The organism is Enterococcus sp. C102(2024) (assembly GCF_040888205.1).
GTDB classification, from domain to species: Bacteria; Bacillota; Bacilli; order Lactobacillales; family Enterococcaceae; genus Enterococcus; species Enterococcus faecalis.
Genome location: NZ_JBFOHH010000004.1, coordinates 1 through 56,741, shown reverse-complemented (window position 1 = coordinate 56,741; position 56,741 = coordinate 1). Strand labels below are relative to the sequence as shown.

Annotated in this window: 67 protein-coding genes and 1 riboswitch (1 of these 68 running past the window's edge); of the genes, 60 read left to right on the top strand and 7 right to left on the bottom strand. The window is 39.2% G+C overall.

The features are described from left to right. The 42 genes from rpsL to truA form a co-directional block, all read left to right on the top strand. Positions 1–378, top strand: partial view of a 30S ribosomal protein S12 gene (rpsL, locus tag AB3I34_RS09375; protein ID WP_002356190.1) — the 3' portion only. The gene continues 36 nt to the left of window position 1, outside the view; 378 of the gene's 414 nt are visible here — the last part of the coding sequence; the start codon falls outside the window, past its left edge; its stop codon occupies positions 376–378. 55 nt (positions 379–433) lie between these two features. Beyond that, positions 434–904, top strand: a complete 471-nt coding sequence (gene rpsG, locus AB3I34_RS09370) for a 30S ribosomal protein S7 (protein ID WP_002356191.1) — start codon at positions 434–436, stop codon at positions 902–904. Positions 905–987: 83 nt separating this feature from the next. Next, positions 988–3,069, top strand: coding sequence for an elongation factor G (fusA, locus tag AB3I34_RS09365; protein ID WP_002356192.1), 2,082 nt, complete (start codon positions 988–990; stop codon positions 3,067–3,069). 150 nt (positions 3,070–3,219) lie between these two features. Next, positions 3,220–4,407, top strand: a complete 1,188-nt coding sequence (gene tuf / locus AB3I34_RS09360; protein WP_002356194.1) for an elongation factor Tu — start codon at positions 3,220–3,222, stop codon at positions 4,405–4,407. Between the two features lie 181 nt (positions 4,408–4,588). Then, complete coding sequence (thiD, locus tag AB3I34_RS09355; RefSeq protein WP_002364530.1) at positions 4,589–5,413, top strand: bifunctional hydroxymethylpyrimidine kinase/phosphomethylpyrimidine kinase; 825 nt, start codon at positions 4,589–4,591, stop codon at positions 5,411–5,413. A 271-nt stretch (positions 5,414–5,684) separates the two neighbouring features. Continuing rightward, complete coding sequence (locus AB3I34_RS09350) at positions 5,685–6,851, top strand: cyclopropane-fatty-acyl-phospholipid synthase family protein (protein WP_002389616.1); 1,167 nt, start codon at positions 5,685–5,687, stop codon at positions 6,849–6,851. A 348-nt stretch (positions 6,852–7,199) separates the two neighbouring features. Next, positions 7,200–7,508 carry a 30S ribosomal protein S10 gene (gene rpsJ, locus AB3I34_RS09345; RefSeq protein WP_002389727.1) on the top strand — a complete coding sequence of 103 codons (309 nt, stop codon included), beginning with the start codon at positions 7,200–7,202 and terminating at the stop codon, positions 7,506–7,508. 21 nt (positions 7,509–7,529) lie between these two features. Then, complete coding sequence (gene rplC / locus AB3I34_RS09340; RefSeq protein ID WP_002356199.1) at positions 7,530–8,159, top strand: 50S ribosomal protein L3; 630 nt, start codon at positions 7,530–7,532, stop codon at positions 8,157–8,159. A gap of 25 nt (positions 8,160–8,184) precedes the next feature. Then, complete coding sequence (rplD, locus tag AB3I34_RS09335; protein ID WP_002356200.1) at positions 8,185–8,808, top strand: 50S ribosomal protein L4; 624 nt, start codon at positions 8,185–8,187, stop codon at positions 8,806–8,808. Beyond that, positions 8,808–9,098 (top strand): 50S ribosomal protein L23, encoded by a 291-nt coding sequence (locus AB3I34_RS09330; RefSeq protein ID WP_002356203.1) that lies wholly within the window; start codon positions 8,808–8,810, stop codon positions 9,096–9,098. The genes rplD and AB3I34_RS09330 overlap by 1 nt, the downstream gene beginning before the upstream one ends. A gap of 39 nt (positions 9,099–9,137) precedes the next feature. Next, positions 9,138–9,968 carry a 50S ribosomal protein L2 gene (rplB, locus tag AB3I34_RS09325; RefSeq protein ID WP_002356204.1) on the top strand — a complete coding sequence of 277 codons (831 nt, stop codon included), beginning with the start codon at positions 9,138–9,140 and terminating at the stop codon, positions 9,966–9,968. Positions 9,969–10,010: 42 nt separating this feature from the next. Next, complete coding sequence (gene rpsS / locus AB3I34_RS09320) at positions 10,011–10,289, top strand: 30S ribosomal protein S19 (protein WP_002356205.1); 279 nt, start codon at positions 10,011–10,013, stop codon at positions 10,287–10,289. Between the two features lie 21 nt (positions 10,290–10,310). Next, a complete protein-coding gene (gene rplV, locus AB3I34_RS09315) occupies positions 10,311–10,658 on the top strand; it encodes a 50S ribosomal protein L22 (RefSeq protein ID WP_002356206.1) in 348 nt (115 codons plus the stop codon). Positions 10,659–10,724: 66 nt separating this feature from the next. Further along, on the top strand, positions 10,725–11,381 hold the full coding sequence (gene rpsC, locus AB3I34_RS09310; RefSeq protein ID WP_002356207.1) for a 30S ribosomal protein S3: 657 nt from the start codon (positions 10,725–10,727) through the stop codon (positions 11,379–11,381). A gap of 2 nt (positions 11,382–11,383) precedes the next feature. After that, positions 11,384–11,818, top strand: coding sequence for a 50S ribosomal protein L16 (gene rplP, locus AB3I34_RS09305; RefSeq protein ID WP_002356208.1), 435 nt, complete (start codon positions 11,384–11,386; stop codon positions 11,816–11,818). Then, positions 11,808–11,996, top strand: coding sequence for a 50S ribosomal protein L29 (gene rpmC, locus AB3I34_RS09300; protein WP_002383858.1), 189 nt, complete (start codon positions 11,808–11,810; stop codon positions 11,994–11,996). Before rplP ends, rpmC begins: the two co-directional genes overlap by 11 nt. A gap of 23 nt (positions 11,997–12,019) precedes the next feature. Next, positions 12,020–12,286 carry a 30S ribosomal protein S17 gene (gene rpsQ / locus AB3I34_RS09295; RefSeq protein WP_002359348.1) on the top strand — a complete coding sequence of 89 codons (267 nt, stop codon included), beginning with the start codon at positions 12,020–12,022 and terminating at the stop codon, positions 12,284–12,286. A 57-nt stretch (positions 12,287–12,343) separates the two neighbouring features. Further along, on the top strand, positions 12,344–12,712 hold the full coding sequence (gene rplN / locus AB3I34_RS09290; protein ID WP_002356211.1) for a 50S ribosomal protein L14: 369 nt from the start codon (positions 12,344–12,346) through the stop codon (positions 12,710–12,712). 35 nt (positions 12,713–12,747) lie between these two features. Then, positions 12,748–13,059, top strand: a complete 312-nt coding sequence (rplX, locus tag AB3I34_RS09285; protein ID WP_002356212.1) for a 50S ribosomal protein L24 — start codon at positions 12,748–12,750, stop codon at positions 13,057–13,059. A 25-nt stretch (positions 13,060–13,084) separates the two neighbouring features. Continuing rightward, a complete protein-coding gene (gene rplE / locus AB3I34_RS09280; RefSeq protein ID WP_002356213.1) occupies positions 13,085–13,624 on the top strand; it encodes a 50S ribosomal protein L5 in 540 nt (179 codons plus the stop codon). Between the two features lie 18 nt (positions 13,625–13,642). After that, on the top strand, positions 13,643–13,828 hold the full coding sequence (locus tag AB3I34_RS09275; protein ID WP_002356214.1) for a type Z 30S ribosomal protein S14: 186 nt from the start codon (positions 13,643–13,645) through the stop codon (positions 13,826–13,828). A 35-nt stretch (positions 13,829–13,863) separates the two neighbouring features. Next, positions 13,864–14,262, top strand: a complete 399-nt coding sequence (rpsH, locus tag AB3I34_RS09270; RefSeq protein WP_002356215.1) for a 30S ribosomal protein S8 — start codon at positions 13,864–13,866, stop codon at positions 14,260–14,262. 31 nt (positions 14,263–14,293) lie between these two features. Next, positions 14,294–14,830, top strand: coding sequence for a 50S ribosomal protein L6 (gene rplF / locus AB3I34_RS09265; protein WP_002356217.1), 537 nt, complete (start codon positions 14,294–14,296; stop codon positions 14,828–14,830). 160 nt (positions 14,831–14,990) lie between these two features. Next, positions 14,991–15,347, top strand: coding sequence for a 50S ribosomal protein L18 (gene rplR, locus AB3I34_RS09260; protein WP_002356218.1), 357 nt, complete (start codon positions 14,991–14,993; stop codon positions 15,345–15,347). A gap of 20 nt (positions 15,348–15,367) precedes the next feature. After that, a complete protein-coding gene (gene rpsE, locus AB3I34_RS09255; protein WP_002356219.1) occupies positions 15,368–15,868 on the top strand; it encodes a 30S ribosomal protein S5 in 501 nt (166 codons plus the stop codon). Between the two features lie 14 nt (positions 15,869–15,882). Then, a complete protein-coding gene (gene rpmD / locus AB3I34_RS09250) occupies positions 15,883–16,062 on the top strand; it encodes a 50S ribosomal protein L30 (RefSeq protein WP_002356220.1) in 180 nt (59 codons plus the stop codon). Positions 16,063–16,109: 47 nt separating this feature from the next. After that, positions 16,110–16,550, top strand: a complete 441-nt coding sequence (rplO, locus tag AB3I34_RS09245; protein ID WP_002356221.1) for a 50S ribosomal protein L15 — start codon at positions 16,110–16,112, stop codon at positions 16,548–16,550. After that, entirely contained in the window at positions 16,551–17,849 is a 1,299-nt protein-coding gene (gene secY / locus AB3I34_RS09240) for a preprotein translocase subunit SecY (RefSeq protein WP_002359350.1), read from the top strand. It begins immediately after the preceding gene. A gap of 86 nt (positions 17,850–17,935) precedes the next feature. Then, positions 17,936–18,586 carry an adenylate kinase gene (locus AB3I34_RS09235; protein ID WP_368027843.1) on the top strand — a complete coding sequence of 217 codons (651 nt, stop codon included), beginning with the start codon at positions 17,936–17,938 and terminating at the stop codon, positions 18,584–18,586. A gap of 210 nt (positions 18,587–18,796) precedes the next feature. Further along, a complete protein-coding gene (gene infA / locus AB3I34_RS09230; protein WP_002356224.1) occupies positions 18,797–19,015 on the top strand; it encodes a translation initiation factor IF-1 in 219 nt (72 codons plus the stop codon). A 32-nt stretch (positions 19,016–19,047) separates the two neighbouring features. After that, positions 19,048–19,164 (top strand): 50S ribosomal protein L36, encoded by a 117-nt coding sequence (gene rpmJ / locus AB3I34_RS09225; protein ID WP_002288710.1) that lies wholly within the window; start codon positions 19,048–19,050, stop codon positions 19,162–19,164. A 19-nt stretch (positions 19,165–19,183) separates the two neighbouring features. Beyond that, a complete protein-coding gene (gene rpsM / locus AB3I34_RS09220) occupies positions 19,184–19,549 on the top strand; it encodes a 30S ribosomal protein S13 (protein WP_002356225.1) in 366 nt (121 codons plus the stop codon). A 27-nt stretch (positions 19,550–19,576) separates the two neighbouring features. Next, complete coding sequence (gene rpsK / locus AB3I34_RS09215; RefSeq protein WP_002356226.1) at positions 19,577–19,966, top strand: 30S ribosomal protein S11; 390 nt, start codon at positions 19,577–19,579, stop codon at positions 19,964–19,966. 80 nt (positions 19,967–20,046) lie between these two features. Further along, positions 20,047–20,985, top strand: coding sequence for a DNA-directed RNA polymerase subunit alpha (locus AB3I34_RS09210; RefSeq protein ID WP_002356227.1), 939 nt, complete (start codon positions 20,047–20,049; stop codon positions 20,983–20,985). Between the two features lie 73 nt (positions 20,986–21,058). Continuing rightward, the gene (rplQ, locus tag AB3I34_RS09205; RefSeq protein WP_002356228.1) at positions 21,059–21,442 is read left to right on the top strand and encodes a 50S ribosomal protein L17; all 384 of its coding nucleotides are present in this window, start codon (positions 21,059–21,061) and stop codon (positions 21,440–21,442) included. Positions 21,443–21,487: 45 nt separating this feature from the next. Next, entirely contained in the window at positions 21,488–21,700 is a 213-nt protein-coding gene (locus AB3I34_RS09200; RefSeq protein ID WP_002411018.1) for a hypothetical protein, read from the top strand. A gap of 16 nt (positions 21,701–21,716) precedes the next feature. Further along, positions 21,717–22,916, top strand: coding sequence for a DUF819 family protein (locus AB3I34_RS09195; RefSeq protein WP_002356229.1), 1,200 nt, complete (start codon positions 21,717–21,719; stop codon positions 22,914–22,916). A 15-nt stretch (positions 22,917–22,931) separates the two neighbouring features. Continuing rightward, complete coding sequence (locus AB3I34_RS09190; RefSeq protein ID WP_002356230.1) at positions 22,932–24,107, top strand: M20 family metallopeptidase; 1,176 nt, start codon at positions 22,932–22,934, stop codon at positions 24,105–24,107. Between the two features lie 201 nt (positions 24,108–24,308). Beyond that, positions 24,309–25,148: an energy-coupling factor ABC transporter ATP-binding protein gene (locus AB3I34_RS09185; protein WP_002359354.1), complete on the top strand. Its 840-nt coding sequence runs from the start codon at positions 24,309–24,311 to the stop codon at positions 25,146–25,148. Then, positions 25,124–25,993 (top strand): energy-coupling factor ABC transporter ATP-binding protein, encoded by an 870-nt coding sequence (locus AB3I34_RS09180; RefSeq protein WP_002381364.1) that lies wholly within the window; start codon positions 25,124–25,126, stop codon positions 25,991–25,993. Before AB3I34_RS09185 ends, AB3I34_RS09180 begins: the two co-directional genes overlap by 25 nt. Beyond that, positions 25,990–26,787, top strand: coding sequence for an energy-coupling factor transporter transmembrane protein EcfT (locus AB3I34_RS09175; RefSeq protein WP_002373841.1), 798 nt, complete (start codon positions 25,990–25,992; stop codon positions 26,785–26,787). The genes AB3I34_RS09180 and AB3I34_RS09175 overlap by 4 nt, the downstream gene beginning before the upstream one ends. A gap of 18 nt (positions 26,788–26,805) precedes the next feature. Continuing rightward, positions 26,806–27,555: a tRNA pseudouridine(38-40) synthase TruA gene (gene truA / locus AB3I34_RS09170; RefSeq protein ID WP_002376397.1), complete on the top strand. Its 750-nt coding sequence runs from the start codon at positions 26,806–26,808 to the stop codon at positions 27,553–27,555. A 50-nt stretch (positions 27,556–27,605) separates the two neighbouring features. On the opposite strand, the gene AB3I34_RS09165 is transcribed toward truA, so the two are convergent. From AB3I34_RS09165 to AB3I34_RS09155, 3 genes are all read right to left on the bottom strand, one after another. Beyond that, positions 27,606–27,917: a heavy metal-binding domain-containing protein gene (locus AB3I34_RS09165; protein WP_002381365.1), complete on the bottom strand. Its 312-nt coding sequence runs from the start codon at positions 27,915–27,917 to the stop codon at positions 27,606–27,608. Between the two features lie 131 nt (positions 27,918–28,048). Further along, entirely contained in the window at positions 28,049–29,404 is a 1,356-nt protein-coding gene (gene brnQ / locus AB3I34_RS09160; RefSeq protein WP_002361550.1) for a branched-chain amino acid transport system II carrier protein, read from the bottom strand. A gap of 90 nt (positions 29,405–29,494) precedes the next feature. Continuing rightward, on the bottom strand, positions 29,495–29,986 hold the full coding sequence (locus AB3I34_RS09155) for a GNAT family N-acetyltransferase (protein WP_010711908.1): 492 nt from the start codon (positions 29,984–29,986) through the stop codon (positions 29,495–29,497). A 173-nt stretch (positions 29,987–30,159) separates the two neighbouring features. Here AB3I34_RS09155 and AB3I34_RS09150 point away from each other — a divergent pair, with 173 nt between their 5' ends. Continuing rightward, complete coding sequence (locus AB3I34_RS09150) at positions 30,160–30,744, top strand: TIGR00730 family Rossman fold protein (protein ID WP_002411019.1); 585 nt, start codon at positions 30,160–30,162, stop codon at positions 30,742–30,744. A 46-nt stretch (positions 30,745–30,790) separates the two neighbouring features. Here AB3I34_RS09150 and AB3I34_RS09145 read toward each other — a convergent pair whose 3' ends face one another. The 3 genes from AB3I34_RS09145 to AB3I34_RS09135 form a co-directional block, all read right to left on the bottom strand. After that, the gene (locus AB3I34_RS09145) at positions 30,791–31,531 is read right to left on the bottom strand and encodes an amino acid ABC transporter ATP-binding protein (protein ID WP_002356242.1); all 741 of its coding nucleotides are present in this window, start codon (positions 31,529–31,531) and stop codon (positions 30,791–30,793) included. A gap of 11 nt (positions 31,532–31,542) precedes the next feature. Beyond that, positions 31,543–33,126: an ABC transporter substrate-binding protein/permease gene (locus AB3I34_RS09140; RefSeq protein ID WP_010711909.1), complete on the bottom strand. Its 1,584-nt coding sequence runs from the start codon at positions 33,124–33,126 to the stop codon at positions 31,543–31,545. A 194-nt stretch (positions 33,127–33,320) separates the two neighbouring features. Further along, positions 33,321–33,495, bottom strand: a riboswitch (Lysine riboswitch). 189 nt (positions 33,496–33,684) lie between these two features. After that, positions 33,685–33,981: a hypothetical protein gene (locus tag AB3I34_RS09135; protein WP_002356244.1), complete on the bottom strand. Its 297-nt coding sequence runs from the start codon at positions 33,979–33,981 to the stop codon at positions 33,685–33,687. Between the two features lie 172 nt (positions 33,982–34,153). Here AB3I34_RS09135 and AB3I34_RS09130 point away from each other — a divergent pair, with 172 nt between their 5' ends. From AB3I34_RS09130 to AB3I34_RS09110, 5 genes are all read left to right on the top strand, one after another. After that, positions 34,154–34,867 (top strand): NAD-dependent protein deacylase, encoded by a 714-nt coding sequence (locus AB3I34_RS09130; protein WP_002390258.1) that lies wholly within the window; start codon positions 34,154–34,156, stop codon positions 34,865–34,867. A 4-nt stretch (positions 34,868–34,871) separates the two neighbouring features. Beyond that, the gene (locus tag AB3I34_RS09125; RefSeq protein ID WP_002363448.1) at positions 34,872–35,717 is read left to right on the top strand and encodes a chorismate mutase; all 846 of its coding nucleotides are present in this window, start codon (positions 34,872–34,874) and stop codon (positions 35,715–35,717) included. A 10-nt stretch (positions 35,718–35,727) separates the two neighbouring features. Next, positions 35,728–36,240: a transcription repressor NadR gene (locus AB3I34_RS09120; protein WP_002356248.1), complete on the top strand. Its 513-nt coding sequence runs from the start codon at positions 35,728–35,730 to the stop codon at positions 36,238–36,240. A 227-nt stretch (positions 36,241–36,467) separates the two neighbouring features. Beyond that, positions 36,468–37,979, top strand: a complete 1,512-nt coding sequence (locus AB3I34_RS09115; RefSeq protein ID WP_025189284.1) for a glucosaminidase domain-containing protein — start codon at positions 36,468–36,470, stop codon at positions 37,977–37,979. Positions 37,980–38,254: 275 nt separating this feature from the next. Continuing rightward, positions 38,255–39,745 (top strand): aldehyde dehydrogenase family protein, encoded by a 1,491-nt coding sequence (locus AB3I34_RS09110; protein WP_010711911.1) that lies wholly within the window; start codon positions 38,255–38,257, stop codon positions 39,743–39,745. 226 nt (positions 39,746–39,971) lie between these two features. On the opposite strand, the gene AB3I34_RS09105 is transcribed toward AB3I34_RS09110, so the two are convergent. Beyond that, positions 39,972–40,955 (bottom strand): L-lactate dehydrogenase, encoded by a 984-nt coding sequence (locus AB3I34_RS09105; protein ID WP_002356251.1) that lies wholly within the window; start codon positions 40,953–40,955, stop codon positions 39,972–39,974. A gap of 335 nt (positions 40,956–41,290) precedes the next feature. Here AB3I34_RS09105 and pth point away from each other — a divergent pair, with 335 nt between their 5' ends. The 12 genes from pth to lysS all read left to right on the top strand — a co-directional run bounded on the left by pth (position 41,291) and on the right by lysS (position 56,503). After that, positions 41,291–41,857, top strand: a complete 567-nt coding sequence (gene pth, locus AB3I34_RS09100) for an aminoacyl-tRNA hydrolase (RefSeq protein WP_002361556.1) — start codon at positions 41,291–41,293, stop codon at positions 41,855–41,857. Between the two features lie 79 nt (positions 41,858–41,936). Continuing rightward, entirely contained in the window at positions 41,937–45,416 is a 3,480-nt protein-coding gene (gene mfd, locus AB3I34_RS09095) for a transcription-repair coupling factor (protein WP_242620597.1), read from the top strand. Between the two features lie 15 nt (positions 45,417–45,431). Then, positions 45,432–47,021 carry a polysaccharide biosynthesis protein gene (locus AB3I34_RS09090; protein ID WP_010711912.1) on the top strand — a complete coding sequence of 530 codons (1,590 nt, stop codon included), beginning with the start codon at positions 45,432–45,434 and terminating at the stop codon, positions 47,019–47,021. Positions 47,022–47,035: 14 nt separating this feature from the next. After that, positions 47,036–47,299, top strand: a complete 264-nt coding sequence (locus AB3I34_RS09085; protein WP_002356255.1) for an RNA-binding S4 domain-containing protein — start codon at positions 47,036–47,038, stop codon at positions 47,297–47,299. 254 nt (positions 47,300–47,553) lie between these two features. Beyond that, complete coding sequence (locus AB3I34_RS09080) at positions 47,554–48,033, top strand: septum formation initiator family protein (RefSeq protein WP_002356257.1); 480 nt, start codon at positions 47,554–47,556, stop codon at positions 48,031–48,033. 44 nt (positions 48,034–48,077) lie between these two features. After that, positions 48,078–48,557 (top strand): S1 domain-containing RNA-binding protein, encoded by a 480-nt coding sequence (locus tag AB3I34_RS09075; protein ID WP_010711913.1) that lies wholly within the window; start codon positions 48,078–48,080, stop codon positions 48,555–48,557. A gap of 85 nt (positions 48,558–48,642) precedes the next feature. Further along, positions 48,643–50,031, top strand: a complete 1,389-nt coding sequence (gene tilS / locus AB3I34_RS09070; protein ID WP_002367649.1) for a tRNA lysidine(34) synthetase TilS — start codon at positions 48,643–48,645, stop codon at positions 50,029–50,031. Between the two features lie 18 nt (positions 50,032–50,049). After that, positions 50,050–50,595, top strand: a complete 546-nt coding sequence (gene hpt / locus AB3I34_RS09065; protein WP_002356260.1) for a hypoxanthine phosphoribosyltransferase — start codon at positions 50,050–50,052, stop codon at positions 50,593–50,595. Between the two features lie 93 nt (positions 50,596–50,688). Beyond that, complete coding sequence (gene ftsH / locus AB3I34_RS09060; protein WP_002363441.1) at positions 50,689–52,845, top strand: ATP-dependent zinc metalloprotease FtsH; 2,157 nt, start codon at positions 50,689–50,691, stop codon at positions 52,843–52,845. A 161-nt stretch (positions 52,846–53,006) separates the two neighbouring features. After that, the gene (hslO, locus tag AB3I34_RS09055) at positions 53,007–53,903 is read left to right on the top strand and encodes an Hsp33 family molecular chaperone HslO (protein ID WP_010711914.1); all 897 of its coding nucleotides are present in this window, start codon (positions 53,007–53,009) and stop codon (positions 53,901–53,903) included. A gap of 11 nt (positions 53,904–53,914) precedes the next feature. Further along, the gene (gene dusB, locus AB3I34_RS09050; protein WP_002386333.1) at positions 53,915–54,913 is read left to right on the top strand and encodes a tRNA dihydrouridine synthase DusB; all 999 of its coding nucleotides are present in this window, start codon (positions 53,915–53,917) and stop codon (positions 54,911–54,913) included. A gap of 93 nt (positions 54,914–55,006) precedes the next feature. Then, positions 55,007–56,503 (top strand): lysine--tRNA ligase, encoded by a 1,497-nt coding sequence (lysS, locus tag AB3I34_RS09045; protein WP_002359372.1) that lies wholly within the window; start codon positions 55,007–55,009, stop codon positions 56,501–56,503. Positions 56,504–56,741: the final 238 nt, after the last annotated feature.

The window sequence follows — 56,741 nt, the reverse complement described above, 5'->3', positions numbered from 1 at the left end:
AAATCTAAAGTAGAAAAATCTGATTCACCAGCCTTAAACAAAGGATATAACAGTTTTAAGAAAACTCAAACAAACGTTAACTCTCCGCAAAAACGTGGAGTTTGTACACGTGTGGGTACGATGACACCTAAAAAACCGAACTCAGCTTTACGTAAATATGCCCGTGTTCGTTTGTCAAACTTAATCGAAGTTACAGCTTATATCCCAGGTATCGGTCACAACTTACAAGAACACAGCGTGGTATTATTACGTGGTGGACGTGTAAAAGACTTACCAGGGGTACGTTACCATATCGTTCGTGGTGCGCTTGATACTGCCGGTGTTAACGACCGTAAACAAAGCCGCTCTAAATACGGTACAAAACGTCCTAAAGCTTAATTATAATAAGACAATAACAACTTGAAAAATCATATTTCGGAAGGAGGAGTTACGGATGCCTCGTAAAGGTCCTGTTGCAAAACGTGATGTTTTACCAGATCCAATTTATAACTCAAAATTAGTAACTCGCTTAATCAACCGTGTAATGGTTGACGGTAAACGCGGGATTGCTGCTAACATTATCTATAATTCATTTGATATCATCAAAGAATCTACAGGTAACGATCCATTGGAAGTTTTTGAACAAGCAATGAAAAACGTTATGCCTGTTCTTGAAGTTAAAGCACGTCGTGTTGGGGGTTCTAACTACCAAGTACCAGTTGAAGTTCGTCCAGAACGTCGTACAACTTTAGGTTTACGTTGGGTAGTTAACTACGCACGTCTACGTGGTGAACACACAATGGAAGAACGTCTAGCGAAAGAAATCATGGATGCTGCTAACAACACTGGCGCTTCTGTTAAAAAACGCGAAGACACACACAAAATGGCAGACGCAAACCGCGCATTTGCTCATTATCGTTGGTAAGATCCTCTCTGTCTGTCGCGTAAAGTGGCAGCAGAAAGTCAATTTACAATCGATTTAAATAAAGAGAGGAGTAAACATACAAAATGGCAAGAGAATTTTCACTTGAAAAAACTCGTAACATTGGTATCATGGCCCACGTTGATGCTGGTAAAACAACAACAACTGAGCGTATCTTGTACTACACTGGTAAAATCCATAAAATCGGTGAAACCCATGAAGGTGCTTCACAAATGGACTGGATGGAACAAGAACAAGAACGTGGTATCACGATTACATCCGCTGCGACAACTGCACAGTGGAAAGGCTACCGTGTAAATATCATCGATACTCCAGGACACGTGGACTTCACAATTGAAGTACAACGTTCTCTACGCGTATTAGATGGTGCGGTAACAGTTCTTGACTCTCAATCAGGTGTAGAACCTCAAACAGAAACTGTTTGGCGTCAAGCGACTGAATATAAAGTTCCTCGTATTGTATTCTGTAACAAAATGGATAAAATCGGTGCGGACTTCTTCTATTCAGTAGAATCATTACATGATCGTTTACAAGCAAACGCTCATCCAATTCAAATTCCAATCGGAGCTGAAGAAGACTTCACTGGAATCATTGACTTGATTAAAATGAAAGCTGAAATCTACACAAATGATTTGGGAACAGATATTCAAGAAACTGATATTCCTGAAGATTATTTAGAAAAAGCGCAAGAATGGCGCGAAAAATTAGTTGAAGCTGTTGCTGAAACTGACGAAGACTTAATGATGAAATATCTTGAAGGTGAAGAAATCACTGAAGAAGAATTAGTCGCTGGTATCCGTCAAGCAACAATCAACGTTGAGTTCTTCCCTGTATTAGCTGGTTCAGCATTCAAGAATAAAGGGGTTCAATTAATGTTGGACGCTGTTCTTGATTACTTACCATCTCCATTAGATATCGATGCTATCAAAGGGATCGATACTAAAACAGACGAAGAAACAACTCGTCCAGCTGATGACGAAGCACCTTTCGCTTCATTAGCATTTAAAGTTATGACTGACCCATTCGTAGGTCGTTTAACTTTCTTCCGTGTTTATTCTGGTGTCCTTGAAAGTGGTTCATACGTATTGAACGCTTCAAAAGGCAAAAAAGAACGTATCGGTCGTATCCTACAAATGCACGCCAACACTCGTCAAGAAATTGACAAAGTGTACTCTGGTGATATCGCTGCTGCTGTTGGTCTAAAAGACACAACAACTGGTGATACATTATGTGCATTAGATGCACCAGTTATTCTTGAATCTATTGAATTCCCTGATCCAGTTATCCAAGTCGCTGTTGAACCTAAATCAAAAGCTGACCAAGATAAAATGGGCGTGGCTCTACAAAAACTTGCTGAAGAAGATCCATCATTCCGCGTTGAAACAAACGTTGAAACTGGTGAAACAGTTATCTCTGGTATGGGTGAATTGCACTTAGACGTTTTAGTAGACCGTATGAAACGTGAATTCAAAGTTGAAGCTAACGTAGGTGCTCCTCAAGTATCTTACCGCGAAACATTCCGTGCTGCGACTAAAGCAGAAGGTAAATTCGTTCGTCAGTCTGGTGGTAAAGGACAATACGGTCACGTATGGGTTGAATTTACACCAAATGAAGAAGGTAAAGGCTTCGAGTTTGAAAACGCAATTGTCGGTGGTGTGGTTCCTCGTGAATACATCCCAGCAGTTGAAAAAGGGTTAGAAGACTCTATGAACAACGGTGTTCTTGCTGGTTATCCATTAGTTGATATCAAAGCAAAACTTTACGATGGTTCATACCACGATGTCGATTCAAATGAAACGGCCTTCCGTGTAGCTGCTTCTATGGCATTGAAAGCTGCGGCTAAAAATGCAAACCCAGTTATTTTAGAACCAATGATGAAAGTTACAATTACTGTTCCTGAAGATTACTTAGGTGATATCATGGGACACGTAACAAGTCGTCGTGGACGTGTTGAAGGTATGGAAGCACACGGTAACTCTCAAATCGTTAATGCGATGGTACCTTTAGCTGAAATGTTTGGTTATGCTACAACATTACGTTCAGCAACACAAGGACGCGGTACATTTATGATGGTATTTGACCACTATGAAGACGTACCTAAGTCTGTTCAAGAAGAAATCATCAAGAAAAACGGCGGCAACGCATAATTTTCCTTGAGAATAAAAGGTTTGTTTTTAGAACTATCCTTTTTTCAAGATTTCGTGTAAAATAGCTTATGATGATCAGACGATTTTTAGTAACGTCTATCACATATAAAACAAACAATAAAATTTATATTTTTAGGAGGAACATTCAAAATGGCAAAAGAAAAATTTGACCGTTCTAAATCCCATGTTAACATTGGTACTATCGGACACGTTGACCATGGTAAAACTACATTAACAGCTGCAATTGCTACTGTATTATCAAAACACGGTGGCGGGGAAGCACAAAGCTACGATTCTATCGATAACGCTCCAGAAGAAAAAGAACGTGGAATCACAATCAACACTTCTCATATCGAATATGAAACTGAAACTCGTCACTATGCACACGTTGACTGCCCAGGACACGCGGACTACGTTAAAAACATGATCACTGGTGCTGCTCAAATGGACGGAGCTATCTTAGTAGTTTCTGCTGCTGATGGTCCTATGCCTCAAACACGTGAACATATCTTATTATCACGTAACGTTGGTGTACCATACATCGTTGTATTCTTAAACAAAATGGATATGGTTGATGACGAAGAATTATTAGAATTAGTAGAAATGGAAGTTCGTGACTTATTATCAGAATACGATTTCCCAGGCGATGATGTTCCAGTTATCGCAGGTTCTGCTTTGAAAGCTTTAGAAGGCGACGAGTCTTATGAAGAAAAAATCTTAGAATTAATGGCTGCAGTTGACGAATATATCCCAACTCCAGAACGTGATACTGACAAACCATTCATGATGCCAGTCGAAGACGTATTCTCAATCACTGGACGTGGTACTGTTGCTACAGGCCGTGTTGAACGTGGTGAAGTTCGCGTTGGTGACGAAGTTGAAATCGTTGGTATTAAAGACGAAACATCTAAAACAACTGTTACAGGTGTTGAAATGTTCCGTAAATTATTAGACTACGCTGAAGCAGGCGACAACATCGGTGCTTTATTACGTGGTGTAGCACGTGAAGATATCGAACGTGGACAAGTATTAGCTAAACCAGCTACAATCACTCCACACACAAAATTCAAAGCTGAAGTATACGTATTATCAAAAGAAGAAGGCGGACGTCACACTCCATTCTTCACTAACTACCGTCCTCAATTCTACTTCCGTACAACAGACGTTACTGGTGTTGTAGAATTGCCAGAAGGTACTGAAATGGTAATGCCTGGTGATAACGTTGCTATGGACGTTGAATTAATTCACCCAATCGCTATCGAAGACGGAACTCGTTTCTCTATTCGTGAAGGCGGACGTACTGTAGGTTCAGGCGTTGTTACTGAAATCGTTAAATAATTAACTTTTTAACTATAGCTTTAACCAGCGTAAAAAACTGGGGTATTCGGACGTAAGACCAGAGAATTTATTCTCTGGTCTTTTTTTTGTTTAGAAATTGGCTGGCTAAAAAATAAGCCAATTGGCTGTTTTAGCAGACTTGTTTCTTCAGTATACTTGGAGAAAAAGGTTAGGTGATTTAATGGAAAAAGTATTGACGATTGCAGGCTCCGATTCAACTGGAGGGGCAGGGATTCAAGCAGATTTAAAAACATTTGAAGAGTATGGAGTTTTTGGATTTTCAAGTTTAACCTCGATTGTGACGATGGATCCTACAACAGGTTGGTCACATGAAGTAACTGAATTGCCAGAAACGCTCTTAGAAAAACAATTGATTTCGGTTTTTGCAGGCGGTCCAGTAGCGGCCTTGAAAACAGGGATGATGGGCAATGAACAAAACATTAAAATGGCTAGTAAGTACATTAAACAAGAAAAAATTCAAAAAGTCGTGATTGACCCAGTCATTGCTTGTAAGGGAACGGCACAAATTCTGCAACCCAAAAGTGTGGAAGGCCTAAAAAACGATTTACTGCCATTAGCATTAGTTGCCACGCCTAATTTAATTGAAGCGGGCATCTTATCTGGTTTAGGCGAAATTTCTTCCGTGGCGGAGATGGAAGAAGCGGCAAAACGAATTGTACAAATGGGAGCCAAACATGTCGTGGTTAAAGGGGGACATCGCTTAGCTGGTGAAAAAGCACTGGACTTGTTTTACGATGGTCACACCGCGCATCTTTTGGAAAATGAATTATATCCTACTGATTATAATCATGGTGCAGGTTGTACTTTTTCAGCGGCGATCACAGCTGGCTTGGCGAAAGGTTATTCGGTGTTAGAAGCAGTAACTTTAGCAAAAAAATTTGTAGCGGCGGCGATTAAACACGGTATTCAAGTTAATCCTTATGTGGGGCACGTGTGGCATGGCGCATACACTCATGCGGAACAACGGATGCGTAAGAAAGCATAATGTTTAGAACTAGAGGAGTCTGTCAAGGACTGGCTCTAGTTTTTTTGTGATAAAGAATAACAATAGTAGGTATTACGTTAAAAGAATGTTCAAATTTTTAAAAGAGGAGTAGAATAGAACTGTAATTGCAAAAAAAGAAGCGGAACATAGAAGGGGTGTTAACTTTTCTGTGCTTCAGTTTAGAACGGACTGTGGTGTTTGTTTTGACGAACTACCGGAAAGCGACTTCTTTTTGTTTTGGCTTCAAATGGTATTTAATGGAGGGAATGCAATGTTAGAAAAAGAAACGTACAGTCAACTGTTTAAATGGTCTTTTTCAAAAAAGACACAAGTCACATACTGGGATGGTACCGTCAAAGAGTATGGGCAAGGGTCGGGGGATCCGGTTTTTAAAATTGTATTCAATGAAAAAATTCCTGTGAAGGATTTACTGAATAACGCTTCGTTAACTTTAGGGGAAGCCTACATGGATCGCAAGATTGAAATCGAAGGCGATATCCAAGCGCTGATTTATGATGTGTATAACCAAAAGGATAGCTTTTTACACAATGCTAAATTTATTAAATGGCTTCCTAAAGAAAGTCATTCAAAAAAACGTTCGCAAGAGGATATTCACAGCCATTACGATCTAGGAAATGATTTTTACAAAAAATGGCTTGACCAAACAATGACGTATTCATGTGCTTATTTTAAAACGCCTGAAGATACATTAGAACAAGCGCAAGTGAATAAAGTTCATCATATTTTAGATAAATTGTTTATCAAAGAGGGCGACACTTTACTGGATATTGGCTGCGGCTGGGGCACGTTAATTTTAACTGCGGTGAAAGAATATGGAGCCAAAGCAACTGGGATTACATTAAGTGAAGAGCAATTTCATCATATTCGCCATATTATAGAAAAAGAAGGTCTACAAGATCGAATGACTGTCAAATTGATGGATTATCGTGATTTAAAAGGAGAGTCTTTTGACCATATTACGAGTGTCGGGATGTTTGAACATGTCGGTGCGGAAAATCTACATGAATATTTTGATGTCGTTCAGCGAAATTTAGCGCCTAAAGGTACGGCGTTGATTCATGGGATCAGTCGCCAACAAGGCGGGGCTAAAAATGCTTGGATTAATCGTTATATTTTTCCAGGTGGCTATATTCCTGGTGTCACTGAGCTAGTCGGCCATATGACAGAAAACGACTTGCAAGTGATTGACTTGGAAAGTTTGCGCAGAGATTATCAATTGACGTTGGAACATTGGACAAAAAACTTCCATAATATAGAAACAGAAATTGTTGACGAAAAAGGCGAGCGCTTCTATCGAATGTGGGACTTATATTTGCAAGCATGTGCAGCATCATTCCAAGCAAGCAATATTGATGTTATTCAATATTTATTGGTTCATCCAGATAACAATGATATTCCAATGCGCCGGATTGGTTAATAGAATAAAAAAGAAAGAATTTGAGATTCTGGTAAAAAAGGAATCCCAAATTCTTTTTTTATAAAAATAGAATGAAAAGAATTGAAAAACAAAACAAATGCTTTTCAAAATAAGAAAAAATTCTTTCAAAAAAACGCAGAAAATCCTTGCTAACACTATCCTTTCATAGTATAATCAAAAAGGTGCTGTTTACAGGAGTGTAAAAAGCATTGGTAGATCAACGATTTGATTTGCCGGCTGTGAAGCGAGAGGTTGCGACACGCTCGGACGCTTTGCCATGAACGAGCATGCCGGATAAATTTTCGTGGAGCTATGTCTACTTTTAAAATAGGCGAAGGAGGGAACAAGATGGCAAAACAAAAAATTCGTATCCGTTTAAAAGCGTATGAACACCGTATTTTAGATCAATCAGCGGATAAAATTGTGGAAACAGCAAAAAGAACTGGAGCTGACGTATCAGGTCCGATTCCATTACCAACAGAACGCTCACTTTACACAGTTATTCGTGCGACTCATAAATACAAAGATTCTCGCGAACAATTCGAAATGCGTACTCACAAACGTCTAATTGACATTGTGAACCCAACACCAAAAACAGTTGACGCTCTAATGAAGCTTGACTTACCGTCTGGTGTTAATATTGAAATCAAACTATAAAATTAAGATGGAGGTGTACTCATGACCAAAGGAATCTTAGGGAAAAAAGTGGGAATGACACAAATCTTTACTGAGTCTGGTGAATTAATTCCAGTAACAGTAGTTGAAGCTACGCCAAACGTAGTTTTACAAGTAAAAACTGTTGAAACTGACGGATACGAAGCTATCCAAGTTGGTTACCAAGACAAACGTGAAGTTTTATCAAACAAACCTGCGAAAGGTCATGTTGCAAAAGCAAACACGGCTCCTAAGCGCTTCATTAAAGAATTCAAGAATGTTGAGCTAGGAGAATATGAAGTAGGTAAAGAAATCAAAGTAGATGTTTTCCAAGCAGGAGACGTTGTTGATGTTACAGGTACTACGAAAGGTAAAGGATTCCAAGGGGCAATTAAACGTCACGGCCAAAGCCGCGGACCTATGTCTCATGGTTCTCGTTATCACCGTCGTCCTGGGTCAATGGGTCCAGTAGCGCCTAACCGTGTATTTAAAAATAAACGACTAGCCGGCCGTATGGGTGGCGACCGCGTAACAATTCAAAACCTTGAAGTTGTTAAAGTGGACGTAGAAAGAAATGTTATCTTAATCAAAGGAAACATTCCTGGAGCGAAAAAATCTTTAATCACAATCAAATCAGCTGTGAAAGCTAAATAAGTGTAGGGAAAGGAGGAACTAAGGAATGCCGAATGTAGCATTATTCAAACAAGATGGAACTCAAAACGGTGAAATCACTTTAAATGAAGAAATCTTCGGAATCGAACCTAATGAAAGTGTTGTCTATGATGCAATCATCATGCAACGTGCTTCATTAAGACAAGGAACACACGCAGTTAAAAACCGTAGCGCTGTTCGTGGCGGTGGCCGCAAACCATGGCGTCAAAAAGGAACTGGTCGTGCTCGTCAAGGTTCAATCCGTTCACCACAATGGCGTGGAGGTGGCGTAGTCTTTGGACCAACACCGCGTTCATACAGCTACAAACTTCCTAAAAAAGTTCGTCGCTTAGCAATGAAATCTGTATTATCAGACAAAGTTGCTGAAAATAACTTGGTAGCAGTAGAAGGTTTAAGCTTCGATGCACCAAAAACAAAAGAATTCAAACAAGTTCTTGCTAACTTGTCTATCGATACTAAAGTATTAGTTGTTTTAGAAAATGGTAACGACTTTGCAGCTTTATCAGCTCGTAACTTACCAAACGTTTCTGTAGTAACTTCTGATAACGTTAGTGTGTTAGATGTTGTGTCAGCTAACAAAGTCTTGGCAACACAAACAGCTCTTACTCAAATTGAGGAGGTGCTTGCATAATGGAATTACTAGACGTAATCAAACGCCCAGTGATCACTGAAAAATCCATGTTAGCTATGGACGAAAAGAAATATACTTTCGAAGTGGACACTCGCGCAAACAAAACTTTAGTAAAACAAGCTGTTGAATCAGCATTCGATGTTAAAGTAGCAAACGTAAACATCTTAAACGTGCGTCCAAAATTCAAACGCATGGGTAAATATGCAGGTTATACAAAAAAACGTCGCAAAGCGATCGTTACATTAACTGAAGATTCAAAAGAAATTCAATTATTCGAAGCTGCTGAATAAGCAGTCCTGAACAATATCAACGTAGGAGGGAAATAAGACGTGGCGATTAAAAAGTACAAACCTACCACAAATGGCCGTCGTAACATGACAAGTTCTGATTTCGCTGAAATCACAACTTCAACACCAGAAAAATCATTGTTACAGCCATTAAAAAACAATGCCGGTCGTAACAACAACGGTCGCATTACGGTTCGTCACCAAGGTGGCGGTCACAAACGTCAATACCGTGTGATTGACTTCAAACGTAATAAAGATAACGTCGCAGCGGTTGTTAAAACGATCGAATACGATCCAAACCGTTCTGCTAACATCGCGTTAGTTCATTACGAAGACGGGGTTAAGGCATACATCTTAGCACCAAAAGGATTAGAAGTAGGCATGCGCCTAGTATCTGGTCCAGAAGCAGATATTAAAGTAGGTAACGCATTACCATTGGAAAACATTCCAGTTGGTACAGTTATCCACAACATTGAAATGAAACCTGGTAAAGGTGGACAATTAATCCGTTCAGCTGGAACAAGCGCGCAAGTACTTGGTAAAGAAGGCAAATACGTATTAATCCGCTTAAACTCTGGCGAAGTTCGTATGATCTTAGCAACTTGCCGTGCAACAATCGGTTCAGTTGGTAACGAACAACACGAATTAATCAACATTGGTAAAGCTGGCCGCTCTCGTTGGATGCGTAAACGCCCAACTGTTCGTGGTAGCGTAATGAACCCTAACGATCACCCACACGGTGGTGGTGAAGGTAAAACACCAATTGGACGTAAAGCGCCAGTATCTCCATGGGGTCAACCAGCAATTGGATACAAAACACGTAATAAAAAAGCTAAATCAGACAAACTTATCGTTCGTCGTCGTACTAAATAATTTTTTTGACCATGTGTCGTACATTTTGAGAGGAGGTTCACCATGGGTCGTAGTTTAAAAAAAGGACCTTTCGTCGATGATCATTTGATGAAAAAGGTCGAAGCACAACAAGGTGCCGAAAAGAAAAAAGTAATTAAAACTTGGTCTCGCCGCTCTACAATTTTTCCATCATTCGTAGGTTTCACAATCGCTGTATATGATGGACGGAAACATGTCCCTGTTTACATTCAAGAAGACATGGTAGGACATAAATTAGGTGAATTTGCACCAACTAGAACTTATCGTGGCCACGTTGCTGACGATAAAAAAACTAAACGCTAATTTTGAGGGGAGGATATGCAAATGTCAGAACAAATTACATCAGCTAAAGCAACTGCAAAAACAGTTCGCACTTCACCTCGTAAAGCACGTTTAGTAATCGATCTTATCAGAGGGAAAAGCGTTGCGGATGCAATTTCAATCTTGAAATTCACACCGAACAAGTCTGCTGGAATCATTGAAAAAGTTTTAATGTCAGCAGTTGCTAACGCAGAAAACAACTTTGACTTAGACGTTGAAAGCTTAGTCGTATCTGAAGCATTTGTTAACGAAGGACCAACAATGAAACGTTTCCGTCCTCGTGCAAAAGGTTCAGCTTCACCAATCAACAAACGTACTAGTCACATCACAGTAGTTGTAACAGAGAAATAAGTCTCATGAAATAGGCTGTTTTCTTTATGAAAACAGAGCTTAAACATTTAAGAGGAGGGACAATCAGTGGGTCAAAAAGTACATCCAATTGGAATGCGTGTAGGCATCATCCGCGACTGGGATGCGAAATGGTATGCTGAAAAAGAGTATGCTGAATTCTTACACGAAGATTTAAGAATCCGTAAATTTATCGCAACAAAACTTGCTGATGCTGCTGTATCTACAATTGAAATCGAACGCGCTGCAAACCGTGTTAACATTTCAATTCACACAGCTAAACCAGGTATGGTTATCGGTAAAGGCGGATCTGAAGTCGAAAACCTAAGAAAAGAATTAAACAAATTAACTGGCAAACGAGTTCACATCAACATCGTTGAAATCAAAAAACCAGATTTAGATGCAAAATTAGTAGGCGAAGGAATTGCACGTCAATTAGAAAACCGTGTTGCTTTCCGTCGTGCTCAAAAACAAGCCATCCAACGCGCAATGCGTGCTGGCGCTAAAGGAATCAAAACTCAAGTATCAGGTCGTCTAAACGGTGCGGATATCGCTCGTTCAGAAGGATACTCTGAAGGAACTGTACCACTTCATACATTACGTGCGGACATTGATTACGCATGGGAAGAAGCGGACACTACTTACGGAAAACTAGGAGTTAAAGTGTGGATCTATCGTGGAGAAATTCTTCCAACGAAAAAAAACACTGAGAAAGGAGGGAAATAATCATGTTAGTACCTAAACGTGTAAAACACCGTCGTGAATTCCGCGGAAAAATGCGCGGTGAAGCTAAAGGCGGAAAAGAAGTAGCATTTGGTGAATGGGGTTTACAAGCAACTGAATCTCACTGGATTACTAACCGTCAAATCGAAGCAGCCCGTATTGCAATGACTCGTTACATGAAACGTGGCGGGAAAGTATGGATTAAAATTTTCCCTCACAAGTCTTACACAAGTAAAGCTATCGGCGTACGTATGGGTAAAGGTAAAGGGGCACCAGAAGGCTGGGTATCACCAGTTAAACGTGGTAAAATCATGTTTGAAATCGCAGGCGTTCCTGAAGAAGTAGCTCGTGAAGCTCTTCGTCTTGCATCTCACAAATTGCCGGTAAAAACTAAGATCGTAAAACGTGAGGAAATGGGTGGTGAATCGAATGAAGGTTAAAGAAATCAGAGAATTAACCACTGCCGAAATGCTAGATAAAGAAAAACAATTAAAAGAAGAATTGTTCAACTTAAGATTCCAATTAGCAACAGGTCAATTAGAAAACACTGCACGTATTAAAGAAGTACGTCAATCGATTGCACGCATCAAAACAGTATTGCGTGAACAAGCTAACTAATAGTGGAAGGAGGCCAAACGCGTATGACTGAAGAAAGAAATCAACGTAAAGTTTACCAAGGTCGCGTGGTATCAGACAAAATGGATAAAACAATCACAGTTGTCGTTGAAACAAAGAAAAACCACCCTATCTATGGCAAACGTATGAAATATTCTAAAAAATATAAAGCGCATGATGAAAACAACACAGCGAAAGTTGGAGACATCGTAAAAATCATGGAAACTCGTCCATTATCAGCTACAAAACGTTTCCGTTTACTAGAGGTAGTCGAAGAAGCAGTTATTATCTAATAAAACGAGAATTTCCTAATAGATTGAAGCACAAAATCTGAAAGGGGGATACACATCGTGATCCAACAAGAAAGTCGTTTAAGAGTCGCTGACAATTCTGGCGCACGTGAAATTTTAACGATCAAAGTCCTAGGCGGATCTGGTCGTAAAACTGCTAACATCGGTGACGTTATTGTTGCTACTGTCAAACAAGCAACGCCAGGTGGGGTTGTTAAAAAAGGTGAAGTAGTTAAAGCCGTTATCGTTCGTACAAAATCTGGCGCTCGTCGTGCTGACGGTTCTTACATCAAATTTGATGAAAATGCTGCGGTAATTATCCGTGACGATAAAAGCCCACGCGGAACACGTATCTTCGGACCAGTTGCACGTGAATTACGTGAAAACAACTTCATGAAGATCGTTTCTCTAGCACCAGAAGTATTATAATCTCGAGCCCACGTTAAAGGAGGTGCGAAACAGTAATGTTTGTTAAAAAAGGCGATAAAGTAAAAGTTATCACTGGTAAAGATAAAAACAAAGAAGGCGTTGTCTTAGCAGCGTTTCCTAAACAAGATAAAGTTATCGTTGAAGGTGTCAACGTCGTTAAAAAACACCAAAAACCAAACCAAGCAGCCCCACAAGGTGGAATCCTTGAAGTGGAAGCGCCAATTCATGTTTCTAATGTAATGGTGATTGATCCTTCAAACGGAGAAGCTACTAAAGTTGCGTTTAAAGAAGTCGACGGCAAAAAAGTCCGCGTTTCTAAAAAAACAGGTGAAGTTTTAGATAAATAAAAATTGCGGAAGGAGGGCTTACTGAATGAACCGCCTGAAAGAAAAATATATTAAAGAAGTAACACCATCATTGGTGGAAAAATTTAATTACAGCTCAGTTATGCAAACACCTAAAGTTGATAAAATCGTTATCAACATGGGTGTGGGTGATGCAGTATCAAATGCTAAAAACTTAGACAAAGCTGTTGAAGAATTAGCATTAATCACTGGTCAAAAACCACTTATCACAAAAGCTAAAAAATCTATCGCTGGATTCCGTTTACGTGAAGGAATGCCAATCGGTGCGAAAGTAACGCTACGCGGCGAAAGAATGTACGAATTTTTAGATAAATTAGTAACAGTTTCTTTACCTCGTGTACGTGACTTCCACGGTGTCAGCAAAAAAGCTTTCGATGGTCGTGGTAACTATACTTTAGGTATTAAAGAACAATTAATCTTCCCAGAAGTTGATTATGATTTAGTAGATAAAGTACGCGGTATGGACATCGTAATTGTTACAACAGCGAACACTGACGAAGAGTCTCGCGAATTGTTGGCACAATTAGGTATGCCATTCCAAAAATAATATAAGGAGGCGAACTACGTGGCTAAAAAATCAATGATTGCTAAAAACAAACGTCCTGCTAAACATTCAACACAAGCTTATACTCGTTGTGAACGTTGTGGACGTCCACATTCAGTTTATCGTAAATTTCATCTTTGCCGTATTTGCTTCCGCGAACTTGCCTATAAAGGTCAAATTCCCGGCGTGAAGAAAGCTAGCTGGTAAACAAGTAAACTCGCATAAAGGAGGTAAATAGTTCAATGGTCATGACAGATCCAATTGCAGATTTTCTAACTCGCATTCGTAATGCGAACATGGTTAAACATGAAACTTTAGAAGTACCTGCTTCAAAAATCAAACGTGATATCGCAGAAATCCTGAAACGTGAAGGATTTATCCGCGACGTAGAATACATCGAAGATGACAAACAAGGCGTAATCCGTGTTTTCCTAAAATATGGTAAAAACGAAGAACGTGTTATCACAAACTTAAAACGTATTTCTAAACCAGGTTTACGTGCATACGTAAAAGCTGACGAAGTACCAAAAGTATTAAACGGTCTAGGAATTGCAATCATCTCTACATCAGAGGGTGTAATTACTGACAAAGAAGCTAGAGCGAAAAATATCGGCGGCGAAGTAATCGCCTACGTATGGTAATTCTAAAAAATACACAAGGAGGTGTCTCTAAGTGAGCCGTATTGGTAATAAAGTTGTTGTTCTTCCTGCTGGTGTTGAAATCAAGCAAGACGGAAACAACATTACAGTTAAAGGACCTAAAGGTGAATTAACACGCGAATTTTCTTCTGATATCAAAATGAACATCGAAGGAAACGAAGTGACATTCACTCGTCCAAACGATTCAAAAGAAATGAAAACAATCCACGGAACAACTCGTGCAAACTTCAACAACATGGTTGTTGGTGTTTCTGAAGGTTTCCAAAAAGCACTTGAACTTATCGGGGTCGGATACCGTGCCCAAGTACAAGGCAACAAATTAACTTTAAACGTTGGTTATTCTCATCCTGTCGAAATGACAGCACCAGAAGGCGTAACATTTGAAGTACCTGCGAACACACAAGTTATCGTTAAAGGCATCAACAAAGAAGTTGTTGGTGAATTAGCTGCTAACATCCGTGGCGTTCGTCCTCCAGAACCTTATAAAGGCAAAGGGATTCGCTATGTTGGTGAATTTGTACGCCGTAAAGAAGGTAAAACTGGTAAATAATAACAGCTGTGTAGAAAACAGAAGTCAACAACAAGCAACTGTCATTTTATGGGATTGTTCCAATAAAATGCTTTTGTCTTGTCTGCCAGCTTCTCTTTTCCGTAATCTGCTGACTGCTTGAAATATTAGTAGTAAACATTAAATCAAAGAGGTGAAAATTGTGATTACAAAACCAGATAAAAACAAAACACGTCAAAAGAGACATCGTCGTGTACGTAACAAAATCTCTGGTACTGCTGAGTGCCCACGCTTGAACATTTTCCGTTCTAACAAAAACATCTACGCGCAAGTCATTGATGACGTAGCGGGTGTGACGCTAGCAAGTGCCTCTGCCTTGGATAAAGAAATTTCAGGTGGAACAAAAACAGAAACAGCTGCAGCTGTTGGTAAACTAGTTGCTGAACGTGCCGCTGAAAAAGGCATCAAAAAAGTAGTCTTCGACCGTGGTGGATACCTTTACCATGGCCGCGTGCAAGCTTTAGCTGAAGCTGCTCGTGAAAATGGACTAGAATTTTAGGAGAAGGAGGAACACCATTCATGGTTTATATTGATCCAAAACATTTGGAATTAGAAGACCGCGTTGTAGCGATCAACCGTGTAACAAAAGTTGTTAAAGGTGGACGTCGTTTACGTTTCGCAGCTTTAGTTGTTGTCGGTGACAAAAACGGACACGTTGGTTTCGGTACTGGTAAAGCACAAGAAGTACCTGAAGCTATCCGTAAAGCAATCGAAGACGCGAAGAAAAACTTAGTTGAAGTGCCTATGGTTGGTTCTACTATCCCGCACGAAGTAATTGGCGTATTCGGTGGCGGCCGTATCCTTATGAAACCTGCAGTAGAAGGTTCTGGGGTAGCTGCTGGTGGACCAGTTCGTGCCGTATTGGAATTAGCTGGTGTAGCAGATATTACATCTAAATCACTAGGTTCAAACACACCTATTAACGTTGTTCGCGCAACTGTTGAAGGTCTAAAACAATTAAAACGTGCCGAAGAAGTGGCAGCACTTCGCGGTAAATCTGTAGAAGAAATTATCGGTTAAGGAGGACAAAAATAATGGCTGAATTAAAAATTACTTTAAAACGCAGTGTTATCGGACGTCCTCAAAACCAACGTGCTACAGTTAAAGCGTTAGGTTTAGGTAAAGTGAATAGTACTGTTACAAAACCTGCCAATGAAGCAATCAAAGGTATGGTTAACACTATTTCACATTTAGTGGACGTAGAAGAAGTTTAAGATTTATAGATTTGTAATAGAAGATTGCTTAAGGAGGTGCCAAACCTATGAAACTTCATGAATTAAAACCTGCTGAGGGCTCACGCCAAGTACGTAACCGTGTTGGACGTGGTACTTCATCTGGTAATGGTAAAACAGCTGGCCGTGGACAAAAAGGGCAAAAAGCCCGTTCAGGCGGTGGTGTTCGTTTAGGATTTGAAGGGGGTCAAACTCCATTATTCCGTCGTTTACCAAAACGTGGGTTTACAAACATTAATCGTAAAGATTACGCTGTTGTAAACTTAGATACTTTAAACCGTTTTGAAGATGGAACAGAAGTAACTCCTGTTGTCCTAAAAGAAGCAGGAATCGTTAAAAACGAAAAAGCGGGAATCAAAGTTCTTGCAGATGGTGAGTTAACGAAAAAATTAACTGTGAAAGCAGCTAAATTCTCGAAATCAGCACAAGAAGCTATCGAAGCTGCTGGTGGTTCAATCGAGGTGATCTAATTGTTCAAGCTATTAAAGAACGCCTTTAAAGTCAAAGACATTAGATCAAAAATCTTATTTACAGTTTTAATCTTGTTTGTATTTCGCCTAGGTGCGCACATTACTGTGCCCGGGGTGAATGCAAAGGGATTGTCTGATTTAAGTAGCTTACCCTTTTTGAATATGTTGAATATGGTGAGTGGTAGTGCCATGCAAAACTTCTCTATCTTCTCGATGGGGGTTTCGCCATACATTACAGCCTCTATTATTATTCAACTATTGCAAATGGATATTGTACCTAGATTTGTAGAATGGTCAAAACAAGGGGAAGTTGGGCGTAAGAAATTAAATCAAGCAACAAGATATCTAACGATTGTCTTGGGTGTGGCTCAGTCAATGGGGATCACTGCTGGTTTTAATAGCTTAAGTCAAACTGGGATTGTCAACAATCCAACCTTAGGTACCTTTGTGATGATTGCAGTTATTTTAACTGCTGGGACGATGTTTGTGACTTGGATGGGTGAACAAATTACAGAAAAAGGAATCGGAAATGGTGTTTCAATGATTATCTTTGCCGGGATTATTTCTCGTTTGCCAGGAGCAGTCAAAGAAATCTATGAAGATTACTTCGTCAATATCGAGTCTTCTCGCATTTGGCAATCTGTTATTTTCATTGCAATCTTAGTTATTGCTATTTTGGTGATTGTTACAGTCGTAACGTTCTTCCAACAAGCAGAACGTAAGATTCCAATCCAATATACAAAACGTGTTTCTGGTGCACCAACAAGTAGTTATTTACCGTTAAAAGTAAATGCTGCTGGGGTTATTCCAGTTATCTTTGCCAGCTCGTTAATTGCAACACCAAATGCCATTTTACAAGCTTTCTCATCAAAATTCGCTGGTGAAAATTGGTATGACATTATGACAAAAATCTTTAGTTATAACACAGTTCCAGGGGCAATCATCTATACTGTCCTAATCGTTGCGTTTACGTTCTTCTATGCATTTGTTCAAGTAAACCCTGAGAAATTAGCGGAAAACTTACAAAAACAAGGAAGCTACATTCCAAGCGTGCGACCAGGTAAAGGTACAGAAGAATATGTATCTGGCGTGTTAATGAGATTAAGTGTTGTCGGCTCAATTTTCCTAGGACTTGTTGCTTTACTTCCAATCATTGCGCAAATGGTTTGGAACTTACCTCAATCAATCGGTTTAGGTGGAACAAGTTTACTAATCGTTATCGGGGTTGCATTAGAAACAACGAAACAATTAGAAGGATTAATGATGAAACGTCAATATGTCGGCTTTATCAATAAGTAAGAATTGAGTGTTGAGGTTTTACCTCAGCACCATTCTCACATATGGCTAGCTTCATAAGCCGGTCTTTAAAATTAGGAGGAGAATATATGAACCTCATTTTAATGGGATTACCTGGAGCAGGTAAAGGCACCCAAGCAGAAAGAATCATTGATACGTACGGCATTCCACATATTTCTACTGGAGATATGTTCCGTGCAGCAATGAAAAATGAAACTGCCTTGGGCCTAGAAGCGAAATCTTATATCGATAAAGGTGAACTGGTTCCTGACGAAGTAACAAACGGAATTGTTAAAGAACGCCTTGCTGAACCAGATACAGACAAAGGATTCCTATTAGATGGTTTCCCACGTACACTGGATCAAGCAAAAGCATTAGATACAATGCTTAAAGAATTAAACAAAAAAATTGATGCTGTCATTGACATCCATGTAGAAGAAGATGTATTAATCGAGCGTTTAGCTGGACGATTCATCTGTCGCACATGTGGCGCAACGTATCATAAATTATTCAACCCGCCAAAAGTTGAAGGCACTTGTGATCGCTGTGGCGGACATGAATTCTACCAAAGAGAAGATGATAAGCCCGAAACGGTTAAAAATCGTTTGGCAGTCAACATTGAAAGTAGCGCACCAATCTTAGCTTTCTATAAAGAACAAGGCTTGATGCATACAATCGATGGCAATCGCGAAATCGATACTGTTTTTTCTGATGTGAAAAAAATCATTGACGAAAACTAATTTCCAATTGCCCGCAGTTTAACCCTGTTGTTGTATTCAGTTTCTCTTGCCAAAACATAACTAAATATGGTAGAATATATCAGTCCGACTTCTACAGTTTTGTGACATCAAAATGAATAACGAAGTTAGTTGAGAATTTCTAGGTGGGAGCTGGAGTTTCCGCCGTTTTATCGTGTGAAAACGCGAAACAAGTACAAGGAGGTACTGTGCGTGGCAAAAGAAGATATGATTGAAGTCGAAGGTACAGTCGTCGAAACTTTGCCGAATGCAATGTTTAAAGTCGAACTAGAAAATGGACACCAAGTTCTTGCTACTGTTTCAGGTAAAATCCGTATGCACTACATCCGTATCTTACCTGGTGACAAAGTAACAGTTGAATTATCACCGTATGATTTAACGCGTGGCCGTATTACTTATCGCTTTAAATAATTGTACTCCGTAAAACCACAGGAGGTATTATCATGAAAGTAAGACCATCAGTAAAACCAATGTGTGAACATTGTAAAGTAATTCGCCGTAAAGGACGTGTTATGGTTATTTGCCCAGCAAATCCAAAACATAAACAACGTCAAGGATAATTAGGAGGTGTAACGAATAATGGCTCGTATTGCAGGAGTAGACATCCCTCGTGACAAACGTGTAGTAGTTTCTCTTACTTACATTTATGGTATTGGTAACACTACAGCTAAAAAAGTTTTAGCAAACGTTGGCGTATCTGAAGATGTTCGTGTACGTGATTTAACAAACGAACAAACAGATGCGATTCGTGCGGAAATTGATAAGTTAAAAGTTGAAGGGGATCTTCGTCGTGAAGTGAACTTAAACATCAAACGCTTGATGGAAATCGGTTCATACCGTGGAATCCGTCACCGTCGTGGATTACCAACTCGTGGACAAAACACGAAAAATAATGCACGTACTCGTAAAGGCCCTACTAAAACAGTAGCAGGCAAGAAAAAATAATTCCTAAGTGAAGGAGGTTAGAACTTCATGGCAGCAAAAAAAGTTAGTCGTAAACGCCGTGTCAAAAAGAATATAGAATCAGGTGTAGCACATATCCATTCTACATTCAACAATACAATCGTAATGATTACTGATACACATGGTAATGCATTAGCATGGTCATCAGCAGGATCATTAGGCTTTAAAGGAAGCAAAAAATCAACTCCTTTTGCCGCTCAAATGGCTGCAGAAGCCGCAACTAAAGTGGCAATGGAACATGGACTTAAAACTGTAGACGTAACAGTTAAAGGACCTGGTTCTGGACGTGAAGCAGCAATTCGTTCATTACAAGCAACAGGTTTAGAAGTGACTGCAATTCGTGACGTGACTCCAGTTCCTCATAATGGATGCCGCCCTCCAAAACGCCGTCGTGTTTAATGAGCGCCACTCATTCTGAGTTTGAATTAGGAACGTCATTGAACAAGACACTTTTCGTTTTGAAAGGGGTATAGATAAGAATGATTGAATTTGAAAAACCAAGAATCGAAAAAATTGATGAAAATAGAGATTATGGTAAGTTCGTCGTTGAACCATTAGAACGCGGTTACGGAACTACTTTAGGTAACTCTCTACGTCGTATTTTATTGTCTTCTTTACCAGGAGCTGCAATTACGAATATTCAAATCGATGGTGTTTTACACGAATTCTCAACCATTCCAGGTGTACGAGAAGACGTAACACAAATTATTTTGAATATTAAAGGCTTAGCATTGAAATTATATGCTGAAGAAGAGAAAACCCTTGAGATCGATATTACAGGACCCGCTACCGTGACTGCCGGCGATATTATCGTGGACAGTGATGTTGAGATCCTAAATAAAGATTTAGTTATCTGTAGTGTTGCTGAAGGAGCTACTTTCCATGCTCGCTTAACAGTGAAACCTGGTCGTGGCTATGTTCAAGCAGACGAAAACAAAAAAGAAGATATGCCAATCGGTGTACTTCCAGTTGATTCCATCTACACACCCGTTCGTCGTGTTAACTACCAAGTAGAAAATACACGTGTTGGTCGTCGTGATGATTTCGACAAATTAACAATGGAAATATGGACAGATGGTTCAATCATTCCTCAAGAAGCACTAAGTTTAGCTGCGAAAATCATGACTGAGCATTTAGATATCTTTGTAAACCTTACTGACGAAGCGAAAAACGCTGAAATCATGGTGGAAAAAGAAGAAACTCAAAAAGAGAAAATGCTAGAAATGACGATTGAAGAACTTGATTTATCAGTTCGTTCATATAACTGTTTAAAACGTGCAGGCATTAATACTGTACAAGAACTTACAAACAAATCTGAACCAGAAATGATCAAAGTACGTAATTTAGGTCGTAAATCTCTTGAAGAAGTAAAACTCAAATTGCATGATCTAGGATTAGGATTACGTAAGGACGATTAAGACTTTTACGAAGTTTCCAGTCCTGCTTAACAGCAGTGGCTCGTGAGAACAGAAACGAAGGAGGGAACCCAACGTGAGTTACCGTAAATTAGGACGCACATCAAGCCAACGTAAAGCTATGCTACGTGATATTACAACTGATTTAATCATCAACGAACGCATCGTAACTACTGAAGCTCGTGCGAAAGAAGTACGTTCAACTGTAGAAAAAATGATTACTTTAGGTAAACGTGGAGATCTTCATGCACGTCGTCAAGCAGCTACTTTCGTTCGTAATGAAGTTGCTAGTGTTCGTGAAGAAGATGAGTCTATCGTTGTTGAATCAGCTTTACAAAAGCTATTTAACGATTTAGGACCTCGTTTCGCGGAACGCCAAGGTGGTTACACTCGTATCTTGAAGACAGAACCAAGACGCGGCGATGCAGCACCAATGGTAGTTATCGAATTTGTTAAATAATTAATAAACCGATCACTTTATAGATGTTTCTTTTAGAGTGTTATGATGTTGGAGGCGACTCCGAGTCTAGCTCTGCTTTCCCTGCTAAAGATGGCTTTAGCAGGGGAGCACTCATCATATAAAGGTGATTTTTTTTTGCTTTGGGAAAACGCTGTTTTCTCAAAGCTTTTTTGTTTCTTAAAAGCATTGCAGAAGCTTTTCCGGTTTGTTATACTGGTTATTAATTGGAATTTTCAGATAATTAAGCATCTGAGTTAGTAGAAGGGGGAATTATATGTCGCAAATGTTTGCTTTTTCGTTGCTGATGGTTATTTTATACATTGGTGATGTAGTTTCTATCAAAACAAAAGCTTGGATTCCATCTGTTTTTGTTTGTGGTGTTTTATTTATTCTTGGTTATTGGACTATTTTTCCACAAAATATTGTGGAAGTGGCAGGGATTCCTACAGTGGTTGCCACTTTATTAATGTATCTGTTGATTACTAATATGGGCACTCTGCTCTCTGTTAAAGAATTGGTTAATCAATGGAAAACGATTGTGATTGCTTTGTCAGGTATTCTGGGCATTATTGCCTTGTTATTAGCTGTAGGGACTTTTGTTTTTGACTTAAAAACAGTTTTAGTTGCAATCCCGCCGTTAGTAGGAGGTTTAGTTTCTTCATTAGTAATGTCAGAAGCGGCTCAATCAGCTGGTTTAGCCTCACTTTCAGTTTTGGCAATTTTAATTTATGTCATTCAAGGGTTTGCTGGTTATCCCTTAACTTCAATTGTTCTAAAAAAAGAAGGAAAGCGGAAGCTTCAAGAATATCGAGCAGGGACATGGCAGCCAGTTCATGAACAAGAGGGGCAAGAAACAGGAGCAGAACCAGATGTGCCTAAACTATTTGAAAAAGTACCCAAACGATATCATACAGATTATTCACGAATTTTACGTTTAGCCTTAGTTGCCACACTCGCTTATTATGTTTCTGTGTGGACGGCACCGTTTGTGACGATTAGTCCTTTTGTGCTGTGTTTATGTTTTGGCGTGATTGCAACGTCTTTAGGCTTTTTAGAAAAGCAACCATTGCAGAAAGCAAATAGCTTTGGTTTTGCGATTTTAGGGTTAATGCTTTTTGTCTTTGATGGCTTAAAACAAGCCACACCTGAAATGTTGATGGATTTATTTTTACCAATGATTGGGATTATTGTGATTGGTGTTATCGGGATGTACATCTTTTCAGCAATTGTTGGTCGTGTATTAGGTGTGAGTAAAGAGATGGCATTCGCAGTTTCATTGACAGCTTTATATGGCTTTCCAGCCGATTATATTATTACTAATGAAGTGATTCAATCATTGACAGAAGATGAACAAGAACAGGCGGCTTTAACGAGCCATTTAATGCCACCGATGTTAGTGGCAGGTTTCGTAACAGTCACCATTGTTTCGGTTATTTTAGCGGGTATTTTTTCAAGTATTTTATTAAGTTTGTAGAAACGGGGCGTAAGTATGAAAAAAATCAAAGCACTAGTCAAGCAGCATTCACAAGAAATGATTGCTTTTCGACGGGATTTACACCAACATCCAGAATTACAATTTGAAGAATTTCGAACGACAGAAAAAGTCGCGGCAGTTCTTGATCAATTAGGAATTACTTATCGCAAAACAGAACCGACGGGTTTAATTGCTGAAATTGTGGGCGGCAAACCAGGCCGAGTGGTTGCGCTGCGGGCTGATATGGATGCCTTACCTGTACAGGAATTAAATGAAGATTTAGCTTATAAATCTTTAGAAGCTGGCAAGATGCATGCATGTGGGCATGATTCCCATACCGCGATGTTAGTAACAGCGGCTAAAGTATTAAAAGAAATCCAGGAAGAACTTCAGGGAACTGTAAGATTAATTTTTCAACCATCTGAAGAAAATGCGCAAGGTGCTAAAGCAATGGTTGCGCAAGGCGCAATGACCGGTGTTGATGATGTATTTGGCTTACATATCTGGTCACAAATGCCTGTAGGAACCGCTTCGTGTCGAGTGGGCTCAAGTTTCGCATCCGCAGATATTTTTTCTGTTGATTTTAAAGGCCGTGGTGGCCATGGTGCCATGCCAAACGCTTGTATTGATGCGGCAGTCATAGCTTCTTCTTTCGTGATGAATCTGCAAACGATTGTTTCTCGAGAGACAGATCCTTTAGATCCAGTAGTTGTCACGATTGGACGGATGGATGTGGGGACCCGTTTTAATGTGATTGCTGAGAATGCACGTTTAGAAGGAACGGTTCGTTGCTTTAGTGTAGCAACGCGTAATCGAGTAGAACAGGCGCTGCAACGCTATGCGGAACAAACAGCCGCTATTTACGGTGGTACGGCTTCGTTAGATTATCAATATGGAACGTTGCCAGTGATTAATGATGAGCAAGATGCCTTGTTTGCTCAAACACTAATTAAGGAAAATTTTGGTGAAGCGGCCTTAAGACAAGAAGAGCCGACAACCGGTGGTGAAGACTTCAGTTATTATACTGAACATGCTTCTGGTTGTTTTGCCTTAGTGGGAAGTGGTAATCCAGAGAAAGATACGGAATGGGCACATCACCATGGTCGTTTTAATATTGATGAAGATGCGATGGCAATGGGTGCTGAGTTATATGCCCAATATGCGTTTGAATATTTGAAGACACATTTTTAAAAGAAAATCAGTAACTTCTTGTTTTATGAGAACAAGAAGTTATTTTTATGAAAAATAGACCTGTCAAGACAGATAAGAGCTCCCATAATGACCGTTCTTTTGGTATAATAAAAAATAGTGTGAAGAATCAGAACAGATGATTGAAAAAACGCTACTTTTTTGGTAGTGTTAGAAAGAATAAATAGATTGAGGGAGTACGCGATGCAACCAATCATTGAACTAAATAATATCCAATTTAATTATCAACCAGAAGATGCTTCTCCCGCTTTAAAAGATGTGTCTTTTTCCATTCAACAAGGCGAATGGGTCGCTATTATTGGCCATAATGGTTCTGGTAAATCAACGTTAGCCAAAACGATCAATGGGCTGTTACTGCCAGCTGCTGGGACTATCAAAGTTGGCGGCAAAGAATTAAATGAAGCAAACGTCTGGGATATCCGGCGTATGGTAGGAATGGTCTTTCAGAATCCAGATAACCAATTTGTCGGTTCAACAGTCGAAGACGATGTGGCTTTTGGTTTAGAAAATCAAGGTATTCCGCGTGATGAAATGGTCGAACGTGTCCACGATGCCTTAGAACGGGTTCGTATGTTAGATTTTGCCAAGCGAGAACCTGCTCGGCTATCTGGCGGCCAAAAACAACGAGTAGCTATCGCTGGTGTGGTTGCTTTGCGACCAGATATTATTATTTTAGACGAAGCGACAAGTATGTTAGATCCAGAAGGTCGTGCAGAAGTAATTGCTACCATTCAAAAGATTAAAGAAGAAAGCAATTTAACAGTTATTTCTATTACCCACGATATTGATGAAGCGGCTAATGCGAATCGTATTTTAGTGATGCGCCAAGGACAATTGACAAACGAAGGAACACCAGAAAAGATTTTTTCTGCAGGAGAAGCGCTTGTTGAAATGGGCTTGGATTTACCGTTTCCTGAAAAATTAAAAGTAGCTTTGAAAGAGCGTGGCGTTGTTGTGCCAACGAATTATTTAACAGAAGAAGGGATGGTGGATTGGTTATGGACATCCGTTTTAAACAAGTAGATTTTACTTACCAACCCAATACTCCTTTTGAGCAACGGGCATTATTCGATATTAATTTAACGATTCAAGACGGCTCTTATACAGCGATTGTCGGACATACTGGCAGTGGCAAATCAACGCTATTGCAACATTTAAATGCTTTGGTGAAACCAACTAAAGGCCAAGTGACAATTGGAGAGCGTGTAATTACGCCAGAAACTGATAATAAGAATTTAAAACCAATTCGTAAAAAAGTTGGGATCGTTTTTCAATTTCCAGAAGCACAATTGTTTGAAGAAACAGTGGAGCGAGACATCGCTTTCGGACCGAAAAACTTTGGTGTTTCAGACGAAGAAGCGAAAAAATTAGCTAAGAAAATGCTTGATTTAGTCGGCTTAGATGAAAAATACTTACAACATTCTCCGTTTGAATTATCAGGTGGTCAAATGCGCCGTGTCGCAATTGCTGGTGTGCTAGCGATGGAACCAGAAGTCTTAGTATTAGACGAACCGACTGCTGGTTTGGATCCTAAGGGTCGTAAAGAAATGATGGAGATGTTTAGTCGTCTGCATAAGGAACATAATATGACCATCGTTTTAGTGACACATTTGATGGATGATGTGGCTAATTACGCAGATCATGTGATTGTTTTAGAAAAAGGACAAATCGTCCGAGCGGGAGCACCACAAGAAGTGTTTCAAGAGACACAATGGCTGAAAGAAAAACAATTAGGCGTGCCAACTGCAGCCGAATTTGCTGAAAAATTAGTGGCAAAAGGCTTTTCTTTTGAGCAATTACCATTAACGGCCGATCAATTAGCCGATCAGCTTCTGAAAAAAATGCAGGAAGCAGGTGAGGCAAAATGATGAATAAATTGATTTTTGGGCGCTATATTCCAGGTGATTCTTTTATCCATCGTTTAGATCCGCGCGCAAAATTATTAGCTAGTTTTTATTTTATTGGAATTATCTTTTTAGCAAATAATTGGCAGAGTTATGTTTTAATAGCAGCCTTTACTGCTTTTGCTATTTCATTATCAAAAATCAGCGCCCGCTTCTTTATCCGCGGTGTTCGGCCATTATTATGGCTAATTCTGTTTACTGTGGCTCTTCAAACCTTGTTTACACAAGGGGGAGAAGTGTACTTTCAGTGGGGAATTATTTCCATTACCCAGTTTGGTGTGACGAATGGGCTATTTATTTTCTGTCGTTTTGTTTTAATTATTTTCATGTCAACGTTATTAACTTTAACGACGGCACCATTAGAGTTATCAGATGCGATTGAATATTTGCTACGCCCACTTCGTGTAGTGAAATTTCCAGTTCATGAAGTTTCATTGATGTTATCAATTGCCTTACGTTTTGTCCCAACATTAATGGATGAAACGGAAAAGATTATGAATGCTCAACGTGCCCGTGGTGTTGATTTTGGTGAAGGAAACTTACTTCAAAAAATGAAAGCTATTGTTCCACTGTTAATTCCGCTTTTCGTAAGTAGTTTTAATCGTGCGGAAGATTTGGCGACTGCCATGGAAGCAAGAGGTTATCAAGGTGGCGAAGGACGGACAAAATACCGCATTCTTCATTGGCACCTACGAGATACAATAGTAATGTTTGGCTTTGTCTTGTTAACCATTGGCTTATTTGTATTAAGAACTTAGAAAAGGTGAAGAAAAATTATGCCCCGCTATAAAGCAATCATTGCCTATGATGGCACTCATTTTCATGGCTTTCAAAAGCAGCCTAATGAGCGTACCGTTCAAGAAGAAATAGAAAAAACGTTAGCACGCATGAATAACGGACGCTCCGTGACGGTTTTTGGTTCAGGACGAACAGATGCAGGTGTTCATGCAATGGGCCAAGTGATTCACTTTGATTATCCGCAGGAACGTCCGTTGGAAAAAATGCGCTTTGCGTTAGACACACAAACACCAGAAGACATTGCTGTGCGCAGCGTGGAACGTGTTTCAGAAGACTTTCATGCACGTTATCACGTGATCGAAAAAACCTATCAATTTAAAGTGGATATTGGCAAACCACGAAGTCCATTTCGACGTTTTTATGCTAGTTATTTTCCGTATCCCATTGATCTCGAAAAAATCCAACAAGCTTTGCCTGATTTATTAGGCACCCATGATTTTACCTCTTTCTGTGCCTCAGGAAGTTCAGTAGAAGATAAAGTCCGAACCATTCATGAAGCCAGTGTTCATGTCAATGAAACGGGGGATGAATTAACATTCACTTTTCGGGGCGATGGTTTCTTGTACAAAATGATTCGGATTTTAGTTGGTACGCTATTGAAAATCGGCAATGGGCGGCTGGAACCAACCGCGATTCCAGCAATTATCGCAGCTAAAGATCGAAATTTAGCGGGTCCAACTGCTCATCCAGAAGGATTGTATTTAGCAGAAGTGAAATATGAAAAATAAAAAGACGTAGACCTTACAAGAAAAGGTCTTCGTCTTTTTGGTTGCAAGATTTAGATGTATTTAACAGCTGTTCCGTAAGCCACGACAGATTGCATGTCTGTGCCAATTGTGCCAGAATCAAAACGCATCATCACAACGGCATCTGCACCTAATTTAGAGGCTTCTGCTTTTAAACGTTCGATTGCTTGGTCGCGTGCTTCTCGTTGCATATCAGTGTAACCTTTAATTTCACCGCCAACTACGCTTTTTAGTCCAGCACCTAAATCTTTAAACATATTTTTAGAACGTGTGGTTAACCCGAAAACTTCTCCAATAATTTCATATTCTTGACCGCTAATTCTCTCGGTTGTTGTAACTAACATGGGCAATTTCCTCCAGTACTTGTTGGTAACTTCAATTTACCATAGTCAAGAGTTTGGTACAACGAATATACATAAAAACGACACTAGAAAAGATGCGCTTCCGCATTTTTCTAGTGCCGTTTTAGTAATAATTAATCAAGAATAGGATCTTTTTTAGAAATCATGACCCAAACCCAACTAATTAGAAAAGCAACCGTTGCTGGAACGACCCAGCCCATGCCAATAGTGAACAATGGTAAGTATTGGCCGGCTTTTTCTAAAAGCGTTGTTACAAACGCCGTATCTTTGATAAAGGCAGGCGCGCTATTTAATGCATCTAAAACAGCAGCAATCAATGTGATATAGGTCGTTGCTTGATAGACTTCCCGTCGATGTTTGAAAATAGGACTGATGATTACCAAAAGCATTAAAGTAATCGCCAATGGATAAAGGAACATCAAGACTGGAACGGCAAATTGAATGATGTTGGTTAAGCCGACATTTGCAAAAATAGCTGGTAAAATAACAACAATTGCCAAGAATTTTTGATAGGAAACTTTCGGAAACATTTCTTCAAAAGTCTCAGAAAAGGCTGTGCTTAAGCCGATACCGGTTTTTAAACAAGCAAGAACTACGATAAAAGCCAGTAAAATACTCCCTGGTAGGCCTAAATAGTAATTAGCAATTTGGGCTAAGGCAATCCCGCCGTTTTCACTGATTGGAAAAGCCCCGATACTCATTGTTCCCATATAAGCAAGTAAGGTATAGATAATCCCCATCAATACAACACTGAAAGCACCTGATTTAATCATTCCTTTAGCGATATCTCCTGGTTTTTCGACGCCCATATTTCGTAAAGTGGAAACGACAACAATCCCAAAAGCTAATGAAGCTAAAGCATCCAACGTATTATAACCTTCTGTAAATCCTTTAAAGAAAGGACTTGAAATATAATTTTCACCAACAGCGGCACTGGCCACATGACCTAATGGTTTTACAAAGGCTAAAACAATCAAAATTCCTAGCAATGCTAAAAATAACGGATTTAAAAATTTACCCACATAATCTAAGATTTTACTTGGCTTTCTAGAGAAGAGCCAAACAGCTAAGAAAAATAATGCGGAAAAACCAGCAAGAACCAGCCATTGCAAGTCTTTAGGAACAAATGGTGCAAGACCAATCTCAAAAGAAGTAGTTGCTAACCTTGGTAAAGCAAAGAAAGGACCAATCGTTAAATATAATAGTAAGGTAAAAATAAGAGCATAACGACGATTAATCCGAGAAGCTAAGTCAAAAACACCTGAACTTTTAGAAACACCCATAGCAATGACACCAAGAAAAGGTAAGCCAATTCCAGTGGCTAAGAAGCCCAAGTTTGCTAAAAAGACGGAAGCCCCCGCTTCTTGTCCCATATGTACAGGGAAAATTAAATTTCCAGCACCGAAAAACAAACCGAATAACATTGAACCAACGTATAGATAATCACGCCAAACTAACTTTTTTTGCATAGATTCACACTCCTTAATATTGTCTTATTATTTAAAATAACAGAAGAAGAAACAGAGAGCAACCAGTTTTTATAGAAAACATTAGTTTTCTTATTTTTCTATGAAATAAGCATACTGATAATCATCACAATAGTGTCCATTTATATAAAATTCTTCTTTAAAATGTGCTTCCTGCACAAAACCATGTTTTTCATAGAATCGAATGGCTTCTTGATTGGTAGCCATTACTCGCAAACTCAGCTTATGAATCCCGCTTATCTCAGCCATATCTTTGATATACGACAACAAAGAACCACCAATCCCTTGACCTTGGAAATCTGGCGAAACGCCAATACTTAGTAGCCATTGCTTTTGATGAGCTGCTAACGAAGTGGGCGGATGGACTTCAATAAATCCAGCAAGTTGTTGTCCGCTGATGGCAACGAAAATCGTTTCATCCTTCATTTTTTCCTGATATGCCGCAAGCGAGAGTGGTTGTATCTCGGCAGGGGTATTCTTTTTTGTCCAAATGATTTGGTCCAAGGTATGTAATGCGGGCCAATCTGCTTCGGCAACTAAGCGAATAGTGAGTGAGGTAGACAAGATAATAGGGCTCCTTTTTCTGAAATTTTAAAATATAAAAAGACTATAGCATTTATTGTCTGAAAATTCAAATACTTTTAAAACGAAAAGAAAAATGGCTGCACCTTTTCGATAAAATCAAAATATGCTACCATAGCTACCAGAGGATAGATGGTAAAAAAGAATCTATCTAAATGGAGGGTATGTTTGTGAAAAAAATGGCAGTATATTGTGGCGCCAGTCTGGGGAATGAGCCAATCTATCAGCAAGCTGCAGTAGCGTTAGCCGCTTGGATGAAAGAAAATCACTATGATCTAGTTTATGGCGGTGGCAATGTTGGTCTAATGGGTACAGTGGCTGATACGCTTTTGGCAGAAGGTGGAGAGGTAATTGGTGTCATGCCCACTTTTTTAATGGAACGAGAGATTGCACATAATGGCATTACAAAGATGCATACAGTCAGTGATATGCATGCGCGTAAGAAAAAGATGATTGAATTGGCAGATGTGTATTTAGCTTTACCCGGTGGTCCCGGCACGCTAGAAGAAATTAGCGAGGTGATCTCTTGGGGCCGAGTCGGTGAACATATGAATCCTTGTATTTTATACAACGTGAATGGTTACTATGATTTATTAGCTGCTTTTTTTGATAAAATGGTAGAAACTAGTTTCTTAACAGAAGCGGATCGAGCTAAAATTTTCATTTCAGATTCCTTAGAAGAAATTGGTGCATTTATTGATTCCTATGAACCGCCAATGATTCGTCAATACAAAAACTAGTAAAAAAGAGGCAGTCACTCTAACCAGAATGACTGCCTCTTTTTTACTAGTTTTTCGTTAAAATCCGATGTAAGAACTCTTTTGTCCGAGCTTCTTTTGGATGGACAAAGATATCTTCAGCGGTCCCTTCTTCGGCAATGACACCTTTATCCATGAAAATAACACGATCGGATACGTCCCGCGCAAATTCCATTTCATGTGTTACAATCACCATTGTTAGCCCTGTATGGGCAAGATTTTTCATTGTTTTTAGCACTTCGCCAACCATTTCAGGATCCAATGCAGAAGTTGGTTCATCGAAAAGTAAAACATCTGGATCCATTGATAATGCTCGAGCAATGGCTACCCGTTGCTTTTGTCCACCAGACAATTGAGCAGGTTTGGCATCAATAAAACGAGCCATGCCAACTTTTTCTAAATTTTCTAAGGCAATTTTTTTGGCTTCTTCTTTGTTTCTTTTTAGGACAGTCATCTGACCAGAAGTACAGTTTTCTAAGACATTCATGTTATTAAATAAATTGAATGATTGGAAAACCATGCCTAAATGGGTCCGATATTTGGGCAAACTATAACCACGTTCTAAAACATTTTTACCATTATAGATGATTTTGCCATCTGTTGGTTTTTCTAACAAATTGATACAACGTAGTAACGTTGATTTACCAGAACCAGAAGAACCGATAATGGTGACAACTTCTCCTTTGTTGACGTTCATATTGATATCTTTTAATACTTCGTTTTCGCCAAAGCTTTTTCGTAAATGTTCAATTTCAATAATTGCACTCATCTGTTTGCCTCCTAGCTTTCTTTTCCTTCTTCAGTTAATTCTTCTACTTTAACGTAAGCAGAAGGGCCATCCATTTTACGTTCCACAACACGTAAGATTCGTGTAATCACAAAAGTCATTACCAAGTACATGATGCCGACAATTGTAAAGGTTTGGAAGAACTGGAAGTTTGCGCCAGAAGCAGCATTCCCTTGGAAGAATAAATCTGCGACACCGATAACACTTAACACGGCTGTATCTTTGATATTAATGACAAATTCATTCCCTGTTGCAGGTAAAATATTACGTAATACTTGGGGAATAACGACTTTACGCATTGTTTGTCCATGGGTCATCCCAATCGCTTGTGCTGCCTCGAATTGTCCTTTATCCACTGCGAAAATACCTCCGCGAACAATTTCAGACATATAGGCACCAGTATTCACAGAAACGATAAATAATGCGGCCACTGTTCGGTCTAAAGAGATGCCAAAAGCTAGAGCTAAACCATAGAAAATAACCATTGCTTGAACCATCATTGGTGTACCACGGAAAACTTCAATATAAATAGAAAGAATTAAATTTCCTAATTTTTGGAAGAAACGAGCGACTGGGTTTTCAGAATCTGGAATTGTACGGAAGACACCAATTAGTAAACCAAGGGTTGTTCCGACGACCGTCCCGACTAACGCGATAAATAGCGTTAAACCAGCACCACGTAAAAACATGTCGCCATATTGATTCCAAATATTTTTGAAATCGTTAATAAGTCCTGTTTTTTGTTCATCACTATCTATTGCTGCAGGTTGATCCTTGATTGCTTGGTCCATAATTTTTGTCCGTTCATCTTGAGAAATACCTGCTAAAATTTTGTTTACTTTTTCAATGTCTGGATCGCCTTTACGCATGCCGACTGCTACTTGCGAGTCTTCAGCGCTAGCATCAAAGCCATTTTCTTTTGGAAATTCTAACATTTTTAATTCTTTATTGACACTAGTTGCTGTTATGCCTTCAGGGCGTTCACTAACATACCCGTCAATCATGCCAGAAGCAAGTGCTGTTCGCATAGCTGAAAAGTTATCCATTGCTTGCTGTTTATTGACATTTGGAATTTGATCAATTAATCCGTAGTGGAATGTATTTAGTTGAGCCGTAATTTTAGCATCAGCTAAATCTTTCAAGCTTTTTGCATTAGCGTATTTGCCATCTTTTTTAACAATTACGACAAATTGTGATTCATAATAAGGGTTTGTAAAAGCAATTTCTTTTTTTCGTTCAGCGGTTGGGCTCATTCCGGCGATAATGGCATCAATTTTTCCAGATTGTAAGGCGGGCGCCAAGCCGTCCCATTTGGTTTGGACGATTACTAATTTACGACCTAAACCATCGGCAATTTTTTTAGAAATTTGAACATCATAGCCGCCTGCATAAGAGTTGCCTTGAATAGGCACTGCGCCATGTGCATCATTTTTCTGTGACCAGTTAAAAGGGGCGTAGCCAGCTTCCATGCCGACACGAAATTCACCATTTTCCTCCGCCGAAGCGTTGGTTGTCATGCCAAGTAACGAAAATAGCGTGACAAGTAGTAGACTGAATGAAAAAACTTTTTTGTTCATCTTTTTCTCTCCTTTAAATTTCTTGTCTGATTGATCGTTTTGTCTTTTTTCAATCAACAAGCTTTGATAATCAGCTGAGCAAAAGCGATTCTGTCTTTTTAAAGGAGAATACTTCTGTCACAACCTATTTTTGAATACAAAAAAACAACCAAACAGATGTAAGGTTGCTAGGTAATGTCGAAAAAAATTCCTCAACGAAACATAGCACAACTTAGCATCACTACTAAGACAGTCCGCAAGCTCTTAACTTACGTCCCAACACACAACAGAAGAGGCTCCGTTATGCATTTCGGCGATTGATCCTAAACTTGCTTCCCAGTGTCCTCTCACTCCACAAGCGTAATAAAAACCGCGACCTCTACCTCTTTTTTGAGGCACTATTCAGTTATTAAATTCAGTTATTAATTTTAGGATAAATCCAGAAGAAAGTCAATATGTTCTAGCAAAGGAATTTATCAAGAGGACACAAACACCATGAAATTAGCGTAACATTTTCCCTACGAAATAGAAACTAATACGAAAAAAGCAACCATTCCTAAAGGAACAGTTGCTTTTTACTTAAGCTTTGACAGCTTTTGGTTCACGACCTAAAATAGCTTGAAGAACAGTCAATACACCTAAAGAAGCTAAAATTGTATAAATTAGACTTGAGTAAGTTAAGATACCGAAATCCCAAGTTTTGTAAACTAATAAAACAATTGCTAAGGCGATAATAGCGATAACGTTGAAGAACGCAAAAGCCCAAAGATTTCCGTTTTCTTTACGAGAAAGATAAAAAACAGAGAACCAAATGCTTAAAACGCCCCAAGCGATGCAGGCAATAATTGCAGCCCAATAAATAATAAATGCGACCATTGTTGTTTCACCTCACTTTTACTCATGCATATTTTACCACGAGTTGAGAAATTTGTCACAAACTCTTTCAAGATAAATCAATATATAGGTAAGAAGTTTTCAAAAAGTGGAAAAACTTTTGGTGCTAATGTTAAAATACGTTATAATATAGAAGATTAGGAGCTGAATCGATATGCAAGATATCACGCAAGCCGAGGCAATTCATTGGTTGGCAACCCAACAAAAAATCACATTTTTAACAGGTGCGGGTATCTCGACAGCCTCAGGTGTGCCAGATTATCGTTCCTTAAAAGGTGTCTATCAAGGAATCCAGCAACCGGAATACTTATTGAGCCGGACTTGCTTAAAAACAGAGCCAGAAAAGTTTTATCAATTCGTTAAAACGCTCTATCATCCAGACGCACAACCTAATATCATTCACCAGAAAATGGCCCAATTAGAGCAAATGAAACGGGGAAAAATTGTTTCACAAAATATTGATGGGCTTCATCGAAAAGCAGGTAGCCAAGAAGTGGTGGACTTTCATGGTAATTTATATGAATGTTATTGCCAAACTTGTGGTGCAACGGTTCCTTGGCAAGACTATTTGCTTAGTGATCGGCACGCTGATTGTCATGGACAAATCCGTCCAGCTATTACTTTGTATGAAGAAGGATTATCCGAAGAGGCAATCGAAAAAGCCATTCAGGCCGTTGCTTCTGCCGACTTAATCGTGATTGTCGGCACGAGTTTTCAAGTGCATCCATTTTGCGATTTGATTCATTATAAACAACCAACGGCAGCTATTTTAGCCATTAATCAAACGCCGCTATTTTTACAACAACCTTATTATTTTTTAGAAGCGAAAGCTGAAACGATATTTGCAGAACTAACGATAAAGGAGTAACGGAATGGAAGAATTTAAATCAGAAAAAGAAAAAATGATCGCAGGTGCACTATATTTTGCCTCAGATCCTGAATTAGTGGCTGATCGCAAAAAAGCCCGTGAACAAATGGCGTTAATTAACCAACAACCAGACACTTATATTCGTCGTCAATTAATAGAAGAAACATTTGGAAAAGTGGGTGTCGGGACGTACATCGAACCGATGATTCAATTTGATTACGGCTACAACATTTCTGTTGGAAAAAATTTCTATGCCAATTTTAATAACGTTTTTTTAGATGTTTGTCCAATCGAAATTGGCGATAACTGTATGTTTGGCCCCAATGTGCAACTTTATACAGCCGAGCATCCATTACAAGCAGCCAAGCGTAATAGCGGAATGGAATCAGGGAAACGAATTATCATTGGCAACAATGTTTGGATTGGCGGTGGAGCGATTGTCCTTCCAGGCGTAACATTAGGCGATAATGTAGTGGTGGCAGCAGGTGCTGTTGTGACCAAATCGTTCCCAGAAAACTGTGTGATCGCAGGTAATCCAGCACGGATAATTAAAGAATTGACTGAAGATGACGCCCCAACAACTTCTTTAGAACAACAACGAGCAAAGATTAACCAAATCGATAAGGAACTAGTCCGTTTATTAGAACAGCGGATGGACGTCGTCGCAGAGATTGCTGCAGTGAAAAAGAAAGCAGGTCATGCGGTTTTTGATTCTGAAAGAGAACAACAAGTATTAGAAACTATTCTGAATCATGTTGAAAATGCCGAGTATGAAGAAACATTATCTGAGACTTTCCAGGGAATTATGGACGCCTCTAAACGTTTCCAAGAAAAACATTTAGGAGAGTGAGGCGAAGGTCGTGGATGGAGAAATCAGAAGAAGAGAGATTGTTAAAAGATTAAGAGAGACCGAAAAGCCAATTAGTGCCACTCGTTTTGCAAAAGCTTTTGATGTCAGCAGACAAATTATTGTAGGAGATGTCGCTCTATTACGGGCGACAGGGGTCGAAATTGTCGCAACAGCTCGAGGGTATATGTTGGAACAACCTTTAGAAGGAATTGAACGGAAAATTGCTTGTCAACATACACCTGAACAAACGAGAGAAGAATTGTCAGTCATTGTTGCCAAAGGTGGAGAAGTGGTAGATGTGAGTATTGCACATCCGCTTTATGGGGAATTAATCGGCAGCTTGCGCATTCAATCAGAGAAAGATATTGATAAATTTATGGACAAGTATCAAAAAGAGCATGCTACATTACTATCAGTTTTAACAGGAGGCGTCCATCTGCATACTATTCGCTGTGCAGACGAAGAAACTTTCCAAGAAATCAAAGAGGCGCTTCGAAAAAAAAGTATTTTGTTTGAAGGATAACGAGAAAAAGAGAGGACATTGATGTTTATTCAAACCCTTTCTTTTTTTTCTTAGAAAATTACCAAAAAAAGATAGAAGAATTTGTGAATTTTCTTCTATTTTTTTAACTTTTTGCTAGAAATTTTTTATGAAACAGTATACTATTAAAAAAGGAGCCATTTAAACAATAACTATGTCAATTATTATGTTGGTACATAAAAATAAATGGAGAAAAATAAAAAAGGAGAATGAGTATGAAAAAACAATTTGCCCTGTTCTCTACCTTATTACTTTTAGGTTCATCAATGCCAGTAGGTGCATTTGCAGAAGGTAATAACTTGGTAGCTGAAAATAGTTCTGTTGCAGAAACAACCGCAGAAGCAACAACTGCTGAAGCCACTGAAACGACAGCGACTAGTGAAACAACAGAAGCGACAGAAGAAACAACAACTGAAACAGAAAGTTCAACCGAATCAAGTGAATCTGCAACCACGGAGTCCACGGAAACGTCAGGAACCGAAACGACCGATTCCACAACGGATTCTACATCCACAAGTACGACAGAATCGACTACTGACTCCACCTCAACGAGTACAACAGAGTCAACCACAGATTCTACGTCAACAAGTACAACTGAATCAAGTACCACGCCGACGACCACACCAAGTTCTTCTAAAGAACAGCCAAAACCTGGCACGAGTACTTCTGAATCAAAACAGCCGGCGAAACCAGTGACACCAACAGCGCCAGCTGAAAAGCCAGTAGAACAACCAGCAGCGTCAACACCGCAGCCCGAAATAGTCCCACCAGTTACAAATGAAACGATTGGGTTAGTGGAAGACGATGAGACGTTTACGGTCAGCAAAACGAAGAAGACAGAAGAGTTTATTCAAGAAATCGGTGAATCTGCTCGGAAAGTGGCCAAGGACAAAAACTTATATGCTAGTGTGATGATTGCTCAAGCAATTTTAGAAAGTGGCAGCGGCAATAGTAAATTAAGCCAGAAACCAAACTACAATTTGTTTGGTATTAAAGGCGATTACAAAGGTCAATCTGTTTCTTTTATTACCTATGAAGACAATGGTTTCGGTAACCTATACACAGTAGAAGCAAAATTCCGTCAATATCCAACGTATAAAGAATCAATGGAAGATTATGCGAAATTATTGAAAAATGGTTTAGATTCCAATAAAGATTTCTATCATGGTGTCTGGAAAACGGAAGCCAAATCATACAAAGAAGCGACACGTTTCCTAACAGGAAAATACGCAACGGACAAAGATTACCATAAGAAATTAAATGCGTTAATTAAAACATACGATTTAACTTATTATGATAAAGAAAAAGCAACCGTTGAACCAATGGAATCAAATTTCCCAGCCTATAATGGCAAAAACTATGACACCTTTAATAGTTATGCTTGGGGCAACTGTACACAATATGTCTACAACCGTATTACGCAATTAGGTAAACGTGTGGACTTAACAATGGGGAATGGTCAAGATTGGGGCGAAACAGGTCGTGCACGCGGGTACAAAGTAAGTCGTACACCAAAAGCAGGTGCAGCGGTTTCCTTCCCAGCTGGTGTTTTAGGCGCAGACAATACTTATGGTCATGTCGCGTTTGTGGAAAAAGTCTTTAAAGATGGTAGCATCTTAATTTCTGAAATGAACGTGAAGGGATTAAACGTTGTTTCGACACGTACAATCTCAGCTGATGAAACACATTTAATGAACTATATCGTTCCAAAAGATAAATAAAAAAATCAGCTCTTTGTCAATAAGAACGGATGAGTTGGAAAAATCAAAGCTAGCACTGAAGAAGCAATTTTAATTCTTCAGTGCTAGCTTTTTTTGTGGCAAAAGTTCTCTCCAATAAAGTTTAATACATTCAGTTATTGCCAGGCGGGTTCAGGTCGGGATGAGTTAGCAACAGTCGCTGATAGCTATATTTTTTTTAGGTAGAATCATTTACTTTTAGGTTAAAGATGTCTTATAATTGCAAGCGGATACAAAAATAAAAAAGAGGTGGGTAAATGAGTAAAAAAGAAATAAATCAAGTAGTTGCCAGTAGCTATCAATTGTATATTAATGGAGAGTGGACAACAGGTAGTGGTAACAAAATGATTGCTAGTTACAATCCTAGTAATGGCGAAAAATTAGCAGAATTTGTTGATGCCACAAATGCAGATGTAGATCGAGCTGTAGAAGCAGCTCAAGAAGCGTTTCAGACATGGAAAGATGTTGACGTTGTAACAAGAAGCAATCTTTTGTTGAAAATTGCTGATTTGATTGAAGAAAATCAAGAACATTTGGCTATGGTAGAGACTTTAGATAATGGAAAACCGCTTCGGGAAACGCAGTCAATTGATGTCCCTGCCAGTGCAGACCATTTTCGGTATTTTGCTAGTGTGATTCGTGGAGAAGAAGGGTCTGTCAAAGAATTTGATAAGGATACGTTATCCATTGTTGTGAAAGAACCCATTGGTGTTGTGGGTCAAATTATTCCGTGGAATTTCCCCTTATTAATGGGCGCTTGGAAATTAGCGCCAGCGTTGGCAGCAGGTAATACGGTTGTGATTCATCCGTCCTCGAGCACATCATTAAGTCTGTTGGAATTGTTTAAGATTTTTGATCAAGTCTTGCCGAAAGGAGTAGTGAATTTAATCACCGGTCGTGGTTCTGATTCAGGAAATTATATGTTGGCACATCCAGGGTTTGATAAGCTAGCTTTTACAGGTTCAACAGAGGTGGGGTACACTGTCGCTAAAGCGGCGGCCGACCGCCTAATTCCAGCCACTTTAGAACTTGGCGGAAAATCAGCCAACATTATTTTTGAAGATGCCAATTGGGAACGAGCATTAGAAGGTGTGCAGTTAGGGATTTTATTCAATCAAGGGCAAGTTTGTTGTGCTGGGTCTCGTGTGTTCGTTCAGTCAGGTATTTATGATCAATTTGTAGAAGCTTTAAAGGAAAAATTTGAACAAGTGAACGTTGGTTTCCCGTGGGAAAAAGATGTTGAAATGGGCGCTCAGATCAATGAGCATCAATTGGAAGAAATTTTAAAATATGTCGAAATTGGTGTGAAGGAAGGAGCTACACTGATTACTGGTGGGCAACGTTTAACAGAAAATGAGCTAGACAAGGGGGCGTTTTTAGCACCTACGTTATTAGCGAATGGCACGAATACAATGTGCGTGGCCCAAGAAGAAATCTTTGGTCCTGTTGCAACAGTGATTAAATTTGAAACGGAAGAAGAAGTCATTCGTTTAGCTAATGATTCTGAATATGGTCTAGGTGGTGCCGTCTTTTCTCAAGATATCAATGTGGCATTACGGGTTGCTCGTGGTGTACGGACAGGTCGGATGTGGGTCAACACATACAATCAATTGCCTGCGGGCGCGCCATTTGGCGGTTATAAAAAATCAGGAATTGGTCGAGAAACGCATAAATCAATGCTAGATGCTTATACGCAAATGAAAAATATTTATATTGTGACAAAAGAAGAAGCAGATGGACTGTATTAAGTAGTGTAGTGAATTTTAGATAATAAACTTATTTTTGGTTATTGTTATTTTTCGAGCTAAACAAAACAATAATTTTTTTTAAAAGTTGAGTGATGAGTAAAGTAAAACAGATTAAAAGTAAAGCCTGGTACAAAAATCACTTTGGATTTTTGTACCAGGCTTTAAAGCGGAGTAACAATAGTGGTCACTCTTGGTTGTTTTTAATTTTCGACTATTGTAGAAGGAGTTATTTTGCTTCTTCTGCTTCAAATTTAGCAAAAGCTGTTTCAATAACTTCTTTTAATGCAGAAGCAGAAGCTTCCATTTTTTCTTGTTCAGCATCTGTTAATGGAATTTCAATGACTTGTTTAACGCCTTGGCGGTTGATGATCGCTGGTGCACCGATATAAATATCGTTTTGACCATATTCACCTTCTAAATAAACAGATAATGGTAACACAGAGTTTTCATCGTTTAGGATAGCTTTAGTGATACGCGCTAGTGCAACCGCGATTCCATAGAAAGTAGCTCCTTTTTTCTCGATGATTGTGTAAGCAGCGTCGCGTACGTTGAAGAATAAATTAACCATTGCTTCTTCATCGACGTCAGGATTATTTTTCACCCATTCGTAAATTTGTAAGCCAGCGACATTCGCATGTGACCAAACTGGGAATTCTGTATCTCCGTGTTCCCCTAAGATGTAGGCATGGACATTTCGTGCATCAACGTCAACTAATTCGGCAATTGCTTGACGGAAACGAGCAGAATCTAGTGAAGTTCCTGAACCGATTACTCGTTCTTTCGGGAAGCCAGAGAATTTCCAAGTTGAATAAGTCAAAATATCGACTGGGTTTGCGGCAACTAAGAAGATACCGTTGAAACCAGAATCAACAATTGTTGTAACGATTTCTTTATTAATTTTCAAGTTTTTATGAACTAAGTCTAAACGAGTTTCGCCTGGTTTTTGAGGCGCACCAGCTGTTAAGACAACTAAGTCTGCATCATGGCAATCGTCATAAGTAGCTGCATAGATTTTTTTAGGAGAAGTAAATGCTAATGCGTGAGATAAGTCCAACGCGTCTCCTTCAGTTTTTGGTACATTAATATCAATAATCCCAACTTCTTGAGCAATATTCTGAGTTACTAAAGCAAAGGCATAGCTAGAACCTACGGCACCGTCCCCGACTAAAATTACTTTTTGGTGATCTTTATTCCCTGCGGCTGCAGTCATGTGTACCATTCCTTCCTCTACATTCTTTTTCGTGAGCAACGAGTTTTTATTTCCTGTTGCTAAAGTGATAGTAACATGGTTTGTAAAAAATGTCACGAACTTTGATTGTAAAAATGATACAGTTTTCAGACCTGTTTCAAAATGGTAGCTCTTACATGTGCGTAATTTCACTATCTTACGCATATTTAAATTTCTAAAAAATTTTTTTACATCTTTCTTAATCTTCAAAGACTGCGAGTTTTTTTATTTCTATGGTATAATGAATAAAACTGGGTAGCGCATACGCTTCCCAGCCATTTTGTGTTGGCAAGCTTATAATCCAAGGAGAATGAAAGATGAAAGTAATCGTAGGACTGGGAAATCCCGGTAGTAAATACAAAGAAACAAAACACAACATTGGCTTTATTACGCTAGATGAAATTGCGTATCGGCAAAATGTTTCGTTTAATAATAGTAATTTTGAAGCAGATATTGCAGAGTTTTTTATAGGGACTGAGAAAGTATTGTTAGTGAAACCATTAACATTTATGAATGAATCAGGTCGCTCTGTTGGTCCGTTGTTGACCTACTTTGGGGTAGATGAGGAAGACTTGATTGTTATTTATGATGACTTAGACTTAGAGGTCGGTAAAATTCGTTTACGGCAAAAAGGTAGTGCTGGCGGCCACAATGGGATAAAAAGTCTGATTGCCCATTTAGGAACTAATGTCTTTCCTAGAATTAAAATTGGCATTGGTCGGCCCTCAAAAAATGATACAGTTATCCACCATGTACTAAGTACTTTTCCTAAAGAAACACACGAAGAGATGTTACTTGCTGTAAAAAAAGCAGCCGATGCCGCCTTATATGCATGCGAAGGACATACGTTTGTTGAAACAATGAATCAATTTAATGGAAAATAGCAGAAAGGAGGGCCCTTGTTTGAATATTATCGAACGAATTAGCCAAACAGAAATTGCTAAATCATGGCGCAGTCAACTAATGACAACAGGAACACGCCAACTAATTACTGGGTTATCAGGCTCTGCTAAAACATTACTGATGGCAGGCGCTTTACAAAAGACGCATCAAAAAATTGTTATTGCGGTCCCAAACCTATACTATGCCAATCAATTAGTAGATGATTTTTTAAATATTTTACCTTCAGAACAAGTTCATCTATTTCCAGTAGATGAAGTGTTATCCGCCGAAATGGCCTTTTCTTCACCAGAAGCGCGCGCAGATCGAGTGAGTGCGTTAAATTTCCTGATGACAGCGAATGCAGGAATCGTGGTCGTGCCAGTAGCTGGACTACGAAAATATTTGCCAACGAAAGAAACGTGGCAAAATGCGCAACTTCATTGGGAAATCGGGACAGAAGTAGAACCTGAAATCCTCGCGCAACGCTTAGTGTTAATGGGCTATGAACGCCAATCAATGGTCGGGAAGCCCGGCGAATTTAGTATTCGCGGAAGCATTGTTGATGTCTATCCTCTAAATGCTGAATACCCTGTTCGGGTGGAACTGTTTGATGTTGAAATCGACTCAATCCGTTATTTTGAAGCGGATACTCAACGCTCATTAGAAAATCTTGAAGAAGTAACGATTTCACCAATGACTGATTTAGTGTTCTCAAAGGCAGATATGAATCATGGCATGATGAGGTTACAAGATGCTCTAGAAAAACGTTTAGCGACAGCTAAAGATCAAACGGAGACCGATTTTTTAGAAGAATATTTTGGTCAGTTGCTGTCTTCTTGGGAACAAGGGATTCCTACAGAAAATGCTCACTATTATACAGATTTTCTGTACCAACAAAAAACTACGCTGTTAGATTATTTACCAGAAAATAGTTTGCTTTTTGTGGATGATTATTCTCGTATGATGGAAACGGAGCGAGAAATCGCTAGAGAGGAAGCGGAATGGCAAACCCTGAAAATTGAAGAAATGCGCGTGTTTTCTGAACAAACTTTTGGCGTAGACTTTCATGATCAATTGCGAAAAACCGCACGAAATACGACCTTCTTTTCACTTTTTCAAAAAGGAATGGGGAATCTTCGTTTCCAAGAAGTCCATAATTTCCAATATCGTTCAATGCAACAATTCTTCGGTCAAATGCCGTTGCTAAAAGCGGAAGTGGACCGTTGGCAAAAGCAAAACCAAACGGTCGTTGTTTTTGTTCCTACGAAAGAACGGATTCAAAAAGTCGAAGAGCTATTTCAGGACTTTGACATACCTAGCGTAGTAAGCAATTGGGATCAGTTGTTAGATGGGCATGTCCAAATTGTCCAAGGGGCATTACAAACAGGGTTTGAATTACCTAAAAACAAGCTCGTGGCGATTACGGAAAAAGAAATTTTTCATACAACGACCAAAAAACGGGCACGTCGTCAAACAATCTCTAATGCGGAACGTTTGAAAAGTTATAGCGACTTAAAAACGGGCGATTATGTCGTTCATGCGAATCACGGGATTGGTAAATATATTGGTATGGAAACCTTAGAAGTTGATGGGGTCCATCAAGATTACATGACTATCTTGTACCAAAATGATGACAAGTTATTTATTCCAGTCACACAATTGAACTTGATTCAAAAGTTCGTTGCTTCCGAGTCTAAAACGCCGAAAATTAACAAGCTAGGCGGCAGTGAATGGACGAAAACTAAACGAAAAGTTGCTTCGAAAATTGAAGATATCGCGGATGATTTAATCTTACTTTATGCGACAAGAGAGTCGGAAAAAGGCTATGCTTTTCCGCCAGATGATGCGTATCAAAAAGAATTTGAAGAGGCTTTTCCGTATTCTGAAACAGATGATCAATTACGTAGTGCTGCCGAAATTAAACACGACATGGAAAAATCTCGACCAATGGATCGTTTGTTAGTTGGCGATGTAGGGTTTGGTAAAACAGAAGTGGCTTTACGAGCGGCTTTCAAAGCTGTTAGCAACAATAAACAGGTTGCCTTTTTAGTGCCAACAACTATTTTAGCGCAACAACATTACGAAACGATTCAAGAGCGGTTTGAGGGCTTTCCTGTAGAAATTGGTTTATTAAGTCGTTTCCGCACGAAAAAACAGCAAAATGAAACAATTGAAAAAATTAAACATGGCCAAGTAGATATTGTGATTGGTACCCATCGTTTATTGTCGCAAGATATTAATTTTAGTGATTTAGGCTTGTTGATTATTGATGAGGAACAACGGTTTGGAGTGAAACATAAAGAACGACTAAAACAATTGCGTTCACAAGTGGATGTCTTGACGTTAACAGCAACGCCAATCCCAAGGACCCTTCATATGTCGATGTTAGGTGTCCGTGATTTATCCGTCATCGAAACCCCACCAGAGAATCGTTATCCGATCCAAACGTATGTCATGGAAAATAATCCTGGGGCGATTCGGGAAGCGATTGAGCGAGAAATGGCCCGAGATGGTCAAGTCTTTTATTTATACAATCGAGTAGATACGATTGAACGAAAAGTTGAAGAGTTACAAGCACTAGTTCCAGATGCACGAATTGCGTATGCACATGGTCAAATGACAGAAGTACAGCTCGAGAATACTTTGTTTGATTTTATTGAAGGACAATATGATATATTAGTCACTACAACAATTATTGAAACAGGAGTAGATATTCCTAATGCTAATACCTTGTTTGTAGAAAATGCGGACTACATGGGCTTATCTACGTTGTATCAATTACGTGGTCGTGTGGGGCGTAGCAATCGAGTGGCCTATGCTTATTTTATGTACGAACAGCAAAAAATCCTAAACGAAGTTAGTGAGAAACGTTTAGAAGCAATTAAAGACTTTACGGAATTAGGTTCTGGGTTCAAAATTGCGATGCGTGACCTTTCCATTCGAGGGGCCGGAAACCTTCTTGGTGCCCAACAACATGGCTTCATTGATTCGGTTGGGTTTGATATGTACTCACAGATGTTATCTGAGGCAGTTGCTCGTAAACAAGGAAAAAATATCCAAGACCAAAAAACGTCTGTTGAGATTGATTTGGGCATTGATGCTTATATTCCAGGAACGTACATTACAGACGAACGACAAAAAATTGAAATTTATAAACGGATTCGTCAATTAGAAAATATGGATATGTACGAAGAATTAGAAGCGGACTTGTTAGACCGCTTTGGAGAGTATCCTGACGAAGTGGCGCATTTATTAACCACTGGCCGTATCAAAATGGATGGCGACCGTGCCTTGTTAGAAAGTATTCGTAAACGCGACCAAAAAGTCAAGTTTGTGTTAAGTAAAATTGGCACAAAAACATACTCTGTGGAGCAGTTGTTTGAAGCGTTATCGGCAACCAGCTTAAAAGCGGATCTAGCAGTTGAGAAAGAACAAATGACTATTTCCTTGAAGTTGCCGAAAGATTGTAAAGAAGCTGTTTGGATTCAAGAAATTGCTGCTTTTACAACCGCATTGCGACAAGAAAAATACAAACATTCGCAAGAAACGGATTCCCTTTAAAAGGAGGCCTAGAAGATGGCACAAAAAGAAATGCAGCGAATGATGCAAGGTGCCGTTGTGTTAACCATTGCTTCCTTCATTGCAAAAGTGTTGAGTGCGTTTTATCGCGTTCCTTTTCAGAACTTTGTAGGGGATGAAGGATTTTACGTGTATCAGCAAGTTTATCCAATCTATGGGATTGCGATGACATTAGCATTGTCAGGCTTACCGCAATTTATTTCCAAAATTGTTGCTGAACAACCAGATATTCGGAGTCAAAAACAAGTGTTGCGCCAACTATATCCCTATGTGTTATGGTTAGCGATTGCTTGTTGGGCCTTCTTTTTCTTTGGTAGTCAAGAAATTGCTATTAGTATGGGGGATGCTGCACTCCAACCATTAATGGAAGTTGTTTCCTTTACCTTTTTACTCGTTCCAATTCTTTCCTTCTATCGTGGAAATTTTCAAGGGCATTTGTTGATGGTGCCTAGTGGTATTTCACAGGTGATGGAACAGTTTGTGCGTGTCGGGGTTATTCTAGTAGCTGCGTTGTCCTATCATTACTTTGGTGGCTCCATTTACCAAACGGGGACGGTGGCCATGAGTGGTGCGTTGGCTGGCGGTATCTTAGCGGTACTTGTCTTATGGTACTACAATCGAAAAATTCTTAGTGGAAGTACGGAATACTTGCATCAATGGAAGATTATGCCTCAAACCACAGGACTATTTAAACGTTTAATGATTGAAGGTGGTTTGGTCTCTTTATATAGTGCTTTTCTGATTCTATTTCAATTAATTGATTCCTTTAAAGTAAAAAATGCCCTCATGCTTTTCGGGCTCTCTGATTTAGCTGCGAAAGTGGACAAAGGGGTCTATGATAGAGGACAACCACTAGTTCAATTAGGTTTGGTAATTGCTTTAGCTTTAAGCTCAACCTTTTTACCAGGTTTGACAAAATATTTTATGAAAAAAGACCGTCAACAATTTTTACAAGTTGCAAAAATCTTTTTGCGTCTTACCACAACCTTGGCATCGGCGGCTTCGATTGGTCTGATGATGTTATTGCCATACATGAACTTTACGCTTTTTAAAGATTATAAAGGCAACGATGTTTTAGGGGTGTATGTTTTATCCATCGCTTTTATGGCCATTATTCAGGCCTACCAAAGTATTGAACAAAGTCGCAATCGTTTTAAAGGTCCTTTAGTGGCAGCTGGTGTGGGCTTATTAGTGAAATTACTGACAACGGGCTTTTTCACCATTCGTTGGGGAACATTAGGTGCTAGTTGGTCTACTATTCTTGGGTTACTAGCGACGCTATTCGTTTTAGTCCGACAATCGGATGCAGCGATTAATTGTTTTGTTCGAGAACGAAGCTTTTTGAAAAAATTGTTGCTTAGTTTAGCAATCATGATGCTGTCATTACTGGTCTATCAAGGAATTATCTCCATCTTGTTCCAAGGTGTGCATCACCGAAGTCAAGCGTTTTTCGTTACAGTTATAGGTGTTGCAGTGGGCGGTACAGTTTTTATTAGCACCATCATTAAGTTAGAATTATTTACGATACGTGAATGGTTAAGTTTACCGTATGGCGCAAAAATTTTACGGATGAGACAAAAAAAATAAAAGAGGTGAATGTGATGCGGTTAGATAAATTTTTAAAAGTTTCTCGCATTATTAAAAGAAGAACAGTTGCCAAAGAAGTCGCTGATAAAGGTCGGATTCAAATCAACGGAGTCTTAGCCAAATCTTCTAGTACTGTGAAGATTGGTGACCTTGTCAAAATTCAATTTGGGAACAGAATTTTAGAAGTAGAAGTCCTGCAACTAAATGACTCTACGAAAAAAGAAGATGCCACAAAAATGTATGAGATAAAATCAGAAACACGCGTCTCTGAAGAATAAGCAGGTGAGGATGGAGCGCTTGGCAAGTTCATTGAAAAGATGAATATTCCAAGCGCTTCATCCTTTCAGCTTTTTAATGAAACAGACGCGCCGCTTTTGAAAAAAATTAATAAATCAACCGCTGTTATTTCAAAAGCAAAGAATATTTTAGAAAAAAGCTTGATTTTCTTTAACTTCTCTGAAATTAACATTAGACAAGGTTCTTAGATGTTGGTATAATAAAACGGACAATCCAAAGCGAGTGGAGCGAGACGATGGGAAAGAATGAAAAAAACTCGAAGAAAGTTGCGGCATTGGAAAATGACTACACGAAAGAACAGTATGTCGAATTCCAAAAACAACAGAAACAATTGATTTTTAGACGCAGACGCTTGGCAGCGATTTTTCTCGTGGCCTTCATTATTTTTGCCTTTTCTGGCATCCAATTGATGAAAGATTATCATCGCTTAGGTGCTTTCAAACAAGAACGAGCAGATGCAATTGCTGAATCTGTAGCAGTTGATAAGAAGGTCAAGGATCTAAAAAAAGACGTTGCTTTGTTAAAAGATGATGATTATGTGGCAAAATTAGCACGTAGCCGTTTCCTTCTCTCAAAAGAAGGCGAACAGATTTATCCCACACCAGAACAAATGAAAAAAACACAGACTTCTGGAGCGGAAGAAAGCAAGAGCAGTTCAGAAAAAAATAGTCAATCACAGTCTTCAACTGAAACAACTAAGTCTTCAGCTGAATAAACTGCAATTATAATTAGGGAAAAAATAGGAGGAACAATTTTTTTATGTCAATCGAAGTAGGAGCTAAATTGCCAGGAAAAGTGTCAGGGATTACTAACTTTGGTGCATTTATTGATTTAGGAGAAGGAAAAACTGGGTTAGTACACATCAGTGAAGTGTCTAATGGATTCGTTAAAGATATTCATGATGTATTAACAGTAGGTGACGAAGTAACAGTGAAAGTAACCTCAGTTGGTGACGACGGCAAAATTGGCTTATCGATCCGTAAAGCGCAAGAGCCAGCAGAAGGGCAACAACCAAAACGTGAATTTCAACGTCGTGAAAACAATTATGAGAATCGTGACCGTAATCCACGCGGAGGGGGCAAAAAGCCTTTCAATAAACCACAAGCAAATAACAATAACAATAAACAAGATTTTGACTCATTGATGAGCTCTTTCTTGAAAGATAGTGATGACCGTTTATCTTCATTAAAACGTAATACTGAAGGCAAACGTGGCGGACGTGGCGGACGTCGCGGCTAAGCACAAACAAATAGGGGGACTGGGGATAACGAATGGGTTATTTCTCGGTTCCTCTTTTATTCTAAGGAAGAAAGAAGGGCGAACAATGTTTTGGCAGTTTTATAAACGAGGAAAAGAACAAGGATTTTGGCAACCGCATCAAACAATCGTGGTCGCCGTTTCTGGTGGTGTAGACTCCATGGCCCTTTTGACGTTAATGGAACAGGTGGCAGAAAAAGAACAATTACAATTGGTTGTTGCACATGTCAATCATCAATTGCGAGAAGCGTCGGCACAGGAAGCGCAATATCTCGCTACCTATTGTCAGCAGCGAGAGCTAACGTATTATGAAACACGTTGGGAAGACCCTGAAAAGCAACGAAATTTAGAAGCAAAAGCGCGCACATTTCGTTATGAATTTTTTAAAGAAGTCATGGAAATTGAAGGCGCGGCGGTCTTAATGACGGCACATCATCTAGACGATCAAGCGGAAACGATTTTAATGAAGCTGATTCGAGGAACTAATTTTTCCCATTCCGCAGGCATTAAAGAGAGACGTCCTTTTGCGACAGGGGAATTGATTCGTCCGTTACTCATTTATCCAAAAGAAGAATTGTATCAATTTGCACAGCGCCAAGCATTCGTTTATTTTGAGGACGAAACGAACCAAACCAATGAATATTTGAGAAATCGACTCCGTAATCAGGTTTTGCCGCTATTAAAGCAGGAAAATCCGCAATTCTTAGATCAGATTGCTTCTTTTAGTAATGAACAACGTTTTGCCCAAGAATTTATTCAAGAACAAATTGAGCCTCAATTATCTGAAGCCGTAGAACCGACCAAACAAGGCTGGCGCATTCCTTTGAAGAGATTATTAAAAGAAACGCCTGCGTACCAGCACTTCTTTTTAACCGCGTTTTTCCAAAAAACATTAGTGCCATTAGGGGTTTCGTTAAACCAACGCCAGATGACACAAATTTTAAAAGTTTTGAATGATGAACGCCAACCGCAAGGCTCGGTTATGTTAGAACAGCAATGGCAGCTAGCTAAAAGTTACGATTGGCTGTGCTTAGAACAAAAACAGGTTGCACTGCGAGAAGAAGTTACACATTTATTAGTACCTGGCGCGGGGATTTATTTATCGGAAACCGAGTGGCTAGGATTAATTGCGACAGACAAACCGTTTCCTCTTCCTGAAGAGATTAATCAATGGACGGGTCAGTTGTTAGCAATCCCGTTGACAACAGCCACACCTTTGACCGTTCGTCATCGCCAAAGTGGTGATCGGATTACATTAAAACCAGGGTTTACGAAAAAATTAAGCAGAGTTTTTATTGATCAAAAAGTGCCAAATGAAGCGAGAGAGAGTGCTTGGGTCATTACGGATGAGCAAGAGGAAATCATTTGGGTACCAAAATTTGCAAATTCCTATTTGAGTATTCCTTTAGAAACTGATAAAATACACTACAGACTCCTTTTTAAGACAAAGGAGTAATGCTGAAAGGAGCGCACTATGATAGAAAAAGATATTGAGAAAGTCCTAATCTCCAAAGAAGAAATTCTTGCGAAGTCTGCAGAGCTTGGCAAGCAACTGACAGAAGAATATCAAGGGAAAAATCCTTTAGTGGTCGGTATTTTAAAAGGTGCAGTACCATTTATGGCTGATTTGACTCGTGAAATCAATACTTATTTAGAATTGGACTTTATGGATGTATCTAGCTACGGCAACGCGACAGTTTCTTCAGGCGAAGTAAAAATTGTCAAAGACTTGGACACAAATGTCGAAGGTAGACATATTTTAATCGTAGAAGATATCATCGATAGTGGTCGTACATTAGCGTATTTAGTAGATTTGTTTAGATACCGTAAAGCTGCATCTGTGAAAATTGTTACCTTATTAGATAAACCAGAAGGCCGTGTAGTAGACATTAAAGCTGACTACGTAGGGTTTGATGTGCCCAATGAGTTTGTGGTCGGTTACGGATTAGACTATGCAGAAACGTACCGCAACTTGCCTTATATTGGCGTTTTAAAACCTGAAGTTTACGAATCAAATTAATATCTATCAAGGAATTAATTGTGTTACAATGTAAAGGTCAGGATTGATAAAAGAATAACATGAATTGTAATGATGAGCATAAGGAGGACAGGCATGAACAAAAAGAATAATGGCATGAAAAATGGTTTATACTACGTCTTAGTAGTACTTGCCATGGTCATGGTTGTCTATTTCATTTTTGGAAATAACAACCAACAATCGCCAGACATCGATTACTCAACCTTCCAACAACAATTGGAAGACGGAAAAGTCAAAGACATGACCATTCAACCAACCAATGGGGTTTACCGGATTGAAGGTCAGTATAAAGAAAAACAAGAAGTGAAAGACACAGGTGGTCTGTCATTGTGGGGCTCAACGCAAGCGTCGTCAAAAGGCTTCACAACAACCGTTTTACCTAGTGATACAACCTTAGCTGGCATTCAAGATGCGGCACAAAATAACAAGGTGAAGCTAGTTGTCAAAGAACAATCAACAAGTGGTGCTTGGTTGTCACTGTTGTTTAGTTTCTTACCATTAGTGATTATTTTCTTCTTCTTCTACATGATGATGAGCCAACAAGGCGGTGGCGGTGGCGGCGGTGGCCGTGTGATGAACTTCGGTAAATCAAAAGCCAAAGAAGCCGATAAAAAAGCTAACCGTGTCCGCTTCTCAGATGTAGCTGGTGCGGAAGAAGAAAAACAAGAATTAGTTGAAGTAGTGGAATTCTTAAAAGATCCACGTCGTTTCGCTGAATTAGGCGCACGGATTCCTGCGGGCGTACTATTAGAAGGACCTCCAGGGACTGGTAAAACGTTACTTGCTAAAGCCGTAGCAGGTGAAGCAGGTGTGCCATTTTACTCAATCTCAGGTTCAGATTTCGTTGAAATGTTTGTCGGGGTCGGTGCTAGCCGTGTCCGGGATTTATTTGAAACAGCGAAGAAAAACGCACCTGCGATTATCTTTATCGATGAAATCGATGCAGTTGGTCGTCAACGTGGTGCTGGTATGGGTGGCGGACACGACGAACGTGAACAAACCCTTAACCAATTATTAGTTGAGATGGATGGTTTTGATGGCAATGAAGGAGTTATCGTAATTGCTGCAACGAACCGTTCAGACGTGTTAGACCCAGCGTTGTTACGTCCAGGTCGTTTTGACCGCCAAATCTTGGTAGGACGTCCAGATGTCAAAGGTCGTGAAGCGATTTTACGTGTTCATGCGAAAAACAAACCGTTAGCTGATGACGTTGATTTGAAAGTTGTTGCACAACAAACACCAGGTTTTGCTGGTGCTGATTTAGAAAATGTCTTAAACGAAGCAGCCTTAGTTGCCGCTCGTCGTAACAAGAAAAAAATTGATGCTTCTGATGTGGATGAAGCCGAAGACCGCGTAATTGCTGGTCCAGCTAAAAAAGATCGCGTGATTAATAAAAAAGAACGCGAAATGGTGGCTTACCATGAAGCAGGACACACAATTGTTGGTTTAGTCTTAAGCCGTGCCCGTGTTGTCCATAAAGTAACAATTATCCCTCGTGGTCGCGCAGGCGGTTATATGATTGCTTTACCAAAAGAAGATCAATTCTTAATGACTAAAGAAGATATGTTTGAACAAATCGTTGGCTTACTTGGTGGACGTACAGCAGAAGAAATTATCTTTGGCGTTCAATCAACAGGGGCTTCAAATGACTTTGAACAAGCAACAGGGATTGCCCGTAGCATGGTAACGGAATATGGAATGAGCGACAAATTAGGACCTGTTCAATATGAAGGAAACCATCAAGTCTTTGTCGGTCGTGATTATGGTCAAACAAAAGCTTACTCAGAACAAGTGGCGTTTGAAATCGATCAGGAAGTTCGTCGTATCTTAATGGATGCTCATACAAAAGCGCATGAAATTATCGAAGCGCACCGTGAACAACATAAACTAATCGCTGAAAAACTATTAGAATATGAAACATTAGATGCAAAAGCAATCAAATCATTATTTGAAACAGGTAAAATGCCTGAAGGTGCTGACAGCGACTATCCTAGTGAAAAAGAAGCGCAAACATTCGAAGAAGCAAAACGTGCTTTAGAAGAAAAAGAAGCGCAAAAACAAGTTGAAGAAAAACAAGACTTTGAAGAAGCGAAAAAAGAATTACATGATGAAGCAGAAGAAGTCAAAGTAGAAAGCGAACAAACAGAAAAAGAAGTCCAATCTGAAGAGAAAAAAGATTCAGATTCCAATTCTGAATATGATCGCAATAACTACGAAGATCGTTATAAATAACCAATTAGTAGAAGGTGCAGTATTTGTCGAGATGACGAATACTGCACCTTCTATAATATTAAGATATTCTATAGAAGGAAGATTATTTGGTTGAAAAAACACCTGATTCCTAGTATTATCTGACTAATGGACAAAAAAGCACCAAGAGAAGAGGAAAAAGAATGGAAGATTATTTAGTAAAAGCCCTTTGTTATAAAGGTTCAATACGAGCATATGCCATCAGTGCCACTGAAACTGTTAGTGAAGCGCAAAGAAGACATGATACATGGAGTTCTTCTACCGCAGCGTTAGGACGCACATTGATTGGAGCCCTTTTACTAGGAGCGACTTTAAAAGGTGACGATAAATTAACTGTAAAAGTACAAGGAAATGGCCCAGCTGGCGCTATTATTGTCGATAGTAATGGCCGTGGAGAAACAAAAGGCTACATTAAAAATCCACATGTCAGCTTAAAGTTGAATGCAACAGGTAAAATTGATGTACGTGGCGCTGTCGGTAACGAAGGAATTTTCACAGTCATTAAAGATTTAGGATTAAAAGAAACCTTTTCTGGACAAACACCTATTGTTTCTGGTGAAATCGGTGAAGACTTTACATATTTTATGGCGGTCTCTGAACAAGTTCCTTCAGCTATCGGTTTAGGTGTATTGGTGGACACGGATGAATCTGTGAAAGCAGCCGGTGGTTTTATGATTCAAGTAATGCCAGGTGCCGATGAAAGTACCATTGATTTTATTGAACAGCATCTAGCGGAAGTGCCCCCAATTTCACAATTACTAGAAAATGGAGAAACACCTGAACAAGTCTTGTATCGCTTATTGGGAGAAGACGAAGTAGAAATTTTAGAAAAAATGCCTGTACAATTTAAATGTGACTGTTCCAAAGAAAAATTTGCGACCGCTTTGATTGCCGTTGGGATCGATGAATTAAATGCGATGATTGATGAAGATCATGGAGCAGAAGCAGTTTGTCAATTCTGTAACAATAAATATCACTATAGTGAAGAAGAATTAATTGAACTTCGCGATGAAGCGATTCGCAATACGAAACAAAAGTAGGAGGAAAGACTATGTGGAAAATTGGAGACGTTGAAATCCCCAACCGTGTTGTCGTAGCTCCGATGGCGGGTATTAGCAACGCCGCTTTTCGTGTGACTGTAAAAGAATTTGGCGCAGGATTAGTCGTTTGTGAAATGATTAGTGACAAAGGAATTAAATTAAGAAACAAAAAAACCTTAGAAATGCTATATATTGATGAGCGAGAATATCCTTTAAGTGTACAAATTTTTGGTGGAGATAAAGAAACATTAGTGGAAGCTGCTAAGTTTGTGGAAGAAAATACGCAAGCGGCGATTATTGATATTAACATGGGTTGTCCTGTCAATAAAATAATTAAAGCTGAAGCTGGTGCGAAATGGTTGCTGGATCCGAATAAAGTGCATGAGATGGTTCACGCAGTCTCTTCGGCAGTTTCTTTGCCTGTCACTGTAAAAATGCGAACAGGCTGGGATGAAGATCATCTATATGCTGTAGACAACGCTTTGGCTGCCGAACAAGCAGGGGCTTCGGCCATTGCTATGCATGGTCGGACACGTGTCCAAATGTATGAAGGGACAGCCAACTGGGACGTTTTAAAGGAAGTGAAAAAGCATTTAACCATTCCTTTTATGGGAAATGGCGATGTCAAAACGCCTGAAGATGCTAAACGCATGTTAGAATATGTTGGAGCGGATGGTGTGATGATTGGTCGAGCTGCTTTGGGCAATCCTTGGATGATTCAACGGACGAAAGAATACTTGGAAACGGGCGAATTGATGCCTGAGCCTTTACCAGCTGAAAAAATTAACATTGCAAAAGTTCATTTACAACGATTAGTGGATTTAAAAGGTGAAAAAATTGCGGTCCGTGAGTTTCGCCAACATGCTTCTTACTATCTAAAAGGAATCTCGCGAGCAGCTAAAGTGAAAGTTGCGATTAACCAAGTTGAAACACAGCAAGCAGTTGTCGATTTACTTGATGCCTTTGTAGAGAAGATTTCCAAAGTTGCTGTAACTACTATAGAAGAATAAAAAATTCAAGCCGAAAGTAAAATTCGGCTTGCTTTTTTTCGAATTACTGTGGCATTATTAGGATAGGTTAAAATCAAGAATGGAGGAACAACAGTGGCAGAAGAACAACAAGCGCATTTAGAGGATTTAAATGATCAAATGCTCGTGCGCCGCGAAAAAATGGAAGCTTTACGTGAAGAAGGGATTGATCCTTTCGGTAAACGTTTCGATCGCACTCATAATTCAGCAGAACTTCATGAACAATATGATAATCATACAAAAGAAGAACTTAGTGAAATGAATACAGAAGTCAGCGTTGCTGGACGTATGATGACAAAACGTGGTAAAGGAAAAGCTGGTTTCGCCCATTTGCAAGACCGTGAAGGCCAAATTCAAATTTATGTTCGGAAGGACCAAGTTGGAGACGAAGCCTATGAACTATTTAAACATGCTGACTTAGGCGACTTCTTTGGTGTGACAGGTCAAGTAATGAAAACCAATACGGGGGAAGTTACTGTTAAAGCTCAAACAATTACGTTATTAACTAAAGCTTTGCGTCCATTGCCAGATAAATACCATGGATTAACGAATGTGGAACAACGCTATCGTCAACGCTATTTGGATTTAATCAGTAACAAAGAAAGCTTTGATCGTTTCATGAAACGCAGTCAAATTATTAGCGAAATCCGTCGTTATCTAGATGGCAATGGCTATGTCGAAGTAGAAACGCCTGTCTTGCATAACGAAGCAGGAGGAGCTGCTGCTCGTCCATTTATCACACACCATAATGCATTAGATATGGACTTATACTTACGCATTGCCCTAGAGTTACATTTAAAACGTTTAATTGTCGGTGGCATGGAAAAAGTCTATGAAATTGGTCGTGTCTTCCGTAATGAAGGAATCGATACCACTCATAACCCAGAATTTACAATGCTAGAAGCTTATACTGCTTATACTGATTATCAAGATGTGATGGATTTAACAGAGGGAATTATTCGTAATGCTGCGGAAAAAGTCTTAGGAACTACTGATATCACGTACGATGGTCAAGCTGTTGACTTAGGAAGTCCTTTCAAACGTCTACACATGGTAGATGCGGTCAAAGAGCAAACGGGCGTAGATTTTTGGCAAGAGATGACGATAGAAGAAGCCCGTGCGTTAGCTAAAGAACATAATGTTGAAATTACAGATGCCATGACAGTCGGTCATATCATTAATGAATTTTTCGAAACATTTGTAGAAGATACATTGCAACAACCAACATTTATTTATGGTCACCCAGTAGCTGTTTCACCATTAGCGAAGAAAAATCCAGAAGATGGTCGTTTCACTGACCGCTTTGAACTATTTATTATTGGAAAAGAGTTTGCTAATGCATTTACAGAATTAAATGATCCAATTGACCAACGTGAACGTTTTGAAGAACAAGAAAAAGAACGGGAACAAGGAAATGATGAAGCACACGGAGTAGATGAAGATTTCATCGAAGCCTTAGAATATGGCTTACCACCAACCGGAGGATTAGGTATTGGGATTGATCGACTAGTTATGTTATTAACCGATGCACAATCAATTCGTGATGTATTATTATTCCCAACAATGAGATAAAAAAAGATGCCTTAAGGGCATCTTTTTTTTGTATTCGCAAAAAATTAAATAAAAAAAGAATAGAAAAACAATTGAAACCAATTCTTTTTTTCTAAAAAAATCGAAGATGGGTAATAAAAAGAATGGGTAATCTGATAAAAAAACGAACTTTATCTAATCGGATAAGAAAGAATAATCGGTATTGAAAAAAAGTTTAAAAAAAGTGAAAATAATGATTGACCAATGCTTGAAATCTTGG

Excerpts from the sequence above, each read along its gene's own strand:
- rpsG (WP_002356191.1), top strand. The coding sequence starts at position 434 with ATGCCTCGTAAAGGTCCTGTTGCAAAACGTGATGTTTTACCAGATCCA.
- fusA (WP_002356192.1), top strand. The coding sequence starts at position 988 with ATGGCAAGAGAATTTTCACTTGAAAAAACTCGTAACATTGGTATCATG.
- tuf (WP_002356194.1), top strand. The coding sequence starts at position 3,220 with ATGGCAAAAGAAAAATTTGACCGTTCTAAATCCCATGTTAACATTGGT.
- thiD (WP_002364530.1), top strand. The coding sequence starts at position 4,589 with ATGGAAAAAGTATTGACGATTGCAGGCTCCGATTCAACTGGAGGGGCA.
- AB3I34_RS09350 (WP_002389616.1), top strand. The coding sequence starts at position 5,685 with ATGTTAGAAAAAGAAACGTACAGTCAACTGTTTAAATGGTCTTTTTCA.
- rpsJ (WP_002389727.1), top strand. The coding sequence starts at position 7,200 with ATGGCAAAACAAAAAATTCGTATCCGTTTAAAAGCGTATGAACACCGT.
- rplC (WP_002356199.1), top strand. The coding sequence starts at position 7,530 with ATGACCAAAGGAATCTTAGGGAAAAAAGTGGGAATGACACAAATCTTT.
- rplD (WP_002356200.1), top strand. The coding sequence starts at position 8,185 with ATGCCGAATGTAGCATTATTCAAACAAGATGGAACTCAAAACGGTGAA.
- AB3I34_RS09330 (WP_002356203.1), top strand. The coding sequence starts at position 8,808 with ATGGAATTACTAGACGTAATCAAACGCCCAGTGATCACTGAAAAATCC.
- rpsS (WP_002356205.1), top strand. The coding sequence starts at position 10,011 with ATGGGTCGTAGTTTAAAAAAAGGACCTTTCGTCGATGATCATTTGATG.
- rplV (WP_002356206.1), top strand. The coding sequence starts at position 10,311 with ATGTCAGAACAAATTACATCAGCTAAAGCAACTGCAAAAACAGTTCGC.
- rplP (WP_002356208.1), top strand. The coding sequence starts at position 11,384 with ATGTTAGTACCTAAACGTGTAAAACACCGTCGTGAATTCCGCGGAAAA.
- rpmC (WP_002383858.1), top strand. The coding sequence starts at position 11,808 with ATGAAGGTTAAAGAAATCAGAGAATTAACCACTGCCGAAATGCTAGAT.
- rpsQ (WP_002359348.1), top strand. The coding sequence starts at position 12,020 with ATGACTGAAGAAAGAAATCAACGTAAAGTTTACCAAGGTCGCGTGGTA.
- rplX (WP_002356212.1), top strand. The coding sequence starts at position 12,748 with ATGTTTGTTAAAAAAGGCGATAAAGTAAAAGTTATCACTGGTAAAGAT.
- rplE (WP_002356213.1), top strand. The coding sequence starts at position 13,085 with ATGAACCGCCTGAAAGAAAAATATATTAAAGAAGTAACACCATCATTG.
- rpsH (WP_002356215.1), top strand. The coding sequence starts at position 13,864 with ATGGTCATGACAGATCCAATTGCAGATTTTCTAACTCGCATTCGTAAT.
- rpsE (WP_002356219.1), top strand. The coding sequence starts at position 15,368 with ATGGTTTATATTGATCCAAAACATTTGGAATTAGAAGACCGCGTTGTA.
- rpmD (WP_002356220.1), top strand. The coding sequence starts at position 15,883 with ATGGCTGAATTAAAAATTACTTTAAAACGCAGTGTTATCGGACGTCCT.
- rplO (WP_002356221.1), top strand. The coding sequence starts at position 16,110 with ATGAAACTTCATGAATTAAAACCTGCTGAGGGCTCACGCCAAGTACGT.
- AB3I34_RS09235 (WP_368027843.1), top strand. The coding sequence starts at position 17,936 with ATGAACCTCATTTTAATGGGATTACCTGGAGCAGGTAAAGGCACCCAA.
- rpmJ (WP_002288710.1), top strand. The coding sequence starts at position 19,048 with ATGAAAGTAAGACCATCAGTAAAACCAATGTGTGAACATTGTAAAGTA.
- rpsM (WP_002356225.1), top strand. The coding sequence starts at position 19,184 with ATGGCTCGTATTGCAGGAGTAGACATCCCTCGTGACAAACGTGTAGTA.
- rpsK (WP_002356226.1), top strand. The coding sequence starts at position 19,577 with ATGGCAGCAAAAAAAGTTAGTCGTAAACGCCGTGTCAAAAAGAATATA.
- AB3I34_RS09210 (WP_002356227.1), top strand. The coding sequence starts at position 20,047 with ATGATTGAATTTGAAAAACCAAGAATCGAAAAAATTGATGAAAATAGA.
- AB3I34_RS09200 (WP_002411018.1), top strand. The coding sequence starts at position 21,488 with ATGTTGGAGGCGACTCCGAGTCTAGCTCTGCTTTCCCTGCTAAAGATG.
- AB3I34_RS09195 (WP_002356229.1), top strand. The coding sequence starts at position 21,717 with ATGTCGCAAATGTTTGCTTTTTCGTTGCTGATGGTTATTTTATACATT.
- AB3I34_RS09190 (WP_002356230.1), top strand. The coding sequence starts at position 22,932 with ATGAAAAAAATCAAAGCACTAGTCAAGCAGCATTCACAAGAAATGATT.
- AB3I34_RS09185 (WP_002359354.1), top strand. The coding sequence starts at position 24,309 with ATGCAACCAATCATTGAACTAAATAATATCCAATTTAATTATCAACCA.
- AB3I34_RS09180 (WP_002381364.1), top strand. The coding sequence starts at position 25,124 with ATGGACATCCGTTTTAAACAAGTAGATTTTACTTACCAACCCAATACT.
- AB3I34_RS09175 (WP_002373841.1), top strand. The coding sequence starts at position 25,990 with ATGATGAATAAATTGATTTTTGGGCGCTATATTCCAGGTGATTCTTTT.
- truA (WP_002376397.1), top strand. The coding sequence starts at position 26,806 with ATGCCCCGCTATAAAGCAATCATTGCCTATGATGGCACTCATTTTCAT.
- AB3I34_RS09165 (WP_002381365.1), bottom strand. The coding sequence starts at position 27,917 with ATGTTAGTTACAACAACCGAGAGAATTAGCGGTCAAGAATATGAAATT.
- brnQ (WP_002361550.1), bottom strand. The coding sequence starts at position 29,404 with ATGCAAAAAAAGTTAGTTTGGCGTGATTATCTATACGTTGGTTCAATG.
- AB3I34_RS09150 (WP_002411019.1), top strand. The coding sequence starts at position 30,160 with ATGGAGGGTATGTTTGTGAAAAAAATGGCAGTATATTGTGGCGCCAGT.
- AB3I34_RS09145 (WP_002356242.1), bottom strand. The coding sequence starts at position 31,531 with ATGAGTGCAATTATTGAAATTGAACATTTACGAAAAAGCTTTGGCGAA.
- AB3I34_RS09140 (WP_010711909.1), bottom strand. The coding sequence starts at position 33,126 with ATGAACAAAAAAGTTTTTTCATTCAGTCTACTACTTGTCACGCTATTT.
- AB3I34_RS09135 (WP_002356244.1), bottom strand. The coding sequence starts at position 33,981 with ATGGTCGCATTTATTATTTATTGGGCTGCAATTATTGCCTGCATCGCT.
- AB3I34_RS09130 (WP_002390258.1), top strand. The coding sequence starts at position 34,154 with ATGCAAGATATCACGCAAGCCGAGGCAATTCATTGGTTGGCAACCCAA.
- AB3I34_RS09125 (WP_002363448.1), top strand. The coding sequence starts at position 34,872 with ATGGAAGAATTTAAATCAGAAAAAGAAAAAATGATCGCAGGTGCACTA.
- AB3I34_RS09115 (WP_025189284.1), top strand. The coding sequence starts at position 36,468 with ATGAGTATGAAAAAACAATTTGCCCTGTTCTCTACCTTATTACTTTTA.
- AB3I34_RS09110 (WP_010711911.1), top strand. The coding sequence starts at position 38,255 with ATGAGTAAAAAAGAAATAAATCAAGTAGTTGCCAGTAGCTATCAATTG.
- AB3I34_RS09105 (WP_002356251.1), bottom strand. The coding sequence starts at position 40,955 with ATGACTGCAGCCGCAGGGAATAAAGATCACCAAAAAGTAATTTTAGTC.
- pth (WP_002361556.1), top strand. The coding sequence starts at position 41,291 with ATGAAAGTAATCGTAGGACTGGGAAATCCCGGTAGTAAATACAAAGAA.
- mfd (WP_242620597.1), top strand. The coding sequence starts at position 41,937 with ATGACAACAGGAACACGCCAACTAATTACTGGGTTATCAGGCTCTGCT.
- AB3I34_RS09090 (WP_010711912.1), top strand. The coding sequence starts at position 45,432 with ATGGCACAAAAAGAAATGCAGCGAATGATGCAAGGTGCCGTTGTGTTA.
- AB3I34_RS09085 (WP_002356255.1), top strand. The coding sequence starts at position 47,036 with ATGCGGTTAGATAAATTTTTAAAAGTTTCTCGCATTATTAAAAGAAGA.
- AB3I34_RS09080 (WP_002356257.1), top strand. The coding sequence starts at position 47,554 with ATGGGAAAGAATGAAAAAAACTCGAAGAAAGTTGCGGCATTGGAAAAT.
- AB3I34_RS09075 (WP_010711913.1), top strand. The coding sequence starts at position 48,078 with ATGTCAATCGAAGTAGGAGCTAAATTGCCAGGAAAAGTGTCAGGGATT.
- tilS (WP_002367649.1), top strand. The coding sequence starts at position 48,643 with ATGTTTTGGCAGTTTTATAAACGAGGAAAAGAACAAGGATTTTGGCAA.
- hpt (WP_002356260.1), top strand. The coding sequence starts at position 50,050 with ATGATAGAAAAAGATATTGAGAAAGTCCTAATCTCCAAAGAAGAAATT.
- ftsH (WP_002363441.1), top strand. The coding sequence starts at position 50,689 with ATGAACAAAAAGAATAATGGCATGAAAAATGGTTTATACTACGTCTTA.
- hslO (WP_010711914.1), top strand. The coding sequence starts at position 53,007 with ATGGAAGATTATTTAGTAAAAGCCCTTTGTTATAAAGGTTCAATACGA.
- dusB (WP_002386333.1), top strand. The coding sequence starts at position 53,915 with ATGTGGAAAATTGGAGACGTTGAAATCCCCAACCGTGTTGTCGTAGCT.